The sequence below is a fragment of the Hyphobacterium lacteum genome (genome assembly GCF_036330345.1).
Classification (GTDB): Bacteria; Pseudomonadota; Alphaproteobacteria; order Caulobacterales; family Maricaulaceae; genus Hyphobacterium; species Hyphobacterium lacteum.
In genome coordinates, this window is sequence record NZ_JAZDRP010000005.1 from 111837 (window position 1) to 166406 (window position 54570).

General features: G+C 59.5%; 59 protein-coding genes and 1 tRNA gene (2 of these 60 running past the window's edge). 31 read left to right on the forward strand and 29 right to left on the reverse strand.

Features of this window, described 5'->3' with window-relative positions; all coding sequences use genetic code 11:
• The 3 genes from udk to V0U79_RS09435 form a co-directional block, all read left to right on the forward strand.
• Positions 1 to 83 carry the 3' end of a uridine kinase gene (gene udk / locus V0U79_RS09425; RefSeq protein WP_330199250.1) on the forward strand. The gene continues 586 nt to the left of window position 1, outside the view, so 83 of the gene's 669 nt are visible here — the last part of the coding sequence; its start codon lies beyond the left edge, outside the window; it ends in the stop codon at positions 81 to 83.
• Between the two features lie 83 nt (positions 84 to 166).
• Positions 167 to 616 carry a BLUF domain-containing protein gene (locus V0U79_RS09430; protein WP_330199251.1) on the forward strand — a complete coding sequence of 150 codons (450 nt, stop codon included), beginning with the start codon at positions 167 to 169 and terminating at the stop codon, positions 614 to 616.
• Between the two features lie 68 nt (positions 617 to 684).
• Positions 685 to 760 (forward strand) — tRNA-Thr (locus tag V0U79_RS09435).
• 30 nt (positions 761 to 790) lie between these two features.
• Here the strand turns inward: V0U79_RS09435 and V0U79_RS09440 are convergent.
• Together V0U79_RS09440 and V0U79_RS09445 are read right to left on the reverse strand one after the other, a co-directional pair.
• Positions 791 to 1498, reverse strand: coding sequence for a CPBP family intramembrane glutamic endopeptidase (locus V0U79_RS09440; protein WP_330199252.1), 708 nt, complete (start codon positions 1496 to 1498; stop codon positions 791 to 793).
• Positions 1491 to 1985, reverse strand: coding sequence for a MarR family winged helix-turn-helix transcriptional regulator (locus tag V0U79_RS09445; protein ID WP_330199253.1), 495 nt, complete (start codon positions 1983 to 1985; stop codon positions 1491 to 1493). Before V0U79_RS09445 ends, V0U79_RS09440 begins: the two co-directional genes overlap by 8 nt.
• 271 nt (positions 1986 to 2256) lie before the next feature.
• Between V0U79_RS09445 and V0U79_RS09450 the strand changes: the two genes are divergently transcribed.
• The 7 genes from V0U79_RS09450 (at position 2257) to putP (ending at position 8324) form a co-directional block, all read left to right on the forward strand.
• Positions 2257 to 2901, forward strand: a complete 645-nt coding sequence (locus V0U79_RS09450) for a hypothetical protein (protein WP_330199254.1) — start codon at positions 2257 to 2259, stop codon at positions 2899 to 2901.
• Between the two features lie 3 nt (positions 2902 to 2904).
• Positions 2905 to 3678 (forward strand): hypothetical protein, encoded by a 774-nt coding sequence (locus V0U79_RS09455; protein WP_330199255.1) that lies wholly within the window; start codon positions 2905 to 2907, stop codon positions 3676 to 3678.
• Positions 3675 to 4427 (forward strand): hypothetical protein, encoded by a 753-nt coding sequence (locus V0U79_RS09460; RefSeq protein WP_330199256.1) that lies wholly within the window; start codon positions 3675 to 3677, stop codon positions 4425 to 4427. Before V0U79_RS09455 ends, V0U79_RS09460 begins: the two co-directional genes overlap by 4 nt.
• Positions 4424 to 5200: a DUF6090 family protein gene (locus V0U79_RS09465; protein ID WP_330199257.1), complete on the forward strand. Its 777-nt coding sequence runs from the start codon at positions 4424 to 4426 to the stop codon at positions 5198 to 5200. The genes V0U79_RS09460 and V0U79_RS09465 overlap by 4 nt, the downstream gene beginning before the upstream one ends.
• On the forward strand, positions 5197 to 5934 hold the full coding sequence (locus V0U79_RS09470; RefSeq protein WP_330199258.1) for a hypothetical protein: 738 nt from the start codon (positions 5197 to 5199) through the stop codon (positions 5932 to 5934). The genes V0U79_RS09465 and V0U79_RS09470 overlap by 4 nt, the downstream gene beginning before the upstream one ends.
• On the forward strand, positions 5931 to 6656 hold the full coding sequence (locus V0U79_RS09475) for a hypothetical protein (RefSeq protein WP_330199259.1): 726 nt from the start codon (positions 5931 to 5933) through the stop codon (positions 6654 to 6656). The genes V0U79_RS09470 and V0U79_RS09475 overlap by 4 nt, the downstream gene beginning before the upstream one ends.
• A 189-nt stretch (positions 6657 to 6845) precedes the next feature.
• The gene (gene putP, locus V0U79_RS09480) at positions 6846 to 8324 is read left to right on the forward strand and encodes a sodium/proline symporter PutP (protein WP_330199260.1); all 1479 of its coding nucleotides are present in this window, start codon (positions 6846 to 6848) and stop codon (positions 8322 to 8324) included.
• 5 nt (positions 8325 to 8329) lie between these two features.
• Here putP and acs read toward each other — a convergent pair whose 3' ends face one another.
• The 3 genes from acs to V0U79_RS09495 all read right to left on the reverse strand — a co-directional run bounded on the left by acs (position 8330) and on the right by V0U79_RS09495 (position 12618).
• Positions 8330 to 10297, reverse strand: a complete 1968-nt coding sequence (gene acs, locus V0U79_RS09485; protein WP_330199261.1) for an acetate--CoA ligase — start codon at positions 10295 to 10297, stop codon at positions 8330 to 8332.
• 87 nt (positions 10298 to 10384) lie between these two features.
• The gene (locus tag V0U79_RS09490; RefSeq protein WP_330199262.1) at positions 10385 to 12316 is read right to left on the reverse strand and encodes a sodium:solute symporter family protein; all 1932 of its coding nucleotides are present in this window, start codon (positions 12314 to 12316) and stop codon (positions 10385 to 10387) included.
• Positions 12317 to 12327: 11 nt separating this feature from the next.
• Entirely contained in the window at positions 12328 to 12618 is a 291-nt protein-coding gene (locus V0U79_RS09495; protein ID WP_330199263.1) for a DUF4212 domain-containing protein, read from the reverse strand.
• A gap of 152 nt (positions 12619 to 12770) precedes the next feature.
• Here V0U79_RS09495 and V0U79_RS09500 point away from each other — a divergent pair, with 152 nt between their 5' ends.
• Positions 12771 to 14072: a PLP-dependent cysteine synthase family protein gene (locus V0U79_RS09500; RefSeq protein ID WP_330199264.1), complete on the forward strand. Its 1302-nt coding sequence runs from the start codon at positions 12771 to 12773 to the stop codon at positions 14070 to 14072.
• Positions 14073 to 14086: 14 nt separating this feature from the next.
• Positions 14087 to 15256: a cystathionine gamma-synthase gene (locus V0U79_RS09505; protein ID WP_330199265.1), complete on the forward strand. Its 1170-nt coding sequence runs from the start codon at positions 14087 to 14089 to the stop codon at positions 15254 to 15256.
• On the opposite strand, the gene V0U79_RS09510 is transcribed toward V0U79_RS09505, so the two are convergent.
• Together V0U79_RS09510 and V0U79_RS09515 are read right to left on the reverse strand one after the other, a co-directional pair.
• On the reverse strand, positions 15253 to 16080 hold the full coding sequence (locus V0U79_RS09510) for an SDR family NAD(P)-dependent oxidoreductase (protein WP_330199266.1): 828 nt from the start codon (positions 16078 to 16080) through the stop codon (positions 15253 to 15255). The genes V0U79_RS09505 and V0U79_RS09510 overlap by 4 nt on opposite strands.
• Positions 16077 to 17567, reverse strand: a complete 1491-nt coding sequence (locus V0U79_RS09515; RefSeq protein ID WP_330199267.1) for a flavin-containing monooxygenase — start codon at positions 17565 to 17567, stop codon at positions 16077 to 16079. The genes V0U79_RS09510 and V0U79_RS09515 overlap by 4 nt, the downstream gene beginning before the upstream one ends.
• A gap of 220 nt (positions 17568 to 17787) precedes the next feature.
• On the opposite strand from V0U79_RS09515, the gene V0U79_RS09520 reads away from it, so the two are divergent.
• Both V0U79_RS09520 and V0U79_RS09525 read left to right on the forward strand, forming a co-directional pair.
• Positions 17788 to 18273: a hypothetical protein gene (locus V0U79_RS09520; protein WP_330199268.1), complete on the forward strand. Its 486-nt coding sequence runs from the start codon at positions 17788 to 17790 to the stop codon at positions 18271 to 18273.
• A gap of 85 nt (positions 18274 to 18358) precedes the next feature.
• The gene (locus tag V0U79_RS09525; RefSeq protein WP_330199269.1) at positions 18359 to 18664 is read left to right on the forward strand and encodes a hypothetical protein; all 306 of its coding nucleotides are present in this window, start codon (positions 18359 to 18361) and stop codon (positions 18662 to 18664) included.
• Here V0U79_RS09525 and V0U79_RS09530 read toward each other — a convergent pair.
• Positions 18661 to 19077: a DUF1330 domain-containing protein gene (locus V0U79_RS09530; RefSeq protein ID WP_330199270.1), complete on the reverse strand. Its 417-nt coding sequence runs from the start codon at positions 19075 to 19077 to the stop codon at positions 18661 to 18663. The genes V0U79_RS09525 and V0U79_RS09530 overlap by 4 nt on opposite strands.
• A gap of 126 nt (positions 19078 to 19203) precedes the next feature.
• Between V0U79_RS09530 and V0U79_RS09535 the strand changes: the two genes are divergently transcribed.
• Complete coding sequence (locus V0U79_RS09535; protein ID WP_330199271.1) at positions 19204 to 19959, forward strand: hypothetical protein; 756 nt, start codon at positions 19204 to 19206, stop codon at positions 19957 to 19959.
• Here V0U79_RS09535 and V0U79_RS09540 read toward each other — a convergent pair whose 3' ends face one another.
• Both V0U79_RS09540 and V0U79_RS09545 read right to left on the reverse strand, forming a co-directional pair.
• Entirely contained in the window at positions 19960 to 21045 is a 1086-nt protein-coding gene (locus V0U79_RS09540; RefSeq protein WP_330199272.1) for a glycosyltransferase, read from the reverse strand.
• On the reverse strand, positions 21042 to 21812 hold the full coding sequence (locus V0U79_RS09545; RefSeq protein ID WP_330199273.1) for a hypothetical protein: 771 nt from the start codon (positions 21810 to 21812) through the stop codon (positions 21042 to 21044). Before V0U79_RS09545 ends, V0U79_RS09540 begins: the two co-directional genes overlap by 4 nt.
• 94 nt (positions 21813 to 21906) lie before the next feature.
• Between V0U79_RS09545 and V0U79_RS09550 the strand changes: the two genes are divergently transcribed.
• Positions 21907 to 22350 (forward strand): hotdog fold thioesterase, encoded by a 444-nt coding sequence (locus V0U79_RS09550; RefSeq protein WP_330199274.1) that lies wholly within the window; start codon positions 21907 to 21909, stop codon positions 22348 to 22350.
• Here the strand turns inward: V0U79_RS09550 and polA are convergent, their stop codons facing one another.
• The 3 genes from polA to V0U79_RS09565 all read right to left on the reverse strand — a co-directional run bounded on the left by polA (position 22351) and on the right by V0U79_RS09565 (position 26916).
• A complete protein-coding gene (polA, locus tag V0U79_RS09555) occupies positions 22351 to 25128 on the reverse strand; it encodes a DNA polymerase I (RefSeq protein ID WP_330199275.1) in 2778 nt (925 codons plus the stop codon).
• Positions 25129 to 25197: 69 nt separating this feature from the next.
• Entirely contained in the window at positions 25198 to 26718 is a 1521-nt protein-coding gene (locus V0U79_RS09560) for an SLC13 family permease (protein ID WP_330199276.1), read from the reverse strand.
• Between the two features lie 9 nt (positions 26719 to 26727).
• Positions 26728 to 26916, reverse strand: coding sequence for a zinc-finger domain-containing protein (locus V0U79_RS09565; RefSeq protein ID WP_330199277.1), 189 nt, complete (start codon positions 26914 to 26916; stop codon positions 26728 to 26730).
• Positions 26917 to 26995: 79 nt separating this feature from the next.
• Here V0U79_RS09565 and V0U79_RS09570 point away from each other — a divergent pair, with 79 nt between their 5' ends.
• Both V0U79_RS09570 and V0U79_RS09575 read left to right on the forward strand, forming a co-directional pair.
• Complete coding sequence (locus V0U79_RS09570) at positions 26996 to 27937, forward strand: ABC transporter ATP-binding protein (protein WP_330199278.1); 942 nt, start codon at positions 26996 to 26998, stop codon at positions 27935 to 27937.
• A gap of 57 nt (positions 27938 to 27994) precedes the next feature.
• Complete coding sequence (locus tag V0U79_RS09575) at positions 27995 to 28345, forward strand: hypothetical protein (RefSeq protein WP_330199279.1); 351 nt, start codon at positions 27995 to 27997, stop codon at positions 28343 to 28345.
• Here V0U79_RS09575 and V0U79_RS09580 read toward each other — a convergent pair whose 3' ends face one another.
• From V0U79_RS09580 to V0U79_RS09605, 6 genes are all read right to left on the reverse strand, one after another.
• Positions 28346 to 29224, reverse strand: a complete 879-nt coding sequence (locus V0U79_RS09580; protein WP_330199280.1) for a ParB/RepB/Spo0J family partition protein — start codon at positions 29222 to 29224, stop codon at positions 28346 to 28348.
• Positions 29221 to 30063: a ParA family protein gene (locus V0U79_RS09585; RefSeq protein WP_330199281.1), complete on the reverse strand. Its 843-nt coding sequence runs from the start codon at positions 30061 to 30063 to the stop codon at positions 29221 to 29223. The genes V0U79_RS09580 and V0U79_RS09585 overlap by 4 nt, the downstream gene beginning before the upstream one ends.
• A complete protein-coding gene (rsmG, locus tag V0U79_RS09590) occupies positions 30044 to 30706 on the reverse strand; it encodes a 16S rRNA (guanine(527)-N(7))-methyltransferase RsmG (protein ID WP_330199282.1) in 663 nt (220 codons plus the stop codon). Before rsmG ends, V0U79_RS09585 begins: the two co-directional genes overlap by 20 nt.
• Positions 30707 to 32569, reverse strand: coding sequence for a tRNA uridine-5-carboxymethylaminomethyl(34) synthesis enzyme MnmG (mnmG, locus tag V0U79_RS09595; RefSeq protein WP_330199283.1), 1863 nt, complete (start codon positions 32567 to 32569; stop codon positions 30707 to 30709).
• 87 nt (positions 32570 to 32656) lie between these two features.
• Complete coding sequence (gene mnmE, locus V0U79_RS09600; RefSeq protein ID WP_330199284.1) at positions 32657 to 33982, reverse strand: tRNA uridine-5-carboxymethylaminomethyl(34) synthesis GTPase MnmE; 1326 nt, start codon at positions 33980 to 33982, stop codon at positions 32657 to 32659.
• Between the two features lie 4 nt (positions 33983 to 33986).
• Positions 33987 to 34223 carry a DUF6489 family protein gene (locus tag V0U79_RS09605; RefSeq protein WP_330199285.1) on the reverse strand — a complete coding sequence of 79 codons (237 nt, stop codon included), beginning with the start codon at positions 34221 to 34223 and terminating at the stop codon, positions 33987 to 33989.
• A gap of 79 nt (positions 34224 to 34302) precedes the next feature.
• Between V0U79_RS09605 and V0U79_RS09610 the strand changes: the two genes are divergently transcribed.
• Both V0U79_RS09610 and V0U79_RS09615 read left to right on the forward strand, forming a co-directional pair.
• Positions 34303 to 35001: a dienelactone hydrolase family protein gene (locus tag V0U79_RS09610; protein ID WP_330199286.1), complete on the forward strand. Its 699-nt coding sequence runs from the start codon at positions 34303 to 34305 to the stop codon at positions 34999 to 35001.
• A gap of 3 nt (positions 35002 to 35004) precedes the next feature.
• Positions 35005 to 35835 (forward strand): glycerophosphodiester phosphodiesterase family protein, encoded by an 831-nt coding sequence (locus V0U79_RS09615; RefSeq protein WP_330199287.1) that lies wholly within the window; start codon positions 35005 to 35007, stop codon positions 35833 to 35835.
• Here the strand turns inward: V0U79_RS09615 and V0U79_RS09620 are convergent, their stop codons facing one another.
• From V0U79_RS09620 to hemE, 5 genes are all read right to left on the reverse strand, one after another.
• Positions 35836 to 36465: a glutathione S-transferase family protein gene (locus V0U79_RS09620; protein WP_330199288.1), complete on the reverse strand. Its 630-nt coding sequence runs from the start codon at positions 36463 to 36465 to the stop codon at positions 35836 to 35838. It abuts the gene before it with no gap.
• Between the two features lie 9 nt (positions 36466 to 36474).
• Entirely contained in the window at positions 36475 to 37731 is a 1257-nt protein-coding gene (gene rho, locus V0U79_RS09625; RefSeq protein WP_330199438.1) for a transcription termination factor Rho, read from the reverse strand.
• Positions 37732 to 38058: 327 nt separating this feature from the next.
• Positions 38059 to 38523 (reverse strand): CopD family protein, encoded by a 465-nt coding sequence (locus V0U79_RS09630; protein ID WP_330199289.1) that lies wholly within the window; start codon positions 38521 to 38523, stop codon positions 38059 to 38061.
• Positions 38516 to 39553 carry a ferrochelatase gene (gene hemH, locus V0U79_RS09635; protein ID WP_330199290.1) on the reverse strand — a complete coding sequence of 346 codons (1038 nt, stop codon included), beginning with the start codon at positions 39551 to 39553 and terminating at the stop codon, positions 38516 to 38518. Before hemH ends, V0U79_RS09630 begins: the two co-directional genes overlap by 8 nt.
• 1 nt (position 39554) lies before the next feature.
• A complete protein-coding gene (gene hemE / locus V0U79_RS09640; protein ID WP_330199291.1) occupies positions 39555 to 40577 on the reverse strand; it encodes a uroporphyrinogen decarboxylase in 1023 nt (340 codons plus the stop codon).
• Positions 40578 to 41030: 453 nt separating this feature from the next.
• Between hemE and V0U79_RS09645 the strand changes: the two genes are divergently transcribed.
• Genes V0U79_RS09645 through dnaQ form a run of 5 tightly spaced genes read left to right on the forward strand, consistent with a single transcriptional unit; the run spans position 41031 to position 44588 of the window.
• A complete protein-coding gene (locus V0U79_RS09645; protein WP_330199292.1) occupies positions 41031 to 41867 on the forward strand; it encodes a pyruvate, water dikinase regulatory protein in 837 nt (278 codons plus the stop codon).
• Entirely contained in the window at positions 41864 to 42451 is a 588-nt protein-coding gene (locus tag V0U79_RS09650) for a Maf family protein (protein WP_330199293.1), read from the forward strand. The genes V0U79_RS09645 and V0U79_RS09650 overlap by 4 nt, the downstream gene beginning before the upstream one ends.
• Positions 42448 to 43281, forward strand: a complete 834-nt coding sequence (gene aroE / locus V0U79_RS09655) for a shikimate dehydrogenase (protein WP_330199294.1) — start codon at positions 42448 to 42450, stop codon at positions 43279 to 43281. The genes V0U79_RS09650 and aroE overlap by 4 nt, the downstream gene beginning before the upstream one ends.
• Complete coding sequence (gene coaE, locus V0U79_RS09660) at positions 43278 to 43892, forward strand: dephospho-CoA kinase (protein WP_330199295.1); 615 nt, start codon at positions 43278 to 43280, stop codon at positions 43890 to 43892. Before aroE ends, coaE begins: the two co-directional genes overlap by 4 nt.
• Before the next feature lie 3 nt (positions 43893 to 43895).
• Positions 43896 to 44588: a DNA polymerase III subunit epsilon gene (dnaQ, locus tag V0U79_RS09665; RefSeq protein WP_330199296.1), complete on the forward strand. Its 693-nt coding sequence runs from the start codon at positions 43896 to 43898 to the stop codon at positions 44586 to 44588.
• A 1-nt stretch (position 44589) separates the two neighbouring features.
• Here the strand turns inward: dnaQ and secB are convergent, their stop codons facing one another.
• Positions 44590 to 45102, reverse strand: a complete 513-nt coding sequence (gene secB, locus V0U79_RS09670) for a protein-export chaperone SecB (RefSeq protein WP_330199297.1) — start codon at positions 45100 to 45102, stop codon at positions 44590 to 44592.
• Positions 45103 to 45276: 174 nt separating this feature from the next.
• Between secB and V0U79_RS09675 the strand changes: the two genes are divergently transcribed.
• From V0U79_RS09675 to V0U79_RS09685, 3 genes are read left to right on the forward strand one after another with little or no spacing between them, the layout of a single operon-like run.
• Positions 45277 to 45879 (forward strand): Tim44/TimA family putative adaptor protein, encoded by a 603-nt coding sequence (locus tag V0U79_RS09675; RefSeq protein ID WP_330199298.1) that lies wholly within the window; start codon positions 45277 to 45279, stop codon positions 45877 to 45879.
• Positions 45863 to 47065 (forward strand): murein transglycosylase A, encoded by a 1203-nt coding sequence (gene mltA, locus V0U79_RS09680; RefSeq protein WP_330199299.1) that lies wholly within the window; start codon positions 45863 to 45865, stop codon positions 47063 to 47065. The genes V0U79_RS09675 and mltA overlap by 17 nt, the downstream gene beginning before the upstream one ends.
• A complete protein-coding gene (locus tag V0U79_RS09685) occupies positions 47062 to 47613 on the forward strand; it encodes a Smr/MutS family protein (RefSeq protein ID WP_330199300.1) in 552 nt (183 codons plus the stop codon). Before mltA ends, V0U79_RS09685 begins: the two co-directional genes overlap by 4 nt.
• On the opposite strand, the gene hslU is transcribed toward V0U79_RS09685, so the two are convergent.
• Positions 47603 to 48907 (reverse strand): ATP-dependent protease ATPase subunit HslU, encoded by a 1305-nt coding sequence (gene hslU / locus V0U79_RS09690; protein ID WP_330199301.1) that lies wholly within the window; start codon positions 48905 to 48907, stop codon positions 47603 to 47605. The genes V0U79_RS09685 and hslU overlap by 11 nt on opposite strands.
• Before the next feature lie 85 nt (positions 48908 to 48992).
• Here hslU and V0U79_RS09695 point away from each other — a divergent pair, with 85 nt between their 5' ends.
• Positions 48993 to 49424 (forward strand): VOC family protein, encoded by a 432-nt coding sequence (locus V0U79_RS09695; RefSeq protein ID WP_330199302.1) that lies wholly within the window; start codon positions 48993 to 48995, stop codon positions 49422 to 49424.
• On the opposite strand, the gene hslV is transcribed toward V0U79_RS09695, so the two are convergent.
• The 3 genes from hslV to V0U79_RS09710 form a co-directional block, all read right to left on the reverse strand.
• Positions 49421 to 49975, reverse strand: a complete 555-nt coding sequence (gene hslV, locus V0U79_RS09700) for an ATP-dependent protease subunit HslV (protein WP_330199303.1) — start codon at positions 49973 to 49975, stop codon at positions 49421 to 49423. The genes V0U79_RS09695 and hslV overlap by 4 nt on opposite strands.
• Positions 49976 to 50040: 65 nt before the next feature.
• Entirely contained in the window at positions 50041 to 52140 is a 2100-nt protein-coding gene (locus V0U79_RS09705) for a putative bifunctional diguanylate cyclase/phosphodiesterase (RefSeq protein WP_330199304.1), read from the reverse strand.
• A 221-nt stretch (positions 52141 to 52361) separates the two neighbouring features.
• Positions 52362 to 53369, reverse strand: a complete 1008-nt coding sequence (locus V0U79_RS09710; protein ID WP_330199305.1) for an adenosine kinase — start codon at positions 53367 to 53369, stop codon at positions 52362 to 52364.
• 106 nt (positions 53370 to 53475) lie between these two features.
• Here V0U79_RS09710 and V0U79_RS09715 point away from each other — a divergent pair, with 106 nt between their 5' ends.
• Positions 53476 to 54378: an ATP-grasp domain-containing protein gene (locus V0U79_RS09715; RefSeq protein ID WP_330199306.1), complete on the forward strand. Its 903-nt coding sequence runs from the start codon at positions 53476 to 53478 to the stop codon at positions 54376 to 54378.
• Positions 54379 to 54432: 54 nt separating this feature from the next.
• Positions 54433 to 54570, forward strand: partial view of a DUF6438 domain-containing protein gene (locus V0U79_RS09720; RefSeq protein ID WP_330199307.1) — the 5' portion only. The gene runs 330 nt beyond the window's last position; 138 of the gene's 468 nt are visible here — the first part of the coding sequence; its start codon is at positions 54433 to 54435; the stop codon falls past the right edge of the window.

The following is a 54570-nucleotide window of genomic DNA, read 5'->3' on the forward strand; positions in this document are numbered from 1 at the left end:
TGTCGCCCTCCTTCGACAAGCTGGCCGCCCCGGCAGCGGAGACCATTCGCAAGATGTATGAGGCGAACAAAAACCCCAACTAAACAAGGGTTTAATAATCGATTGGGGAATTCCGGATAAACCCGCCCGGCGCCAATCTCCAGGCGTCGTCTTCCGGGAGTGGAATATGCGGGTTTTCCAGCTGATCTACACCAGCCAGCCGTCAGAGGCTTTCAAACAGGATTTCCGGGCCGGGCTTGCATCCATTCTCGGGTCCTGTCGCCGGCATAATGCAAAAAGTCAGATCACCGGCGCCCTGCTGTTTGACGAACACCATTTCATCCAGTTGCTGGAAGGCGATCGGCAGAGTGTGAACGAGATATCCTCCCGTATCGCCCGGGACGGCCGTCACAGGAATACGGTGATTGTTTCGGCGGAGGAGTGCGAAGCGCGGAGCTTTCCGGCCTGGGCCATGGCTTTCATCGATATCTCGCAGACGCCGAGCCCGCTCCTGCCTCACGATATTGCCGGTGAAGCTTCACCGGCTTCGGCCAGTTCGCAAAGCCTGAAGGCCTTCATAACCACCGAAATTGCGAAGGCGCGACGGCTCGAAATTACCGGCGCGAAAGCAGCCTGATCAGGGCGCATTTGGTATATTGCAGATCGGGCGACTTGCGGTTAGGTTCCGCCGCCTTCCTACCCGGCGCCGCTTTAGCTCAGCTGGTAGAGCAACGCATTCGTAATGCGTAGGTCGCGTGTTCGAGTCACGCAAGCGGCACCATTTTCCGGCACACATTCATTCGGTTACAGACTAGCCGGGCTCAATCACGTCGATGGAGTCCAGATATCGCATTGTCATGGACAGCGTGCCGGTCGAAGCATGGGCGATGATCAATGGCCAGAGGTTGCGCCGGAACATCCAGAACATCAGGCCAAAGCCGGCGCCCATGATACCGGTGGCCAAGGCGCCGCCAAGACCCTGATAATACATGTGCCGCGCGCCGAAAATGGCGGCCTGCAACACGATCGCCAATGGCATGCGCCATCCGTCCCGGCCGCCCAGCCATTCAGTCAGCTTCAGAATGGTAAAGCCCCGGTAGATCATCTCTTCGAAAAACCCGCCATGAATGATGGCGATGCCGATCCATAACATCAGGAAAGCCGGAGAGTTGGCGATATCCGCAAAACGGTCTTCAGCGCCGGGCGCGACCGGAAGGAAGGGGGCAAGCCAGGTCTGGTAGGCCAGGGAAACGCCAACCATCACGGTCAGCATCAGCACCGTCTGCGGCAACAGTAAAAGGCCGCTTTTCCAGCCCCGGCGGAGCCTCAGCCCATAATCCGCCCATCGCTTGCCCCTGCGCCGGAGGAGCCATGTCGCCAGTAAAGTCGCGCACAGAAGGGACACCGGCCCGGCATACTTCCATGCGACGGACATCATCAATTCCTTGACGATCACGGCGGTCCCGAGGACGAGGACAAGATCGATGAGGGCCGAGAGCCTCGGCCTCGTGTCAGACATGTCTGGAGCGCTCCAGCAGGGAGTTTTCTGTCAAAGCCTGGCGCGTGCGAGTGGCGAGAGCCAGCAGGTCGATTCCCAACTCCTCGAACAGTCCGGCATAAACCTGATCAAGCTGGCGCATGACCGACTGGACCTTTTTCACGACAGGTTCAGCGTGAGCTGTCGGCTGCAGAACCGATCTTGTCCGGTCCTCCGGATCCCGCACCTGGGAGACAAGGCCCGCCTTGACCAGCTTCTTGACCCGATAGGTGGCGAGCTGGTGTGAAAGGCCGAGCTCATCAGCCAAAGCGGCAACGCTCAATCCGGATCTGTTGGCAATCAGGTAAAAGACCGAACCCAGCCGGGCATCGAAGTCGATCCCTGCCGCGTCCAGCATTTCCTGACCCTGCTCGGCCAGCACATCGTGAAGCTGGGCAATCCGGCGCGCCAGAAAGGGCCGGCCGATCTGGCAGACATAATCGTTCGAAGTTTCCGTGCCTGTATTCATGGGTCTCAAATACAAATTTTTGTATTTTAAGTCAAGCCGCGGCTCCCCTGCAGAACAACGTCCATGCCGAACCCTTCGGCGTAAGACTCGCACGGGGCCGGCCAGCGGGAGCGCTGGACAATGGCACCGAAGCCGCTTTCGAGGAGTGCGAATAGCTGTCCGTGCCGCTTTCAGCTCCAAACCGAAGCTGAAACGCCCCCTGACCCCGGAAAGCATTGACAGTTTGATCGGCTAACGCGCAGTGTCTGACGGGGATTTCGGGGAGGCGATATTGGACCGGGTGCGCTGCGGAGAACGATTCTTCTTCTATTACAGCCTGACGCTCTTCCTGATCGTTCTCGTCTTCTTTCCGCTCCATGCCGTCGTCAATTCGGATCATCTGCCGCCCTTGCGGCCAATCCTTCATGCCCATGCGCTGCTGCTGGGCAGCTGGTTCGCCCTGATTGTTGTCCAGACATGGCTGATCGGGTCCGGCCGGGCAGCGCTTCACCAGACGCTCGGCAGGATGAGTATTCTGCTCGTCGTCCTGATGCTACCTGTCGGGGTCTGGGTTTCGTACGAGAACATGCAGCGCACGGGCGCTCCGCAGATCTTTTACGGCAATTCGGTCAATGCCGTTTTCTTTGCGGTCTATTTCAGTCTGGCGCTGACCTTTCGAACAACCGGCGCCCTGCACAAGCGGTTCATGATGCTGGCCTGCCTGTCGCTGATGTTCCCGGCGCTGGCGCGCGTCGGCTATGTGTTCGGTCTCAATCCGTTTGCGGTGTTGCCCATGTGGCTGGCCCTTTTATTGGCCCTGCCGTCCTACGACTTTATCAGCGAGCGAAAGATCAAGACGGCGACGGCCGTCGGGCTGGGTCTGACCCTCCTTTATCTGGGCATACTGATTTTTATCGGCCCGCCGCCCGAAGGATAGACCATGATCCTGGCTCGACTTGCCCGCGCCCTGAGAAACCAGAACTGGCTCGCCGTCTTCCTGGAATTCATCATCGTCATTGCCGGTGTGGTGATCGGCTTTCAGATAACAGCCTGGAGCGAGGCGCGCAGCAGCTCGACACAAACCACCATATTCTATCAGAGGCTGGCCGAGGATTTGTTGACCGAAGCGGCATCGCGTACCGCGCGAATTGCCTATCTCGAGCAGGCACAACAGTATGGCGAAGGCGCCATGAACGCGCTTCTGGCAGGTGAGCCCACAGATTCCCAGCTCATCATCGACCTGTACCAGGCGAGTCAGACATGGGATTACTCCCCGCAGAGGTCGACCTATGACGAACTTCTCAACGCAGGCATTGCCAACGCCATTCCCGATGTGAATATCCGCCGCGAGCTCGCCAATATCTATCTGAATCTCGACAACTCGGCTCTGACCATTAGCGAACAGACGGCCTACCGGAACAATATCCGCCGCTTTATGCCGCATCGTTTGCAAGCCGCCGTTCGCAGCGAATGCGGGGATATCTGGGCGTTTGATGACCGCAGCCGCGTCTTCATTACATTGCCCGAGACCTGCGATCTGACGTTTTCGCCAGAGCAGCTCATGGAGATGGATGAATCAATGGCCGCCTATCCCGAGCTGGTGACCGATTTGTCCCGGCAGCTTGCAGATCTCGAAACCAAGCTGGCGACCCTGCGCTATCATATTCCGGTTATAGAGGCCTTTGCCGGGGAATTACTGGAGGCCGCGCCTTGATCCTTTCCCGGATTGCCCAAGCCCTGAAAACGCAGAACTGGCTCGCGGTCGCAATCGAGCTCCTGATTGTTATCCTGGGTGTTGTCATCGGTTTCCAGTTCACAGCCTGGAATTCCGACCGGCAGCGCGAAGCCCGCGACAGTCAGCTGATCGAACGCCTTGTGCGGGATCTGACCGCCATGCGGGAGGCACACGAAGCGACCCTGCCGGATTACGAGCGAACCTATGATGGCTGGATCGACCTGCTCCGCGCGCTCGAGACTTGCGAGCCTCTGGATACGACACAGGGCGATATCCGCTATGCGCTGGCCCGGTATCAACGGACCCAGGCGCCGCCCATCTATCGCGCCGCCTTCGACGAGATGCGGGCAGCCGGAGCCTTTTCCTCGCTGGCGAATGCCGATTTGCAGGATGCCATCGCGACTTTTTTCGCAACACTGGAGCGAGCGACGATCATAGAAGGCGCTGGCCGGATGGACCAGCTGGCAACGGCCCGCATGCTCTGGCCGCGCTTTGCCTTCTCCATGGTCGAGGATGATATTGATGCGGTCGGCGACGATGAAATCGACGTCCCGGCAGCCGCCAACACCATCGCCTTCATCGATGTGCCCGCGCATTGCGACGATCTTGAGCTGCGCGGCGTGGTCTGGGAAATGGCCGATATCAATCGCGATGGTTATTATGAATCCCTGCAGTCGCTGGAGGAAATCGACGCCATTCTCGCCGCGCTCGAGGAGGCCACGCAATGATCCTCGCCAATCTGGCCAAGGCGATCCGCGAGCAGAACTATTACGCAGTTTTCCTTGAATTCGTGATTGTGGTCGTCGGCGTGCTGCTGGCCTTCCAGATTTCGGCCTGGAGTGCCAATCGGGCCAATCGCGCACTGGCACTGGATTCGCTCGACAGACTGGCCAGCGATCTCGAGATGGAACGTGCTAACTGGCAGCACACATTGGACTATTATTCCAGTACGCGCGCGCATGCGCTGCGCGCTCTGGAAGCCTATCGCAACCCACCGGATGCTCCCGGTGAGGCGCTGTTGATCGATCTCTACCAGGCCAGCCAGCAATGGAATGTGACTGCCCGGACCGGCACTTATGACGAACTGGTCGCGACGGGCCGTATTGCCTTCATCGATGATGAGGACCTGCGAGCCCTGCTGACCAATCATTACGAGCGAACCGGCGCCCGGTCTTTGACATTGAGGGACCCCAGCGATTACCGGGAACGTATCCGAAGTGACATGGATGAGCGCGTGCAGCTCGAAATCCGGGCGCGCTGCAACGACTCCTATGTCACAGACGAATTCAACTATGTCTTCCTGCGCCTGCCGGAGTCCTGCGATCTCGATTTGCCGGTCGATCTGATGCAGCAGGAGGCCGAGCGTTTGCTTGCCATGAGCGAGATCCAGCGCTCGCTGCGGTTTCACCTGGCGATACTCGAGAGCCGCCTGGGAACGATCGAGAACGGCGTTCTTACCAGCGAAATTACCCTGGAAGCTGTCCGGGAGGCCATTGAATGATCCTCGCCAATCTGGCCCGCGCCGTTCGTGAACAGAATTATTATGCCGTCTTCATCGAGTTCGTGATTGTCATTGCGGGTGTCGTCATCGGCTTCCAGATCAGCGGCTGGCAGGCCGATCGTGCGCTGGCGCGGCAGGAAGCGCAGATCGTCCAGCGCCTGATCGGCGACTTCCGGTCCCTCGCAGAGAGTGGCGATTTCCAGGTTGAATACCATGCCCGGAATTTGCGAAGCATGGATGCCGTTCTGGCGGCGCTGAATGCGGGCGAGATTGCCGAAGACCAGGAAACGCTCTTCGTCGATGGCCTGACCTTCGCATACCAGCATGCTTCGGCACTCCAGGCATCGGCGACATTCCGGGAGATTGTCTCCAACGGGCAGCTGGGCCTGATAGACGACGAGGCGGTGCGCGCTGCGGTCATGGGATATCACGAGCGGCTCGAGGATTCCGACGACACCTTCCTGCATATCCGGCTGATGCAGACTCTCTATGTCGTTGCCTACAACCGGCATTTCCGCTGGGATCCTTCGCCGCATCCGACATCCGACTGGCGCCGCGTGGAAAGCTTTGATTTCGACACCATGCTCGCCGACCCCGAATTCTACGATGCGGCCGAGGAGCTGCGGGAATTCCAGCGTTTCTATTATGCCTGGCATGTCGGAACCCGGGAACGGGCGCAGCAGACGCTCGAACTGCTGGAAGCCTATGCAGCATCACACGGGATTGCATCATGATCCTTTCCCGCCTCAGCCAAGCCCTCCGGACGCAGAACTGGCTCGCTGTGGCGCTGGAATTCGCGATCGTCGTTCTCGGTGTGTACCTCGCCTTCCAGCTGGCGACGTGGTCGGAAGCCCGGCAGCAGGATGCCGAGGCCACCCGGCTTCAGGAGCAGCTGGAGATCGAGGTGTCCGCTGCGGTCGATGAAATCGAATCCTGGATCGCCTACCGGACGGAAGCAGTATCAGAGCTGCATGACGCCATTCTTACGATCCAGTCCAACGATCCCGAGCGGGGCCTCAGTGAACAGGAATGCGAAGCCATCTGGGGCTCGCATATCGTCATCTGGAATGATGTCCGGCTCGTCACGCTCGATGAAATCATCGCCACGGGGCGGCTTTCCATTCTCCCGGATACCCGGCTCCGGCGCGCGCTTCTCGAATACCGCAACGAGAACAGTATCGGCAATTCCAGGCGGGCTTTCATCGCGGCGGATCTGAGCAATGTCGTCGATACGTTTGCCGAAGAAATGCCCCGCTTTATTGAACCGGGTCCTACTGAAAGCAGTTGGTTGAGTGCCAACCGGGTGGACTGCCAACTCCAGCCGATCCGTGAAAACGCAACGCTGCGAAACCGGCTGATCAGCAATCTGGGGCGCACCCGCGGCATGATCGGGCTTGCGGAACAGGAGCTCGAGCACCTGAGGGTGATCCAGCGCCTTCTCGCGACCGAAGATTGAACATCTGTTTTCAGGAGTCGACCATCAGATAGTCCGGCTGGCTGCCAATCCCAGTCCTTGCCTTGACGTGCCGCGCCCTAAATGTTCCACAACGCGCACTCATCGAGGTCTGACCGGTTTGGCGCTTGCCGGGCCCGTATCGCATTTCGCGCTGATTGCGTCAGACGAGCCATACAGCGGATAGACATTATGGAATTTGGTACCGGCGTATCGCTTGCGGCCTATTTTGTTCTGATGGTCGGCATTGGTCTTTACGGATTCCGGGAATCGACCAGCGACAGTTCCGGCTATCTGCTGGGCGGACGAAAACTGGGCCCTGCGGTCACCTCCCTGTCGGCAGGGGCATCGGACATGTCGGGCTGGATGCTGCTGGGTCTGCCGGGCGCCATGTATGTCTCGGGACTGTCGGCCAGCTGGATCGCGCTGGGCCTTCTGATCGGGGCCTTCGCCAACTATCTGCTCGTGGCACCGAAGCTGCGCGTCTACACCGAACGCGCCAACGACGCGATCACCATTCCCGATTTCTTCGAGAAACGCTTCGAGGACCATTCACGCCTGCTGCGGGTCGTTTCCTCGATCGTCATCGTGGTGTTCTTCACGCTATATACGTCATCCGGAGTGGTTGCGGGCGGCAAGCTGTTCGAGAGCGCCTTCGGCTTGTCCTACTATGTCGGCCTGTTCGGCACGGCCGGTGTGGTTGTGCTCTACACGCTGTTGGGCGGGTTCATGGCGGTCTCGATGACCGATTTCGTGCAGGGCGTGATCATGTTCATTGCCCTCATCATGGTGCCTTTCGTGGCATTGACCGGCGCGGGAGGATTTGACGGGGTCTCCGCCACGCTTTCGGGCGTCAATCCGGATTTGTTGAACCTGTTCTCCGGAATGACACTGATCGGGATCATTTCCGCCATGTCCTGGGGTCTGGGTTATTTCGGCCAGCCCCACATCATTGTGCGCTTCATGGCGATCCGCTCGGTCAAGGATGTCGGCGCCGCACGGAATATCGGCATGAGCTGGATGCTGGTGACGCTGATCGGTGCCCTGTCGACCGGTCTGATCGGGCTGGCCTTCGTGACCCAGCGCGGCATTCCGCTGGATGATCCGGAGACGATTTTCATCGTTCTCGCCTCGGACCTTCTGTTCAATCCGTATATTGGCGGTTTCCTTCTGGCGGCCATTCTGGCCGCGATCATGTCGACCATCTCTTCCCAGCTTCTGGTCTCCTCCAGCTCGCTGACCGAGGATTTCTACAAGATATTCCTGCGCCGCAAGGCCGGTCAGAAAGAGCTCGTCATGGTGGGCCGAATCTGTGTCCTGGCCGTTGCGATGGTGGCCATCGCGCTGGCCTGGAACCCGGACAGTAATGTGCTCACCCTGGTCTCAAATGCCTGGGCCGGCTTCGGCGCGGCTTTCGGTCCGGTGGTTCTGCTGAGCCTCTACTGGAAGAAAATGACGCGCTGGGGCGCGCTGGCCGGCATGATTGCCGGCTCCGTCACCGTCCTGTTGTGGATCTATGTCTTCCAGCTGTCCGGAACGCTTTACGAGATTGTCCCCGGCTTCATTGCCTGCTTCACCACAATCGTTCTCGTCAGCCTGATCTCGCCCGGCCCGAAAACCTCGGTCGAGGAGACGCATGACGCTGTCGATGCGGAGCTGGGCGCCCGCTAACCGGCTCAGCCCTGCGGGCGGTTGGCGACAAGGTCGTCGACCACGCCCGGCTCGGCCAGGGTGGAGGTGTCCCCCAGCGCATCCAACTGATTCTCTGCAATCTTGCGCAGGATCCGGCGCATGATCTTGCCTGACCGCGTCTTTGGCAGAGCCGGCGCAAACTGGATCACGTCCGGGGTGGCCACCGGTCCGATCTCCTTGCGGACATGGGCCTTGAGTTCAGCTTCCATTTCCGCCGTCGGCTCGACGCCTGCATTCAGCGTGACATAGCAATAAACACCCTGCCCCTTGATATCGTGGGGGTAGCCAACCACGGCGGCCTCTGCGACATCGACGTGTTCGACCAGCGCGCTTTCAATCTCGGCCGTGCCCAGGCGATGGCCCGAAACGTTGAGCACATCATCCACCCGGCCGGTGATCCACCAGTAATGATCGGCATCCCGGCGGGCCCCGTCGCCGGTGAAGTAGAGCCCCCGATAGGTCGAGAAATAGGTCTCGGCAAAGCGCTTGTGGTCGCCATAGACGGTGCGCATCTGACCTGGCCAGGAGCGCTTGATTACCAGATTTCCGGTCAGCTCGCCCTCACCCTCGATGAAATGGCCTTCGCCGTCTACGAGGGCTGGCTCGATGCCGTACATCGGCTTTGACGCCGCGCCGGGCTTCAAATCGTGGGCACCCGGCAGAGGCGTGATCATGCAACCGCCCGTTTCGGTCTGCCACCAGGTGTCGACGATCGGACATTTTCCCTTGCCCACAACGCGGTGATACCAGGCCCAGGCCTCAGGATTGATCGGCTCGCCGACGGAGCCGAGGAGGCGCAGGCTGGAAAGGTCATGCGCCTCGACCAGCGCATCACCTTCGCGCATGAGCGCCCGCAGCGCGGTCGGTGCCGTGTAAAGCACATTGACCTTGTGCTTGTCGCAGACTTCCCAGAACCGGTCGGCTTTCGGATAAGTCGGGATGCCTTCGAAGACAAGCGTCGTGACGCCATTCGCCAGCGGGCCATAGGTCAGATAGGTGTGGCCGGTTACCCAGCCTATATCAGCCGTGCACCAGAACACCTCGCCGCGCTCAACCTCGAAGACGGTGTCAAATGTCATCGCCGCCCAAAGCAGATAACCACCCGTCGTGTGCAGAACGCCTTTCGGTTTTCCGGTCGAGCCCGATGTGTAGAGGATAAAGAGCGGATCCTCGGCATTCATCGGTTCCGGCGGGCAGTTGGCATCGACCTGAAGGGTCAGTTCGTGATGCCAGAAATCCCGTCCCTCGACCCAGCCAATGTCTGCGCCGGTATGACGGACACAAAGCACCGCCTTCACGCCGCCGGCGATCTCGATCGCCCTGTCGACATTCTCCTTCAGCGGAATCGGCTTGTTTCCGCGAACGCCCTGATCAGCGGTTATCACGAACTCGGATTCACAATCCTTGATCCGGCCCGCCAGGGAATCCGGTGAAAAACCGCCAAAAACGACGGAATGCACCGCGCCAATGCGGGTACAGGCCAGCATGGCATAGAGCGCTTCCGGGATCATCGGCATGTAGAGGGTGACGCGATCGCCCTTTGTCACGCCGATTTTCTTCAACTCGTTCGCCATACGGCAGACATGATTGTGAAGCTGACGATAGGTAATGGCGGAGTGGAGGCCGGGATTATCCCCTTCCCAGATCAGCGCGACATCGTTCCCGCGCTGATCGAGGTGCCTGTCGATACAATTATACGAAACATTGAGTACGCCATCGGCAAACCATTCGATGGAGAGATTGTCCGGATCCCAGTTGACGTTGGAAATCTCGGTCGGTGTCTTGATCCAGTCGAGGCGGCGCAATTCTTCTGTCCAGAAGGCGTCCGGCTCCTCGATCGATCGGCGATAGCGCTCCTGATACTGCTTCAGGCTGGTCCGGGAATAGGGCGCATAATCATCCGGAACAGGGACAAGCTCCGGTGCAGTCGCAAAATGGCTTTCATCCGGCATGTCATCCTCCCTCGATGCCCGCAGACGGGTCTGGCCGCAGTGAAGGCCAAGACCCGCCGGGCATCAAGCCGGGAATGTGCGGAATGCCTATTCGGCTGCAGCCCTGCCATGCTCGACATGGGCGCGGGCGGACGGGATCCGGATTTCCTCGACCATGTCGCGTATTTCTGGTGGCGGAGCCGGGGTCAACATGGCAACCGCGACCGACACGGCAAAGGCCACCAACATTCCGACCGTCCCGAAACCTTCCGGTGAGATTCCAAGGAACCATTGATCGTCCACTCCGATCGCCACGTCTGGCAGAAGTCCGGCAAGGCCTGATATGCCGATCAGCCCGGTGATCGCCGACAAAACCAGCATCAGGGGTAGCTTGCCTTTTTGATGCGTCCCGAAGTGCAGGACCAGGAGGGCGATCGCGGCCAGCAGCGCGCAGGCGCCCAGCACGACAGAGGAAAACCCGATCTTGAAATGCACAATATAGGCGGCGGTAACAACCAGGCCGGTCGTCATGCCGGCAATGGCGCCCTGCTTGTTCATGCGGGTCCAGAAAATGCCCAGCAGAATCGCCGGGAAGAAGCTGGCCGCTGCCAGCCCGAAGGCAAAGGCCACAACGGCCGCGACAAAACCGGGCGGGTTGATCCCGGCATAGATGGCCACCAGCACGGCAGCGACCGCGCCGATCCTTGCTGTCAGCAATTCCTGGGTATCACTCATTCCCTGGAAGAGAACCTTGCGGCAGAGATCGTGGGACACAGCAGATGAAATCACCATCAGCAGGCCGGCCGCCGTGGAAAGCGCAGCCGCCAGGCCACCGGCCACGACAAGGCCAATCACCCAGGAGGGCAGACCACCAATTTCCGGATTGGCGAGCACGAAGATATCGCGATCAAGCCGGGTGACCTCATTGGTTTCCGGATCTGCGCGGTACTGGATGCGCCCGTCCCCATTCCGGTCTTCAGCATCCAGAAGACCCACATCGCGCCAGTTATAGAACCATTCCGGTGTATCACCCTCGCCAAGAGAGCCCCGGTCAATCGTGCCGGCGGCGGCCTCTTCGGACCATGCACTTTCATTGACCGTGTCGATGAAATTGGCCCGCGCAAAAACCGCAACGGCGGGAGCGGTTGTGTAAAGAATGGCAATGAAAACCAGCGCCCATCCGGCTGACTTGCGGGCATCGGAGGCCTTGGGAACGGTGAAGAAGCGGATGATGACGTGCGGCAGTCCGGCCGTCCCCACCATCAGCGCCAGCGTGATGGCGAAGACGTCGATACTGTCTTTCACGCCTTGTGTGTAGGCGGTGAAGCCGAGATCCGTCAGCGTCCGGTCAAGATTCAAAAGGAGCGGTGTTCCATCCTGTGCATTCCCTATGAAGCCGAGCTGCGGGATCGGTGTCCCGGTGATCTGGAGCGACAGGAAAATCGCCGGGACCATGAAGGCAAAGATCAGCACACAATACTGGGCGACCTGCGTATAGGTAATCCCCTTCATTCCCCCCAGCGCCGCATAGAAGAGCACGATGACAGCGCCGATAATCACGCCCGCCTCGATCGGCACATGGAGGAAGTTCGAGAAGGCGATGCCGACACCGCGCATCTGTCCGGCAATGTAGGTAAAGGAAATAAACAGGGCACAGATCACCGCCACGATCCGGGCGGCCTGTGAATAGTATCGGTCGCCGACAAAGTCCGGCACGGTGAACTTGCCGAACTTGCGCAGATACGGTGCCAACAGAAGCGCCAGCAGAACGTAGCCACCTGTCCAGCCCATCAGATAGACCGACCCGTCATAGCCGGAAAAGGCGATGATCCCCGCCATGGACAGGAAGGAGGCGGCGCTCATCCAGTCAGCGGCTGTCGCCATACCGTTGAAGACGGGGGGGACATCATGGCCTGCAACATAGAAATCATTGGTCGAGGCCGCCCGCGCCCAGATCGCAATGCCTATGTAGAGGCCGAAAGTGGAAATCACGAACAGGCTGGTCCAGAAAAGCGTCGGTTCGAGGCCGAGAATCTCCATTTCGCTTCTCCTCAACCCTGATCGTCATCTATGTCGTACTTCCGCTCGATGCGGTGCATCAGGGCGGAATAGACGAAAATCAGGATGACGAAGACATAGATGGACCCCTGCTGGGCGAACCAGAACCCCAACGGGGCGCCGCCAATGGAGACATTATCGAGCAGGTCGCGGAAAAGGATGCCGGCCCCAAAGGAAACCAGCGCCCAGATCGCCAACAAAATGGCCATCAGGGTCAAATTCTCCCGCCAATAGGCCTTGAACCGGCCCTCCGAAATGTCGTGATCCGTGCCATTTCCGGCCATGTCACCCTCCCCGGGATCGTTCGGCCTGACCTTAGCCGCTCAATGCCTCTCTGCAATCCCGGAACGCGAGCGGACTGATGCAGAGATGGACTTTCCGCGGGCTTCAAAATAGGACGGGTTCCATCCTGACCGCCCCTTCTCGCGGAGTCCTCATGACGTTTTATCCGAATATAATCGCCGCCATTGGCAATACGCCGCTGGTCAAGCTGAACAAGGTCGTGCCGGACGGTGCGGCGACCATTCTGGCAAAGTGCGAATTCATGAACCCGACCGGCTCGATCAAGGACCGGATGGGTCCCTATATCATCGAGCAAGCCGAGGCCGCCGGCCTGCTGAAGCCCGGCGGTACGATCGTCGAGAACACGTCAGGCAATACCGGACAGTCCCTAGCGATGGCCGCAGCCGTAAAAGGTTATCGCTGCGTCTTCACGCTGCCCGACAAGATGAGTCAGGAAAAGATCGACATGATGCGCGCCTATGGCGCCGAAGTGGTGATCACCCCGACCGATGTGCCCGGCGACAGCCCCGATCACTATGTCAACACGGCCAAGCGCATTGCCGAGGAAACGCCGGGCGCTTTCTATGTCGACCAGTATCACTCCCAGTGGAATATCGAGGGCCATTATCACAATACGGGCCGCGAAATTTTCGAACAGACCGATGGCGGCAAGTTCGATGTGTTCATGGGCGGGACCGGCACGGGCGGAACCGTTTCCGGCGTCGGCCGCTATCTGAAGGAGCATGCGCCGGACGTGAAGATTATCGGCGTCGATCCGCTGGGCTCGGTGCACTACAACCTGTTCAAAACGGGCCGCCTGCCAGCCGCCTATGTCTATTCCGTCGAGGGGATTGGCGAAGACATTGAATGCCGGGCCATGGATTTCTCGGTCGTCGACGACATGGTCCAGATTGACGATTGGGAAAGCTTCCATGTCGGGCGGGCCCTCGTGCGCGAAGAGGGGCTGTTCTGTGGCGGTTCTTCCGGCTCCATCGTCGCAGCGGCCATTGAGGTCGCCAAGAAGATCGGCCCGGACAAGACCATTTTGGTGACGCTTTGCGACAGCGGCACGCGGTACATTTCAAAGTATCTTTCCGACAAATGGATGGAGGAAAAGGGCTTCTTCACCGATCACAAGCTGCTGGGCCAGGTCCAGGATCTGGTCACCCGGCGCTCCTCGCTGGTTGGCGATGCCAGCGCACCGGATAGCGAAATCCAGAAGCTGATGGACGAAGGCAAGCTGGACTATCTGCCACTGAAAGAGGGTGATGACTTCACGTCGATCGCAACACGCGACGGAAAGCGGCTTTCGATTGGCGGCATTCTCTATACCGAGGCCCGGATCGAGGAAATGCCACATATTCTCAAGCGCGGTGACGCCGGTCTGGTGATGACCCATGACGCCGTGGTCGGCGTGGTTACGGCCAAAGAATACAATGCCCGGATTGGTGCCTAGAAAGGACTGAAGAGATGAGCGGCGAGAACCAGCAATTTGCAACCCGGTGCATTCATGCCGGGCAGTCCCCGGATCCGACGACCGGCGCCATCATGACGCCGATCTATCAGACCTCGACCTATGTGCAGACCAGCCCGGGCGAGTTCATCGAGAATTATGACTATTCGCGTTCGGCCAATCCGACCCGGACGGCGCTGGAAGCCAATGTCGCCAGCCTGGAAGGCGGCAAGCACGGCATCGCCTTTTCTTCCGGCGTGGCGTCGCTGGCGGCCTGCATCCATCTGCTGAAATCCGGCGATCATGTGTTGCTGTGCGATGATGTCTATGGCGGCACGTTCCGCATGTTCAACAATGTCTTCGCGCAGCTGGGAATCCAGTTCTCACGTGTCGACATGACCGATCTCGATGCCACGCGCGCAGCCATGACGGACCAGACGAAGCTGGTCTGGCTGGAAACGCCGACCAATCCGACGCTGAAAGTGATCGATATCGAGGCTGTCGCGCAGATTGCCCACGATCACGGCGCGCTCTGCGTGGCCGACAACACGTTTGCCTCTCCCTATCTCCAGAATCCGCTGGCACTGGGCGCGGATATCGTCTCGCACTCGTGCACCAAATATCTGGGCGGCCATTCCGATCTGGTTGGCGGCATTCTGCTGACGTCCAGCAGCGAGCTCGCAGAGAAGCTGCACTATGTCCAGAACGCGGTGGGCGCGGTCCCGGCCCCGATGGATTGTTTCCTGCTTCTGCGCTCGACCAAGACGCTGCACGTGCGGATGGAACGCCATTGCGAGAATGCCGGCAAGATCGCTGACTGGCTGACCGGTCAGGACGGCATCGAACGCGTGATCTATCCCGGTCTCGACAGCCATCCCCAGCACAGGATTGCGGCCAAGCAGATGCGGGGTTTCGGCGGCATGATCACAATGACGCTGAAAGGCGGCTTGCCGGCCTCCCGGCGTTTCCTTGAAACGTTGAAACTCTTCTCTCTGGCCGAGAGCCTGGGCGGCGTGGAATCGCTGGTGGAACACCCGGCGATCATGACCCATGCCTCGGTCGATGCCGACAAGCGGGCCGCTTTGGGCATTGATGACGGGTTGGTACGCCTGTCCTGCGGGATCGAGGATGCCGGCGATCTGATCGCCGATCTCGAACAGGCTCTGGACGCTGCAAAGACTGTCTAGGTCGCGGCAGCGTCGAGGCGTTTCCGGATGATGTTCCAGTAGCGGGTCGGCAGGATCCGCTCCATCCACATGATGGTATGGGCGTCGCGGCCGACAAAGACGCGCGGCTTGCGGCGTTCGACCCCCCGCAGGATGATGTCTGCCGCTTTTGGCGGCGGCATGATCAAGGCCTGGTCGGCGATTTTCTGTCCCTGCTCATATTCCTCGTCGCTGACACCGGCACCCCGCTCGGCCTTCTTGGCAATATTCGTGGCAATGCCGCCCGGGTGAACCGTGGTGACGCCGATCGGCGTGTCCGCCAATTCATGCCGCAACGCCATGGTAAAGCCACGGACGCCGAATTTGGCGGCTGAATAGGCGGTTTGTCCGGCCGGTGCGATGACGCCATAGATCGAGGAAATATTGGTGATGTGACCCTCGCCCGTCTCGCGAATGAGCGGAAGGAAGGCCCGGGTCATACGGATAACGCCTTGCAGATTAATATTGATGACGCGGTCGAATTGTTCCGCCGTAACCTGATCGAACGACCCGCCCAGCGCGACCCCGGCATTGTTGAAGAGCAGATGCGCTTCGCCATGCGTCTTGCGGACCTCATCGGCAAAGGCATTGATGGCGGCCTCGTCGCTGACATCGACGACGTGCGTCGTAACCCGGCGATCATTCGAGCGCAGCTCTGCCGCCACCGCTTCAAGACCCTCGGCATTGACGTCGGCGAGGACCAGATTGCAGCCCCGTTGGGCGAGATTCCTGGCCAGAGCCGCGCCAATGCCACTGGCAGCACCAGTGACGATCGCGGTCTTACCGGCAAAGTCGAGGCGGCTCATTCCGCGGCCTCGCGCACCGGCGTTTCCTTGCTGACCGGACCGGCGTGCCGGAACTGCATGGCGCCGTCATCAATCCTGCCAAAGCGGATCGCCATCATGTCGGCGAAATAGTTCATGTGAACCTGCCAGGGCGCTTTCGGCCCCTGCGCGGGGAGGGTGTGGCGGGCTCGTTGGAAATAGCCGGAATCAAGCAGGCGCAAGGGCTCGCGCGGCATGTCCGGATCCGGGACGGGTACCGCGTAATCGGTGCCGGTCCTGTCGAGATGCTTCAGCGTCCGGCAAACGCGTTCGCAGGTCAGATCAATCTTCAGCGTCCAGGACGCATTCGTGTAGCCAAACGCCATGGCCATGTTCGGAATGTCGCTGACCATCATGCCGCGATAGACGACATGATCCGGCGGGTCGACCAGCTCGCCATCGACATTGAGAATGATGCCGCCCATCAACTGCAGATTCAGGCCCGTCGCCGGGATGATCAGGTCAGCCTCCAGATGCTCACCGGATTTCAACTGGATGCCGGTCCCGGTGAAGTGATCGATATGGTCGGTAACGACCGAGGCCTTGCCCTCGCGGATCGGCGTAAAGAAATCGCCATCCGGCGCGGCACAGAAGCGTTGATCCCAAGGCTTGTAGGCCGGAGAGAAGTGCTTGTTGACATCAACATCCGGTCCCAGCGCTTCCTGCGCCTGCTTCAGGACGGCTTTTTTGACCATGTCCGGAAAGCGCTGCGCCATCTGGAAAATGAAGATGGTCTGCAGGATGTTCTTATAGCGGGTGATGGCATAGGCCATCTTGGCCGGCAGGACCTTGCGCAGGAAATTGGCGGTGCGATCCACGGTTGGCCGGGCAGCGATATAGGTCGGAGACCGCTGCAGCATGGTCACGTGTTCCGCCTTGTCCGCCATGGACGGCAGAAGGGTGACGGCCGTCGCTCCGGAACCGATGATCACGATCTTCTTGCCGGAGTAATCGTAATTCTCGTCCCATTTCTGCGGGTGAATGAAATCGCCCTTGAAGTTTTCGACGCCTTCGAATTCAGGCAGATAGCCCTGATCGTAACGGTAATAGCCGGACGCAAGGAAGAGGAAGCGGGCAACATGCTCCTCCACGCCTTCCGGCCCTTTGGCCTTCACCGTCCAGCGCGCGGTTTCCGAATTCCAGCTGGCCGCTACCGCTTTTCGTCCGAAGCGGAGATGGTCGAACATGCCGTCGTCGCGGGCGGTTTCTGTCACATAATTCCTGATTGACGGTCCGTCCGCGAAGACCTTGCCATCCACCCAGGGTTTGAAGGCATAGCCAAACGTGTACATGTCGCTGTCAGAGCGGATGCCGGGATAGCGGAACAGATCCCACGTCCCGCCGATCTGTTCGCGGGCCTCGAGGATGCGATAGGTTTTGCCAGGACAACGCTCCAGAAGATGGTGCGCCATGCCGATGCCGGAGACACCGGCCCCGACGATCAGGACATCCACTTCGCTCTCAGCCATTCCGCCCTCTCCCAAGGTGGTGAACGCCGTTCACTATGCCAATCAGAATCTCTCCGTCAAACACTCTGCACTGCGAGACGCCAACAGGCAGGATTGCGCACCGCACCGTCGCTGCCGCAGCTTTCCGGTGCTCGTTTTTTTTGCCCGGTTTTCAAAAAAGGGCCTTTAAAACTTGCGGCGCCCTGATCTATCCTCCGGTGGGGAAACACGGGGAGAGACCATGAATTCAGTTGCTATTCTTATGGCTGCGGCCATTCAGAGCTATGGGCCTGTCGATATCAATGGATGGGAGCTCCGTGGCGCCAATAATAGTGACGGCACCTATGTCTGCTCGGCGTCGATTCCCTATCGCAGCGGAATTTCGCTGGCTTTCGTCCGTTCATCCTCGACCTTCCGGATCGCCTTGCAGAACGAGGCCTGGCAGCTGCAGGAAGGGGAGCGATATTCGTTGACCATCCGCATCGATAACCGGTTCAACCAGTCGGTCACGGCCCATGCGTCAGGCGATCAGACCCTGGCGATCGATTATGACTGGGTGCCGAATTCCTCGCTGGAGAATGCCCTGATCTACGGAAATATTCTTTATGTGAATGCCCAGCAGGCGGATTTCCAGTTCGAGCTGACGAATTCCTCCAGGGCCATCCCGGCGCTCAATTCCTGTCTGCAGGCCGGTAGCCGCAATCCGTTTTCGTCCGGACCCAAATAGGTCCGATATTGCGTTGCTGCATGGCTGTGCTAACTCCCCTCTTTCGCGAGGGGTGTTACTCAATTTCACCTGAATGGGGAGTTCAATGATTTCACACTTGTTTGCTGCAGTGCTCTTGCAGGCCGCAACCGATCCGCTGATCGAAAACGCGCTTCAGGTCTCCGGACCGGAAGGTGAATACGTCGTCTATTTCGAGGCCGATGGCAGCTATTCCACGAATGTGGGTATATCCGGAAACTGGCACATGGAAGGTGATCAGTTCTGCGTTGCGCGCGCCACAGGCGAAGCCAACTGCCAGCCGCTGATGGACGATCTCTCGGTCGGCGACAGCTGGACTGGCCAGAATGCCAATGGTGATGACGTCACCTTCACGCTGGTCGCCCGCGACTAGCCAAACCTGTTTTCACCGGCCGCCTGTGTGTGCCGGATCAGTCTTGAGTCCCGTACCGCCGCCTGGCGGTGCGGGACGGCGTCTTTCTGGTAGACCGGGTCGGTGACCATCTCCAGAAAGGCTGCAGCCGATGGATAACGGGCGATAAAGGCAATGTCCCAGAGCCCGTCCGGCGGTCCGATCAATACAAGCTGCGGCTGCCCGCGCCAGATGATCTCTCCGCCCACGCGCTGGAAAACCGGTGCGCTGAACCTGCCGTAATTCGCATAGGCCTCGGCCCCGGAAACGGATTGGCCATCCGGATAACGTGCCTGATCGTGCAAGCGGATGAGGTTGAGCATATCGATCGGCTGATTGCGGGGCAGGGCCTTGAACGCCTCGAAGGCTGCGCGTTCCGGGTCGACATGATTCATCTTTCTGCCTCCATTCATCCGGTGTGACGTCAACCTAATGGCTTATCCACGGATCAGAAAACCTACATTCCGATTTCTGATGACGGAATCCGGCAACCCTGTTAACCCTGTTTCAGGGGAGAATAGATGCGTCGGACGACAGAGATACTCTGCGCCGGATGCGTGGCCGTGACAGGCCTGTGCGCAGGTCTTGCCGGGCCTGCCGTATCCGATCAGCCTGAATGGGACCCGCACGCGGCCGTGCTGGCATCCTTTGAGAATGATACACCGCCAAGCGTTTCGAGTGCGACAGCCCGGACTGCGACCGCGGTGATGAGTGTTCGCCAGGCCTACAGTGACGATTTCGGCGCCAACCGGACCCGGTTCGTCCTGGCCGATCCGCCAGGACCCGGGGAAATTGTCCTGGAAGGCGAAACGCTGACGGAAGAAGCTTTCCAGAGAGCGTCTTTTGCCGATCTGCCCGAAGCGCGGACAACCACGAATGTGCGGCTGGCGGCGCCTGTGGCCAATCCGGCCGGAGATACTGTGGTGACGCCTTATGCGGGCGTTTCACTGACACCCGAGGGTACGGAAGCGCGCGTCGGGGCAAGGTTGCGGATCGGCGATGGGCGCGGTTCGGATTCCAGATGGTATCTGTTCGCGGCAGCCGAACGGCAGGCGCTGTTCTATGATGCCAATGCGATCGGCCGGCCGCTTCAGGCGATTGATGTCACCCCGTACACGGTTATCGGCGATGCCCAGGGCGGGGTCGCCTACCGGGTGAGCGACAGCACCGACATTGCCTTTGCCTATGTCCGGCGCAGCTGGGCCTATCGTTATGGCGTGGACGAGTGGGAAGAAGACGAGGATTTCGCGGCGATTTCCATCGTTTCGCGCTGGTAGTCAGTCCTCTGCCCTGAGCACGGCGAGCGCCTGTTCCCGCTGCAGCCTTATCGCCGTTTCGGTATAGAGCCGTGTTGCCAGATCATCCCGTTCCTGAAGTTGAGGCAGGATGGCGCCGAGATAGGCCTGCATGGCCGCGGGCGACAACGAAGCGTCAACCGGCTTTCCCGCCAGCTTCAGGTAAAGATCCTCATAGCTCTCGACCGCATTGGCAAAATCCGCTTCTGCCCGGACCCGCGCACTGACCCTGGCGGCGTCCTGCCAATCCACCGCCTTTATCTCGCCCGCCAGCGCGTCCGGTGTCGGGATGCGGTCGATCACGCTGAAACCGAAATTGGCCCGGCGCAGGGTCTCGAAACGGTCGGTCGTGACCCGCGGGCCGATACGGCCATAATCAGACAGGATCACGGCGCAGCCCGAGGCCATGGCTTCCAGGGCTGCGCGCGCTTTGGCAAAGACCAGACCATAACCGGGCAGATCCTTCTCTGGCGCCCGCATCACCTCTCCGGCGGCACCGGCAAACTCCAGTGACAGGCCATTCGCCTCACAGGCCTGCCGGAAGGGGTCGAGTTCCGCCGGGGTTGCAATATTGGAAATCAGCAGGGCCCGGCGCTGCCGGTCCGGATCGTCGCGGGCCACAGCGGCCGCCGTGAACCTTTTCAGATCAACGCCATTGGGAATGATCACAATTGTGTCCGAAGCAATCTCCTGCCCGGCCAGAAAGTCAAAGCAGGGCTGGTCGACGGCGACATGGGCCAGAATGTTGGGAAAGCGGGCCAGCGGCGCTTCCTGCCAGGGCTTGACGCCATGGCAGACGGAGATGGCGGGTGTTTGCGGAAACGCCATGCAGGCGAGTGCTGTTACCGGGTGATGGTGGCAATGCAGAATGTCCGGAGCGCTCACCGGTGTCAGATCATCGGTGACGGCAATCCCGGCCTGGCGGATCTCTTCGGCAACGCTTCCCAGCAGCGGCGAAAAGCAGACCGGTTCATGGCCGCGGGCCTTCAGCCCGATCGCCAGGTCACGGACATAGAGCTCGGTTCCGGCGCGGCGATCCAGCGCATGATTGGTGATGAGGATTTTCACGCCGGTTGCATCATCGCCGCCAGAAGCGGCCGGAGATGATCCCGGTAGGTCAGGGCCGAGGCGTATTTGCCTTCGCGCACGCGCTGGCGGCCATGCCGCTCGAAGAAGGGCTGGTCCGCCTCGAAAGTGCGGTCATAGCGCGGCCAGTCGAGCGCGGGCCTCAGGATTTCGCAGCCCTGTGCAGGCTCTCCATAAAGCGCCAGAAGATGACCCGCCTCCTGTGCCAGCTGCTCACCGGCCAGCGCGATATATTGCCGGATCATATCCAGCTTCCATGCAAGCGCCCCGCGATCGAGGCTGAAATCCATGCAATCGCCGGGGGTCGCATGGCCGTAATCGGCAGGATCTGCGTCCAGAGCGATATCATAGACGTCGAGTCCATGACGGTTTCCCGCCCTGACAGCGATGAAATGGCAAATATCATGCGCCGGATTATAACCCTCGGCTGCGTCGGTGATCAGAAATCGCGGCTGCATGATTTCAATCACCCGGTCGAGCTCAAGCGCCAGCGCGCCGATCAGCCGCTCATCGTGCCGGTGCAGGCCTGCATACAATTCGGCGTCCGGGATAAAGGGAAAATCCACGCGTTCCGGCAGGCCCGATTGCTTCAGAAGCCCGGCGGTCAGCGGAATTCGGGAATGGCCGGTCGAACCGGATGCATCCGTCAGATAAAGGCAGGCGGCCTCCAGTTGGCCCAGCGTATGGAGAATGCGCAGCTCATGACCTGGGTGGGCGAAAATCGCCAGTGGTGCATTTGCCTGCGCCAAGTTGAAAAACCCCCTATATACCCGACCGGATGAATTTGCCGCTGTGCCCGATTTTCATCATGGGCAAGGGCAGGATGAAAGAGGAATTACACCGATGGCTGCGATCTGGCACGGCGGCAAAGCGCCGCTCGAGGAAATGAACGCCTCTCACGACCGGACCATGATGGGCGCTATCGGGATCGAACTGACGGAGTTTGGCGATGACTGGGTGCGCGGCAAGATGCCGGTCGACAAACGCACCCACCAGCCTTTCGGTCTCCTCCATGGCGGAGCTTCCGTGGCGCTCGCCGAAACGCTGGCCTCTGTGGGCGCCTTCTCCACCGTTGACCCGGAGACCCATGCCGCTGTTGGCATGGAAATCAATGCCAATCATGTCCGCCCGGTCCGTGAGGGCTGGGTCTATGGCGAAGCCAGGATCGAATCCCGTGGCCGGACCACGCAGGTCTGGACGATCCGCATCACCAATGAAAAGGGCAAGCTGGTCTGCCTGTCCCGTTGCACGATGGCGATCGTCCGGACGGGGACGCTCAAGGACTGATCAGTGGGCCTCGCCCCAATGCGCGCCGGCCCTCGCATCCACTTCCAGCGGAACAGATATGTCGATGGCCGGCAGAGCCGCACCTGACATCACCTTCTTTGCCAGGGCGATCATGTCGTCCGCCTCGTGTTCAGGGACTTCGAAGACCAGTTCATCATGCACCTGCAACAGCATGCGGGCGTCCAGACCAGCCTTGTCGATCGCGCCCGGCAGGCGGATCATCGCGCGGCGGATGATATCAGCGGCCGAGCCCTGGATCGGAGCATTGATCGCCTGACGCTCGGCGAACTGGCGCATGTTCGGATTCTTGTCCTTGATCGAGGGCAGGTGCGCACGGCGGCCGAAGATTGTCTCGACATAACCCCTGGCTTTCACCTCTTCACGCTTTTCATCCATATAGGTTTTAACGCCCGGGAATTTCTCGAAATATTTCTCGATGAAGGTTTTCGCTTCGTCCCGCTCGATGCCGAGATTATTGGCAAGACCGAAGGCGGATATCCCGTAGATGATCCCGAAATTGATCGCCTTGGCCTTGCGCCGGACCATCGGGTCCATGCCCTCGACCGGAACGCCAAACATTTCCGACGCCGTCATGGCGTGAATATCATCGCCGCGGCGGAAGGCCTCTTTGAGGGCGGCGACATCGGCGATGTGAGCCAGCAGGCGCAGCTCGATCTGGGAATAGTCGGCAGCGACAATGACATTGCCCGGCTCGGCCACGAAGGCCTCGCGGATCTTGCGGCCCTCCTCGCTGCGGATCGGGATGTTCATCAGATTGGGATCGGAGGAGGCCAGCCGGCCAGTCGACGTCGAAGCCAGAGAAAACGAGGTATGAACCCGGCCGGTGTCCGGATTGATGGCGGCGCCCAGCGCATCGGCATAGGTGGATTTCAGCTTGGCATAGCTTCGCCAGGAGAGAATGGCCTGGGGCAATTCATGGCCCTCATTGGCAAGCCCTTCCAGCACAGACACATCCGTTGACCAGGCCCCGGTCTTGGTCTTCTTGCCGCCGGGCAGTCCCATCTCGTCAAACAGGATCTCGCCCAGCTGTTTGGGGCTGCCGAGATTGAATTTCGAGCCGGCCAGCTCATGGGCCTTGTCCTCATACTCGGCCATTTTCTGGGCGAAATCCGAGGACATGCGGGATAATTGCGCCTTGTCGACCTTCACGCCCGCCAGCTCCATGCCAGAGAGAATCTGTGGCATGGGGCGCTCAATGGTTTCGTAAAGCGTCAGCTTGCCCTTGGGGGCGATACTGGGCTTGAGGATTTCCCAGAGCCGCAGCGTGACATCGGCATCCTCGGCGGCATATTCGGTGGCCTTGGCCAGGTCGACTTCGGCAAAACTGATCTGGCTTTTGCCGCTGCCGCAGACTTCCTTGAAGCTCAAAGGCGTATGGCCAAGGTGCAGCTCGGAAAGCTCATCCATGCCATGCCCGTGCAGCCCGCTTTCCAGCACATAGGAGAGCAGCATGGTGTCGTCATAGGGCGCCACGCGGATGCCATAACGCGACAGGACGGCGAGATCATATTTGATGTTCTGGCCGATCTTGAGGACGGATTTGTCCTCCAGAAGCGGTTTCAGCGCCGCGATGGCCTGATCCATGGGAATCTGTTCGGGACGGTCGCCTCCGCCCAGCAAATCCCCTGCTGTGCCATGGTCGAGCGGGATATAGCAGGCCTTGCCCGGCGCTGTCGCCAGAGACACGCCGACCAGTTTCGAAGCCACCGCCGAGAGGCTGTCGGTCTCGGTATCGACGGCGATGATGCCGGCGGCATGGCTGGCCTCGATCCATTTTTCCAGATCGGCGAGTTTGGTCACGTACTCATATTTTGTCCGGTCAACCGGTGCGGTGGCATCACCTGTGGCATCCGCGACCGGCCCGCCCAGCGCTTCCTCTACGCGGCGCGTAATGGTGCGGAATTCCATCTCCTTGAGGAAGCCGACCAGCGTATCCGGATCAGGATCGGCGGTTCCGAATTCGTCCAGACCATTCTCGACCGGCACATCGGTTTTCAGGGTCACCAATTCTTTGGAAATCCGGGCCTTGTCAGCAAACTCGATCAGGTTCTCGCGGCGCTTGTTCTGCTTGATCTCTTCGGCTCGGGAGAGAAGCGTTTCGAGATCACCATATTCCCCGATCAGCTGACTGGCGGTTTTCGGACCGATGCCCGGAACACCGGGAACATTGTCGGTCGAATCGCCCATCAGCGATTGCACCTCGATTACCTTGTCCGGACCCACGCCGAATTTCTCGACCACGCCGGCCGGATCGATGCGCTTGTTCTTCATCGTGTCGAACATGGTGACGCGGTCGCCGACCAGCTGCATCAAATCCTTGTCCGAGGAGACGATGGTGACCTTGGCCCCCTTGGCCTCGGCCTGACGGGCATAGGTGGCGATCAGATCGTCGGCCTCATAGCCCTCCATCTCGATACAGGGTGTACCAAAGGCGCGCGTGGCATCGCGGATGATGGAGAATTGCGGCACCAAGTCTTCCGGGGCGGGCGGGCGGTGCGCCTTGTAGTCCGGATAGATATCGTTACGAAAGGACTTGCCGGAATAGTCAAAAATAACAGCAAGATGGCTGGGCTCATCCTCGCCCTTGAGGTCTTCCAAGAGCTTCCACAGCATGTTGCAGAAGCCCTGGACCGCGCCGACCGGCGTCCCATCCGAGCGGGTGAGCGGCGGCAGCGCATGATAGGCCCGGAAAATATAGCCCGACCCGTCAATCAGATAGACATGAGAGGTCGCGTCGACCTTGCGTTCCACCGCCATTGGGCTGCCCTTCCTCGCTTGTGGCACAAGCTAGGTTGGGTTGCCGGGAGAGGCAATTGGCGGGTGCGGCTAACCCGGGAACGCCACGCCGCTCAGCAGGCTCGCCACCAGCGCAATGATGGGGGCTGCTATAAGGTTTATCCGGAAGCCTGCCTTCATCATCTGACCCATGCGCGCCGCGCCGGAGGCGTAGACGATGGCGTTGGGCGCTGTGGCCACCGGCAGCATGAAGGCGCAACTCGCGGCCAGAGCCACCGGCACGATCAGGTGCGCAGGCGGCACGCCGGCTTCGATCGCTACGGCGGCGAGTACAGGCAGGAAGCCGGAGACGGTGGCCACATTGCTGGTGAGTTCGGTTAAGAACACTACAATCAATGCGAGGATCAGAACGGTCACGGGCAAAGGCAAAGCCGCGACCCAAGCCAGGTGAGACCCAATCCATTCCGCCAGACCAGTCGCTTGAATGGCAGCAGCGAGCGAGAGACCGCCGCCGAACAAGATGATCACTGCCCAAGGGAGACGCTGAACAGTCTCCCAATCCATCAAAGCTTGGCCCTTTTTGTCTTTGCCGCCTGCGGGGATGAGAAACATGGCCAAAGCGCCGGCCATGGCGATTTGCGCATTGCCTAGCGCCAAGGTGATGGGCAAATCGAGCGAAGCGCTGATCCAAGCCAGTAGTGGATTCCAGCCAAACTCCATTTCCGGATCAGGATGACCGATCAAGAAGCCGGGCAATTCCCGGCCCATCCACAAAATCGCCACCGCCGAAAAGGCGAGCGCGACCCGCAGTTCAGGTGTGGTCATCCGGCCCAGCTTGCGCTTTTGGTCCAATACGACCTCACGGCCTGCGGCGCTGGGCGCGTGGCCGGAAACCTTGAACACCCATCGAGTTAAGATCAGCCACATGGAGGGAATGATCAAAAGGGCGGCGGGCACGCCCAGCATCATCCATTGGGGAAAGCTGATCGTCTCGCCGTATTCGCGTTCCATAAAGCCCATGGCGATCAGATTGGTCGGCGTGCCCACCGGCGTCATGATCCCGCCGACCGAGGCGGCGTATGCCACGGCGAGCGCTAGCGCGGGTGCAAAAATCTTAGCATCCAAGCCTTCATCGCCCACAGCTTCCGCCACCTTCAGCGCGATGGGGATCATCATCAGCGTAGTCGCCGTGTTGGAGATCCACATGGACAAGAGCGCGCTCGCCGCCATGAAGCCGAGCACCATCAAGGCGGGTTTGGATCCGAAGGCGGCGACGACGTTTAAGGCGATGCGGGCGTGAAGATTCCAGCGCTCGATGGCCAAAGCGACGATGAAGCCGCCCAGCAGCAGCATGACGATAGGATCAGCGTAAGGCGCGGCGGCCGCAAGCGTTTCGATAATGCCCAGGAACGGAAAGATGGCGAGGGGAACGAGTGCTGTCGCTGCAATCGGAATGGCCTCGGTGGCCCACCAAGTCGCCATCAGCAGCGCCAGCGAAGCCAGCAGCCAGGCTTCTCGGGAAAGGCCGTCCGGCAAGGGCAGGAATTGCAGGCCGAGAGCGAGGACAAGGCCGGTAATCAGGCCGATATTCTGGGCGGGATTACGGGCCATCAAGGAAATCTAGCTGGACGTATCCGCCGGACCGCCCCGGGCGACGAAACGCCGATCGCAATAGCCGCATTCGACATAGCCCCTGTCCCGGTCCATTTCATAATAGACTTTCGGGTGTCCGAGTGCGCCACCGCCGCCATCACAGGAGACGCGGTGCTGTTCGGTCAGGACGATCTCGGGCGGTTGCGGTGCGGCCATGACAGGGCTCCGATAGACAGGCGGGTTCGAGGCGCATAGTTATGGCCCTGACCCCGCAGCGTCAATCAGGACATGTTGCATGACCGAACTTCCCGAATTTGCCCTCGAGGCGATCGACCTGAAGAAAACCTACAAGGGCGGCAAGGAAGCCCTGAAAGGCGTGACGCTGCGCATTCGTCGCGGATCGATCTTCGGCCTTCTGGGGCCGAACGGGGCCGGGAAGTCGACCTTCATCAATATCTTTGCCGGCCTCGTGAACAAGACATCCGGCCAGGCGTCAATCTGGGGCCGTGACATTGATCGCGAGCCGCGCAATGCTCGCGCGGCCATCGGGATTGTGCCCCAGGAAATCAATATGGACGTGTTTTTCACGCCCTATGAAACACTGGAATTGATGGCCGGTTTCTATGGGGTTCCGAAATCGGAACGCCGGTCCGAAGAGATTCTGGCGGCGGTGGGGCTGAGCGACAAACGCGATGCCTATGTGCGTCAGCTGTCGGGCGGTATGAAGCGGCGCCTGCTGGTCGCCAAAGCGCTGGTCCACAACCCGCCCATCCTGGTTCTGGACGAGCCGACAGCCGGGGTGGATATCGAATTGCGCCGCCAGTTATGGGCCTATGTCCGCGAACTGCATGCGGCCGGGACAACGATTGTTCTGACGACGCATTATCTCGAAGAAGCGCAGGAGCTGTGCGACGAGATCGCGATCGTCGATCATGGCGAGGTGATTGCCTGCGAGCCGAAAGAAGCGCTCCTGAAGCGGATGGATACAAAGACGCTGGTGATTGATCCGGTGGAGCCGCTCACTGAAGTGCCGGCGGCGCTGGGAGATTTTCAGGCGGAGATCCGTCAGGGTGGTTCGCTAGCGATCTCCTACAAGTTTGGCCAGGAATCGGTGGCGGAAATCATCGAGAAGTATAATGCGTCGGGAGCCAGGATTGCAGATCTGCGGACCGAAGAACCTGATCTTGAAGACGTTTTCATGGCCCTGACCTACCAACGCGGGGAAAGCGCCGCCTGATCCGGCCTTGATTTGGCCTCATGCGGGGAGGAGACTGCCCGCTATCGGGAGGCCAATATGAGAACCTTACGCCATATCTTTGCGCTGATTGTGTCGGCCGGGGTCTTTTTGTTCCTGACCTATGTCTTCGGCATTTTCATGAACCCGCAGGGCCAGGGGGGCTGGATTGCCGCGCTGGTGCTGATCACGACGGCCGGCATTGGTTGCGTTCTGCTTTATGGCTGGATCGCCCGCGGCGGCCCGTCCCATCTCGACCGCCGCGTGCGGACCGATACGGGCTCGCTTGGCCTTGGCCTTTCAGGTGTGGGCATAGCGGCCAGCCGCCGCCGGCGGGATGATACGGATGATCCCAGCGATGATGATGGCGGTGGCGACGATCCCGATGCTGATCTTCGTGGCTGGGGCTGATTAGCCCGCATTGAGCCGGCGGCAGATATCATCAAGCTGATCGAGCTTTGAATAGCGAATGGTGACCGCGCCGGCTTCGCCCGACTTTCCGTGACCATGATCGATTTCGACCTTCAGGCCGAGACGATGGGAGAGGTCGTCTTCCAGGGCCCGCGTGTCGGCGTCCTTGGATGGGCCGGTGGATTTCGTCTCAGGCGCCTTGCCGGCGGCGGGGGCTTTCGCCAGCGCTTCGGCCTGGCGGACACTCAGACCCTGTGCCGCAATATTATCGGCCAGAACAGCGGCATTCTCGCTGGTTGCAATGGCGCGTGCATGGCCCATGGACAGGCGCCCGGCAGCAAGGTGCTCGAGGACGCTGTCCGGCAGTGAAAGCAAGCGCATCATGTTGGCAACATGGCTGCGGCTCTTGCCGACAGCGCGTGCGATTTCTTCCTGTGTATGCTCGAAACGGTCGACAAGCTGTCTGTAGGCGCGCGCCTCTTCGACGGGGTTGAGGTCGGCGCGCTGGACGTTCTCGACAATCGCGATTTCCAGGGTCTCGCGGTCGGTGAGCTCACGGACAAGGACCGGGATTTCGTGCAGTTTGGCGAGTTGTGCGGCGCGCCAGCGGCGTTCGCCGGCGACAATCTGATAGCCCCCCTCGGCCAGCGGCCTAACGAGAACCGGCTGCAGCAGGCCCTTCTCGGTGATCGAGGCGGCCAGTGCCTTGAGATCGTCTTCGGCGAAAATCCGCCTTGGCTGGTCGGGATTGGGCTGAATTTCCTCGATGGGAATGAGGGATGCGTTCCTGGGAGAATCCGCAGTTTTATCAGTGACATCGCCGTCATTCAGAAGGGCGGAGAGGCCGCGGCCCAGACCGCGAGTACGTTCGGCGCTCATGCCGGAACCCTTTCAATATCAAGAGCTTGCCGCTTTTCCTGTTGAACAATCTCCTTGGCCAGAGACAGGTAAGCCTGGCTGCCTGTGCAATGGAGATCATAGAGCAGGACCGGCTTGCCGAAGGAAGGGGCCTCGGAGACCCGGACATTGCGGGGGATGAGAGTCTTGTAAACCTGATCGCCGAAATGTTCGCGGACGTCGGCCTCGACCTGGCCGGATAGATTGTTGCGGCCATCATACATGGTCAGAACGACACCCTGCAGGGCGAGCTTCGGGTTGAGATTGGTGCGGACGAGATCAATCGTGCGCATGAGCTGGCTCAATCCCTCCAGCGCAAAGAATTCGCACTGGAGCGGAACCAGAACAGAGTCAGCAGATGTCAAAGCATTGACCGTCAAGAGATTGAGGGACGGTGGACAGTCGATGAGTACATAATCGTAATGTTGGCCGGCATCCTCGAGACGTTTGCGAAGGCGGTCTATGGCGTGGCGCATGCGATAGGAGCGGCGCGGCGCAGCCGCGAGTTCAAGCTCGGCGCCTGAAAGATCCGGATCCGAGGGGACCAGAGACAGGCCGGGCACAAGCGTATCGACCAGGGCGCGCTCCAGTGGCTGCTCGCCCACCAGCACGTCATAGGTGGTGACCTTACGCTCGGCCGGCGGGACGCCCAGCCCTGTCGAGGCATTGCCCTGCGGGTCGAGATCGAGGATGACGACCTGCTTTCCGATGGCTGCCAGCGCCGTGCCGAGATTGATGGTCGTGGTGGTCTTGCCAACGCCGCCTTTCTGGTTGGCGATGGCGATGACTTTTGGAGGCCGGTTACGCTGGATGTCTGGCATGTCGGTTTCCCTTCTTCGGCCGGATGGCGGACAAGCGAAGTATGACTCCATCGTCGCTGGTCAGACTCGGCAGAACATCTTCATCGAAGGTCCAGTATTTACGGGCATCCGTCAATTCCTGACGGTAGCGCTGTCCCTTCGGAAAGAGGCATATACCCTCGCTTTTCAACAGGGGAAAAGTATACCAGAGGAGCTTGTCCAGCGCGGCGACGGCCCGTGCCGTGATCACGTCAAACCTGTTCTCGGGATCCAACGCCTCGATACGGCAATTTTCTATACGCCCCGGCGCACCGGTGACCTCCAGCGAGCGCTCTATAAAACGGGCTTTCTTTCCAACGGATTCGACCATGAGAAGAGTGGATTCGGAAAGGCCACAATCTTTCATGGCGAGGGCAATCGCGATACCGGGGATTCCGGCACCGGCGCCGAAGTCCAGCCAGCTTTTTCCATTCTCCGGTGCGTGATCGAGCAGCTGGATTCCGTCGAGCGCATGGCGTTTCCAGAAATCGGCCATGGTCGAGCGTCCGACCAGGTTGGTGGTGCGATTGGTCTCGTCGAGCAGCAAACGCCAGCGCTCGAAAGCCTCGAGTGTTTCACGTGAAACACCGGTCGCTTTCTGGAAGTCCTCTGACGTAAAGCTCACCTAGCCGGCCTTTCGCGATGATTTCAGATGGGCCAGGATGGCTGTTATGGCACCGGGCGTCACCCCTTCGATCCGGCTGGCTTGTCCCAAAGTCTGAGGCCGGGCCGCCATCAGCTTCTCGCGCGCCTCCGCCGACAAACCGCCGACAGACGCATAGTCGAATTCGTCGGGCAGTTTGATGGCCTCATCCTTGCGAAAGGCGAGGATGTCAGCTTCCTGGCGTTCCAGATAATGAGCGTAAACAGCCTCAATCGACAATTGCTCGGCGATGGGTGGGTCAATATCCAACAGGGCCGGATCGAGCCCGGCAATGTCATCCCACTTAACATCAGCATAGCTCAGTAATTCCATCGCGGTTCGGCGGCGGCCATCCTGATTGACCTTTAAACCCGCGCGCGCCGCTTCGGGAGGAGTCAGGGATACTCGGGCAAGAGCCTCGCGGCCCTCATCAAGCTGAGTCATCTTGAGTCTGTATGACTCGATTCTGCGATCCGAAACGCCACCCAACTCAATGGCAAGAGGAGTCAATCGCTGGTCAGCATTATCCGCGCGAAGGGTCAGGCGATACTCAGCCCGGCTGGTAAACATCCGATATGGCTCACTGACACCTCGAGTCACGAGGTCATCAATGAGGACGCCGATATAGGCGTCCGACCGGCCAAGAATAACCGGAGCCAGACCAGCGGCGCGGCGGGCGGCATTAATCCCCGCCATCAGGCCCTGCGCGGCGGCCTCCTCATAACCGGTCGTGCCGTTGATCTGACCGGCCAGATAAAGGCCGGGCGCCGCCCGGACCTCGAGTGCCGGTGTCAATTCACGCGGATCGACATAGTCATATTCAATGGCATAGCCGTAACGGGCCACGCTGACAGACTCGAGGCCAGGTATGGTTTCCAGGAAGGCCTGCTGGACGTCATCGGGCAAGGATGTCGAAATACCATTCGGATAAACCAGATCGCTGTCGAGACCTTCAGGCTCGAGGAAAATCTGATGGCTATCCTTGTCGGCGAAACGGTGGATCTTGTCCTCGATAGACGGACAATAGCGCGGCCCCCGGCCGGAAATCCCGCCACTATAGACGGCCGACTTGTCCAGGTTAGCGGCAATGATCGCATGGGTTTCCGGTGTTGTTTCCGTAATCCCGCACGCAATCTGCGGCACCACAATCGCTTCGGTCACGAACGAGAACGGTACGGGTTTGTCATCGGCCGGCTGCACATCCAGCCGGGACCAGTCTATGCTGTCCCTGTAGAGGCGGGCGGGCGTTCCGGTCTTCAGCCGGCCCATCCGCAAACCCAGGCCGTAAAGGCGGTCCGAAAGCCCGATCGCCGGCTTTTCACCGAACCGGCCCGCAGGAATGCGTTCGAGGCCACGATGGATCACACCCTTGAGGAAAGTCCCCGTGGTAAGCACGATTGCGCTGGCTTCCCAACGCCGCCCGTCTTCTGCAACGACGCCGGTGACTTTGCCATGATCATCACAGATCAGATCCTCAATTGATGCTGCTTCGATCGCGAGATTCGCCGTTCCCACCAATTCAGCCTGCATGGCTTCGCGATAAAGCCTCCGGTCCGATTGGGTGCGAGGCCCCCGAACCGCCGGCCCCTTGGACCGGTTGAGCAAGCGAAACTGAATACCGGAGACGTCGGCTATGCGGCCCATAATCCCGTCCATGGCATCGATTTCGCGAACCAGATGCCCCTTGCCGAGGCCGCCAATGGCCGGGTTACAGGACATTTCTCCGATCGTCGCCGGATCATGCGTCAAGAGCAGGGTTCGCGCCCCCAGACGCGCACTGGCCGCCGCAGCTTCGCAACCGGCATGACCGCCGCCGATGACAATGACATCCCAATTCGCGGACATCTTTTCAGGCTCCATTTCGGGGCGCGCTATGTAGGCGCAAACCCCGCGCGAGTCGAGGCCCTGAAGGTTCCACGTGAAACAATCAGGCTATTTTCCGATACAGAACCGCGAGAACACCTCGTCGAGCACATCCTCCACATCAATCCGGCCCGTCAGACTCTCAAGCGCCCGTACCGCCAACCGAATATCCTCGCCAGCGAGCTCGGGATCACCAAAGCGCAGTCGCGCCCGCTGCAAAGCGTCTCGCGCCCCTGAAACGCTGAGCCGGTGACGAAGCCGGGACAATGCGGGCATTTCCCTTTGCCCCAGCCGCTCGCTCACAACCGCCTTCAGCCTGGCTTCGAGATCACCGAGCCCCTGCCCGGACTGCGTGGAAATCACCAGATCGGGCCCGATAGAGTCAGGAAGAGTCAGAGACAAACCGAGGTCAGCTTTAGCAAAAACCAGAAAGTCCGATTTCTGCAGAACTGGAGTCATCTCCTGATTCCAATCGCCCGACCCATCGAGCAACCCAACCACAAAGTCCGCAGAGTCAGCATGAGTCAAAGCCCGGCGCACGCCCTCCTTTTCGACGACATCATCGGTATCCCGCAGGCCGGCCGTGTCAGCGAGAGTCACGACAAACCCACCCAACTCCAGGCGGATTTCCACCACATCGCGCGTGGTTCCGGGAATGTCTGTCACGATCGCCGCTTCACGACCGGCCAGTGCATTGAGCAGGCTGGACTTGCCCGCATTGGGCGGACCGATAATCGCAATCCGGAAACCTTCACGTACCCGCTCTCCGCGGTGATCATCATCCAGATGTGCGCCCAGCGCATTGATCAATTCATCAATGACCGGCAGTGCTGTTGCGGCCAGCGCCTCCGGCACCCCCTCCTCGTCCGGAAAATCAATCTCACCCTCGATAGCGGCCATGATCGAGATCAGCTGGCGGCGCCATCCCTCATACAGATCCCGTAGCGCACCCGTCATCTGGGAAAGCGCCTGTTCCCGCTGTGCGCTGGTTTCGGCATCGACAAGGTCCGCCAGACCTTCGGCCTGGGTCAGATCAATGCGGCCATTCTCATAGGCGCGGCGGGTAAACTCCCCCGGCTCGGCCAGACGGGCGCCGAGTTCGGACAAGCGGGCCGAAACACCCTCGATCACGGCGGTTCCGCCATGGATCTGGAGTTCGGCACTGTCTTCGCCAGTAAAGCTGGCGGGGCCCGGAAACCAGAGGATCAGACCCTCGTCCAGCAAACGGCCATCCTCTGCGAGGATTTTCCGCAATGCAGCCTGCCGGGGTGAAGGGAGTGCCCTCTGGATAGCTGCCGATACGATATTTCCGCTGTCCGGACCTGAAAGGCGCAAGACTGCCACGCCGGAACGCCCCGGCGGGGTGGCCAGGGCAAAAATCGTATCTCCGGCCATCTTTCTAGTCTTTCGACGCGGGGCCGGCCTGGCGCATCAAATTCATGAACTGATCCTGCATCTGCCCACCAAAGCTCATCCAGTTGCGCATCAGCACATCGGGATCCAGAGATGACATGTTTTCCTGCATCCGCCGGGTCATCTCGGAGACCATCATCTCGTTGACCGGTGTCACATCCGGCAGGCCAAAAAAACTGCGCGCCTCCTCGGGCGTGCAATCAATGTCGATCTTGACCTTCATCCTGGCCTCACTTGCTGTCTTGTTCAGGACCTATAACTTGCCCCGTATCGAGTCCAAATAGCAATGATGAGGACAAACCATGACCTCCAGCACCATTACGATTCATTCGCCTGATGGCGAGTTTACCGCCTACCGCGCCGCCCCGAAGAGCGGAAAGGGACCGGCAATCGTCGTCCTGCAGGAGATATTCGGCGTTAACAAGGTCATGCGTGACATCTGCGATGACCTGGCCGATCAGGGATATGTTGCGATCTGTCCGGACCTGTTCTGGCGCATCGAACCCAATGTCGACATTACAGACAAATCTCAGGCCGAATGGGACAAGGCCTTTGATTTATTTGGTAAATTCAACATAGAGACCGGGCTGAAGGATATTGCCGAGACCGTTGATCTGGCCCGCCGTGACAAGGATGGGACCGGAAAGGTCGGCGCCATCGGTTACTGCCTGGGCGGTTTGCTGGCCTATCTGACAGCCTGCCGGACAGATGTCGAGGCCGCGGTTGGATATTATGGGGTCAACATACCGAAATATCTGCAGGAATCGGAGAACATTCACGGCCACCTCATGCTGCATGTCGCAGGGAAGGACCAGTTCGTTGATGCTGCTGCCCAGAAAGTCATGCATGACGGGCTCGACGATAATCCGCACGTGACTCTTCATGATTATCCGGCTCAGGATCACGCATTCGCCCGAACCGGTGGGGATCATTTCGATCCGGAAGCCGCCGATCTCGCCAATACCCGCACCCGCGCCTTTCTTCAGGCTCATATCGGATAAGCCATGATTGCCACCCTTCTCGCCATTTCCCTGCAGGCCCAACCCGTTATTCCGCCGATCGGGGAATTGCTGGATTGCGCCCGCGAGGCCGATGCCACCCTGGTGGCCATTCATCGCGCGGGTGGGTTTGCGCCGGGTATTCCGGAAAATTCGCTGGCTGGAATCCGGGCGGCGGGCGAGATGGGTGCGGCCATGGTCGAGATCGATCTGCGCCTTTCGAGCGATGGTCATGTTGTTCTCATGCACGATAGAACGCTGGATCGGACCACAAATGGCACCGGCAATGTCGCTGATCATACGCTGGAGGAATTGCGGGCCTTGCGACTCGAAGACGCCAATGGGCGCCGCACCAATCAGTTGATTCCTACGCTCTCCGAAGCCTTCGAGGCGGCCCGCGCCGCCGGCGTCTATCTAGAACTGGATCTCAAGGAAATCGGTCCCGGTGAGGCCGCCCGGCTGGCTGTTGAAGCCGGCATGGCGTCACAGTCGATGATCATTGTCTATGATGTCGCGGATGCAGATCCGATCCAGGCTGTTACGACCGACATCGGCATTTCCCTCCCCTTCACCGACCATGATGAGGTGCTCAGCAGCGAGCTGGACGTCTCAGGGCTGATGAGCTGGGTGGGACGCGGCGTGCCGGATGCCCATACCGAGTATTTTCTGACCGGACAGGGTATCGAAACCGCGATGCACGATTTTCCGGGCGAGGAAGCCGGCACCATCGATTATGCCTTCATCGATGAACGGCATATCGAGGTTCTGGCGACGGATGATCCGGAAGCCGCACTGGCCGCTTTCGGCCCCTGGCAACGCTATTGCGGTATCGAGTGATCAGTCGGCGGATGCTTTCTGCCAGCTCTCCAGCGCAGTGATCTGCTTGAAATAGTCCTTCACATTGTCCGGGACATTGTCGAACTTTCTCACCAGCTTCATCAGGTAGAGCATGTAGACAACCGACATGTCTGCCAGCGTCAGGCGGTCACCGGCGAGGAATTCCCGGCCATCCGCAAGGCCGCGTTCCGAAATCAGCCGTGCGTGCTTGTTGAATTCGCCGACCGCCCAGTGGCCAAGTGCGGGATTGCGCTGGTCTTCGGGCAGAAGGGCTGTATGCGCCAGGGTCAGATTGACGGCCATCGCCATCGTGGCTTCGCCGAAATGCAACCATTCCAGATAACGGGCGAAATCCGGCTCGTCTTTCGTTACGGTCAGCGGTGTCGGGCCGTATTTGTCGGTCAGATACTGGGTCATCGCGACCGATTCCAGCATCACGGTATCGCCATCCTTCAAGGCCGGGATTTTCTGTATCGGATTGACGGCGCGATAATCCTCGCCGCCGACATTACCGCGATCAAAGGCCGGGCGCTCCAGCTTATAGGGCAGGCCCATTTCCTCCATCACCCAGCGCGGCCGGATCGCCCGCGTCATGGGCGCATGATAGAGCGTAATATCTGGCTGGGTCATAAATCGGCCCTATGTGTTCATGGAATCGAAGAAGTCGGAATTCGTCTTCGTTTCCTTGAGTTTGGACAGAAGGAAGTCGATTGCATCCTGGGCACCCATCGGGTTGAGGATGCGGCGCAGGACATAGGTCTTCTGCAGATCGACCTTGTCGACCAGAAGCTCTTCCTTACGGGTGCCGGACTTGAGAATATCGATCGCCGGGAAGACACGCTTGTCGGCGACCTTGCGGTCCAGCACGATTTCCGAGTTACCAGTGCCCTTGAATTCCTCGAAGATCACTTCATCCATACGCGAGCCGGTATCGATCAGCGCGGTCGCTATGATGGACAGTGATCCGCCATTCTCGATATTCCGTGCGGCGCCGAAGAAGCGCTTCGGACGCTGCAGGGCATTGGCATCGACACCACCGGTCAACACCTTGCCCGAAGACGGGACGACCGTGTTGTAGGCACGGCCGAGACGGGTGATCGAGTCGAGCAGGATCACAACATCGCGGCCATGTTCGACAAGGCGCTTGGCCTTCTCGATCACCATATCTGCGACCTGCACGTGGCGCGTCGCCGGTTCGTCAAAGGTCGAGGAAATCACCTCGCCCTTCACCGTCCGCTGCATATCGGTCACTTCTTCCGGACGCTCGTCGATCAGAAGGACGATGAGATAACAATTCGGGTGATTTGTCTCGATCGCATGGGCGATATTCTGGAGGATCATCGTCTTACCGGTCCGCGGCGGTGCCACGATCAGGGCGCGCTGTCCCTTACCGATTGGCGAGACGATGTCGATCACCCGGCCGGTCTTGTCCTTCTTGGTCGGGTCCGGCAGTTCGAGATTGAAACGCTCTTCGGGATAAAGCGGTGTCAGATTGTCGAAATGAACCTTGTGACGGGCCTGTTCCGGATCCGTGAAATTGATCGCCGAGATTTTCAGCAAGGCAAAATAGCGTTCACCATTGCGCGGCGACCGGATCTCGCCTTCCACCGTATCGCCGGTCCGCAGGCCGAATTTCTTGATCTGGTTGGGCGAAACATAGATGTCATCCGGGCCGGCCAGATAATTGGCTTCCGGAGACCGCAGGAAGCCGAAGCCATCCTGGAGAATTTCCAGAGTGCCACCGCCATAAATCTCGACGCCGCGCTGGGCGACTTCCTTGAGAATGGCAAACATCATGCCCTGTTTGCGCATGGTTGCGGCATTCTCGATATCGAGGGCCTCCGCAATCTGCAGCAATTCAGTGGGCTTCTTCTCTTTCAATTCCTGGAGCGACATGCGCTCCAGCCCGGCCAGAGACGGCGGCAGGGTTTTGGGTTCATCATCAATGTCGGCGTCAGTATCGCCGTCATTTTCATTTTCGAGATCGTCGTCTTCGGACTCGATATCGTCATTCGTATCAGACATGGAACTCACTTGGTTCTGTAATTGATCCGGGGCGCAAGGCTGTTTGCCGGACGGATTCCGCCTGTGCAGGCAGCCTTGAAACGGGTTTGTAAGGGTCGATGGGCTCGCCTTTGATGGCGCTCACCATGAGAAAGGAATTCCGAGCAATCGGAACTTTCCTGACGAGTGACATACGCCCTGCCGGTCGTCAAGACAGAACTAGTTCAGGGCGACAGTCGCAATCAGAACAATCACAATCGCCAGAACAGCCGGAATCTCGTTGTAAATCCGGTATTTGCGCTGAGACCAGTCATTATTCCCAGCCTCAAAGCGCTTCTTCCTGACAGCGAATATATGGTGAAGGCCGGTCATCAGGACAATGGCCGCGAACTTCACCATCCAGTCCCATTGATGGAAAATGACCCAGCCGCCAGCGCGTTCGGCATTGGACCAGATCAGCAATAATCCGAATATCCAGGCCGCAATCATCGCCGGGTTCATGATGAATTTCAGAAGGCGATGTTCCTGGAGCTTCAACACGGTATCCAGTTCACCACCCGGCTGGGCCTCGCAATGATAGACAAAGAGGCGCGGCAGATAGAGCAATCCCGCCATCCAGGCGATCACCGCCAGAATATGAAACCCGCGAAACCAGTCATAGGCCGCCAGAACAAAATCAGACATTTTCACCTGTCCGGTTGGGGCATTTGCCGAAACCTGCCGGGCAAATCCGCTTTCCGCAAGGCGGCTTCAAGCCCTGGTCTCCCTGCAAGGCCTCTATCGCAAGATCGGCAAGACCGTCGATAAATGCCTGTGCGAGACCGAGGGCCGGCACACGATAATATCCCGGAATGCCGTTTTCTTCTGCCAGGAGCGCATATTCCTCGTCCAGCTCGACAAGGGTTTCAATGTGCTCGGAGACAAAGGCGATGGGCGTCAGAATAATCGATTTTCCATCAGCTGCCGCTGCTTCGATCGCTTCTTCTGTCGATGGTCCGATCCATTTCAGAGGACCAACACGCGACTGATAGCAGATCTGCCAGTCTGAGAGCTCCGGCAAATGTTTCATGACCGCGGCTGAAGTCTGCTCGATCTGCCATTGATAGGGATCACCGTCACGGACGGTTTTTTCGGGTAAGCCGTGCGCCGACAGCAGAATACGGGCATTGGCCGGTTTTCCGGCCTTTTCCCAAGTCTCCCCGATCAGCTGCGCATGTGCCGCGATCAATCCCTTCTCTTCAGGATAACAGCATATTGTCCGGGCAACACCGCCACCGGCCTTTTCCCAACCGGTCAGGGACGATCCTGTCGTCGAGGTCGAAAATTGCGGATAGAGGGGCAGCAGAACGATTTCATCAGGCGCCCAGGCTTCAACTTCTCGAACCGTATCCTCGAGGAATGGATGCCAGTAGCGCATGGCGATGAAGCTCCTGAACATCTCGCCCGGCTGCTTTTTCTCCAGCGCCGAAATCAGGGCGTCTGCCTGCTTTTTTGTTTCCGGCAAGAGCGGCGATCCACCGCCCATTTTCTCGTAATTCTTCCGGGCTTCCGGCGTCCGTGTGGTCGAAATCAGCCAGGCCAGGAATTCGCGGATCGGACCCGGGGCGCCAATAATCGCTGGATCCCTGAAAAGATTGCGCAGGAAGGGTTTGACGTCATCGGGACCATCCGGTCCTCCGAGATTGAACAGGACCACGGCAATCTTGCGCGCCATTTCAATGACCTTTTATCCGCTTAACGAGGCGCTGCACGTTCTCGATGGGCACATCCGGCGTTATGCCATGACCCAGATTGAAGATATGCGGGCGTCCCGAGTAGGCTGAAATGATCCGATCAACCTCTCCGTCAAGCGCATGACCGCCGGCCCGCAGGACGGCCGGATCCAGCTGGCCCTGCAACGGCATGCCAGACGGCAGTTCGCTCACAGCCCATTCGGTATTGAGGCTATGATCCAGCGCCAGCGCCGTTACACCCGCTCTGTCGGCATATCCAAGATAGTTCGGCCCCGCCCCTTTCGGGAAACCGATGATCGGCACATCAATCCCGGCCGCACGAACCCCGTCGACGATTTTGCGGGTAGGACGGATAACCAGATCCTCGAACATGGGTGGCGGCAGCCCTTCAGCCCAGCTGTCAAACAGCTTCAGGACGTCTGCTCCCGCCCTGGCCTGCATCACCAGATAGCGAATGGTGGCCTCCGACAGCAGATCGAGAAGGCGCTGCATGGCTTCAGGGTGTTCCCAGTAAAGACGACGGGCATTCCAGCGGTCCTTGGATCCACCCCCCTCGATCATATAGGTAGCGACTGTCCAGGGTGACCCGGCAAAACCGATCAGTGTGGTTTCCCCGGGAAGCTGCTTTGACAGTCGTGCCACGGTTTCACCGACCGGACCCAGAATTGTCTCGACATCACCAACGCTCATGCCGGCAATGTCTTCTGCTGACAACGGATCGAGCTTTGGTCCCTCGCCGGTTTCGAACCAGACTCTCCGGCCGAGGGCCATTGGTACCAAAAGGATATCGGCGAACAGAATGGCCGCATCGAAACCGAAGCGCTCGATCGGTTGCAGGGTGACAGCTGTTGCCTTCTCAGGTGTCAGACAGAAGTCGATAAAGTTGCGGGCTGTGGCGCGGACCTCGCGGTATTCCGGCAGGTAGCGCCCGGCCTGACGCATCAGCCAGACCGGTGGCCGTTCCGGTATGACTCCGGATAAGACATCAAGGATTATCTTGCTCATGAGCCGAGGGTTAGGCGTCTCCACCCTGGAAGGCAATCCGGGTTAACCACATGCCTATCTAATTCCTATTATCTGATTTGAATATTGAGAGAGTCGTTGTGATGTGGGTAGCGGTGAATAATGCCGTTTTCCCCGAAATCCACAGCTGGCAAGCCCGTTTGTAAATTTTCGAATGGCATTCTGTTTAGATTGCGTAAAACTTAATATTTGCAATTTTTTCAGATATATAATTGATTTCATTTCTGGAAAAACGGGGTTATTCGCGGGTATAAGTGTTAATTGAAATAGGTTGGCCCTTTTGGATCCACAGCTGTGTCAGGGTGTGAATTCGTATTGGACAAGCCGGGCAGCTATCCTCAATGATCAGACCGAACCTGGCCGTCATCGCCGAAGGTGTTAACGACAGGCCAACTTGTTAACACTTGGTTAACCCCTGGCGGGTGTGAAGACGACATGATTTCCAGCGCAGGCAAAGGCCGCAAATTCCACGTTCATCTGGTCTCGGATTCAACCGGTGAAACGCTGGGTGAGGTGATGCGGGCCTCGGTCGCCCAATTCGATGGCGTCGAGGTAATCGAACACCTATATGCGCTGGTGCGCTCGCCCCGGCAGATGGAAAGGGCGTTGGAGGAAATCGAACGCGCGCCCGGCGTCGTAATGTATACCGTCGTTTCAGCCGATATGCGCCGCCGTCTCGAAGACCATTGCCAGAAAGTCGGTATTCCGGCGATTGCCATTCTCGATCCGATTATCGCGACCCTGTCAGGCTATCTGGCCCTGCCGCCATCAAGCCGGGCCGGAGCTCAACATGATCTTGATGCCCAGTACTATGAGCGGATCGAGGCCCTGAACTATGCCATCATGCATGATGATGGCCAGGGCGGAAACCTTGAAGGCGCCGATGTTGTTCTGCTGGGCGTCAGCCGGACATCAAAGACACCAACCTGCATCTATCTGGCTCATCGCGGTGTCAAGGCGGCGAATATTCCCCTTGTCCGTGGAGGAGAAACACCTGCCGGCGTCATCGGGTTGAAGAAACCGCTGATTATCGGCCTGACGGCATCGCCCGAACGGATTGTCCAGATCCGCCGCAACCGCCTTCTCTCGCTCAACGAAGACCGCGATACCGAATATGTCGATGATGTCTCGGTGAAGGATGAGATTATTGCCGCGAAACGCATGTTTGCGCGCCATGGATGGCCGACGATTGATGTGACACGCCGCTCTGTCGAGGAAACGGCCGCAAAAATCCTCAACCTCGTAAATGACCGCAAGGCGAATGGTGCATGACCCGGCTCATTCTCGCTTCTGGAAGCCAGATCCGCCGCAAGATCCTGGAAAACGCCAAGATTCCTTTTGCAGTCAAAACGTCTGGCGTGGATGAAGATGCCATCAAACAGGCCTGGACCGGCACGGATCCCACCGAGCTGGCTCTCCTTCTGGCAGAAGCGAAGGCTGGTGCGGTTTCCGCAGAATCCGATCAGCTCGTGCTGGGGGCTGACCAGGTTCTCGGCCTTGATGGCGAGATGTTCGACAAGGCCAAATCCGCCGGGGAAGCAAGGGACCGGCTTTTGCACCTGCGGGGAAAGACGCACACGCTTCATTGTGGTCTGGCCGCGGTTCGCGCGGGCGAGGTGATCTGGCGGCACCGGCAGGAAAGCCATTTGAAGGTGCGCGATTTCTCGGACGATTATCTCGATCATTACCTGAAGGCAGCCGGAGATGTGCTGACCGCCAGTGTTGGCGCTTACGCTTATGAGGAGCTCGGCGCTCAGCTGTTCGACGCGGTAGACGGCGATTATTACGCCATTCTCGGATTACCGCTTTTGCCAGTGCTTGATCTCCTCCGGCAGGAAGGTGTGTTGGAGCGATGATCAGCGGCCGCACCCGTATTGCCGGGGTGATCGGCTCGCCCATTGCGCATTCGCTTTCGCCGCTCCTGATGAATAGCTGGATTGCGGCGCAGGGCCTGGACGCTGCGTATATCGCCCTCCCTGCCGCCAGAAATTTCGGTGCAGACGATTTCCGGGCGCTGGCCCGGTCCGGTCTTGCCGGATTGAATGTAACCCTTCCCTTCAAGACCCTGGCCCTTGAGGTGGCCGACGAGGCCAACGCTACGGCTATAGCGGCCGGCGCTGCCAATCTTCTCCTGTTTCGCGATGGCCGCATCGCGGCCGACAATACCGATATTGAAGGTGTCTCCGCAGCGCTGTCAGAAGCCGGCTGCGGGAGTTCCGGGAAATCGGTTCTTGTCCTCGGCGCGGGCGGCGTTGCCCGTGCGGTTTGTGTGGCAGCACAGGCCGGAGGTGCCAGGACGATCATCATTGCCAACCGGACACGCGAACGCGCCGCAACGCTCTCGCGAATGTTCAGGACCGCCAGAAGTACCGACTGGAGCGAGCGGCAGGCGGCGGCCCGCGAGGCAGACATTATTGTCAATGCGACCAGTCTCGGTCTCGATGGGGTTTCGGATCCGCAAATCGACTGGCAGACCTGTAAGTCCGGCACCCTTGTCTTTGATACGGTTTACACGCCGTCGCATCGGCCTTTCATGGATAGCGCCAGATCTGCGGGACTGAGGACGGTCGACGGGCTTTCCATGCTGATCGCTCAGGCCCGGCCATCTTTCACCGCTCTTTTCGGGAGCCCGGTTCCTGATGCGCCTGATGCGGAAGACCTGTTGAGAAAGGCCCTGTCATCATGAGCCCTTACAAGCTCGGCCTGACCGGTTCGATCGGTATGGGAAAATCCACAACGGCGAAAATGTTTGCCGAGGCCGGCATTCCCGTTTTCGATTCCGACGCTGTCGTCCACGCGCTCTATGCCGCCGGTGGAGACGCGGTCGCGCCGGTCGAGGCGGCTTTTCCGGGTGTGGTGACCCGGACCGGAATCTCGCGGGAAAAATTGTCGGAGGCTCTCGCAAGGGATCCATCGGGATTCGACAGGTTGAATGCGATTGTTCATCCGCTGGTCGCGGCCCGCCGCGCGGATTTTCTCGAGGCGGCGGCCAAAAGCGGTCAGGATCTGGTCATCTTTGACATTCCGCTTCTGTTCGAAACCGGTGGTGAGGCCTGGGTGGACGGGGTTCTGGTGGTCACCGCACCAGCCGATATTCAGGCGGCTCGTGTTCTGGAGCGCCCGGGCATGACCCGGGAAAAGTTTGCGCAAATTCTTTCCCGACAGATGCCTGATGAGGAAAAGCGGAATCGGGCCGACTTCATTATCGACACCTCCAAAGGCTTCGATTTCGCCCGTAAAGCTGTGGATGAGCTGATTGCCAAATTGAGCCATCAGTCAAATCACGGCACACACTGACCCATGCGGGAAATTGTCTTCGATACCGAAACGACAGGGCTGGATCCCCAGACGGGAGACCGGATCACCGAACTGGGCTGCGTCGAGGTCGAGGATTTCATTCCAACCGGCCGAACCTGGCACGCCTATGTGAATCCGCAGCGCTCTATCCCCGAAAAAGTGACCGAGATCACCGGGCTGACAGCAGAGTTCCTTGCCGACAAACCGCTCTTTGCTGATGTCGCCGATGGTTTTCTGGAATTCGTCGGCGATGCCCGTGTCGTGGCGCACAACGCTCCTTTCGACCGCGGTTTCATCAATATGGAGCTGACCAGGATCGGCAAGCCGATCATCGAGAATGACCGCTGGGTGGATACAGTTGTCATCGCGCGAAAGAAATTTCCGGGCGCGCACGCTTCGCTGGATGCTCTTTGCAAGCGTTTTGGTATTTCGCTGGAAACCCGTGACAAGCACGGTGCCATCATTGACGCCCTGCTTCTGGCGGACGTCTATCTTGAACTGAATGGCGGCCGCGAAAGGGCGCTCGACCTGTCAGATGACAGAGGCGAGGCGGGCGGAAGCGTCACTTTCCCGAAACGCCCGGCCCGGCCCGAACCGCTGGTCACGCGCCTCACAATGGAAGAGCGTGAAGCGCATGAAGCCTTCGTTGCCACGCTGGGAGAGAGCCCGATCTGGAAATCAGGCGGGCTGATCTGACTTACTGAACCGGTGCGGCACCCTCAGGTGCCTGGCCACCCGCTTGCTGGCGGGCAAGCTGTTGGCGGTAGAGACCGGCAAAATCGATCGGCTCCAGCATCAGCGGCGGGAAACCACCATCGCGTGTTGCATCAGCAAAGACGCGGCGGGCATAGGGGAAGAGCAGCCGCGGGCATTCAACCAGCAGCATGGGCTGACGCGCAGCATCGTCGAAATTCAGCAATTCGAAGAGACCGCTATAGGAAAGCTCGCAGATGAAGGTCGTCTCGTCACCGCGCTTGGCCTGGGCCGACATGATGATGGTGACTTCATACGCATTGTCTTCCATGCCGCGGGCCTGGACATCGATGTTGATATCGATGTTCGGCTGGGCCTGGTTCGCGCGAAGCGTGACGGGCGCACCCGGGTTCTCGAAGGACAGATCCTTCACATACTGAACCAGCATGCGCATTGACGGCATGTTCTGGGGATTATTGTCCTGCGGATTTCCGCCTGTTTCCGGCGTATCAGCCATGCTCGTCTCTCCAGCGCGTTTGGGGCAGGCCATCTGTCTGCGACTGCCACATGAAGGCGGGCGGGTAACATGTGCGCGAAGCCGGGGCAAGACGCAGGCTGCGGGCTGACTCAGAGCGCAAGCCACCCTATGTTATGGTGATCACAGATCGTGTCGGAGATTCAGAGCAAGTCCATGGAGGTCATTACCCTTCTCATCGCCGCAGGTGCCGCTGCCTTTTTCGGCTATCGGCTGTTTACCGTGCTGGGCCGTAAAACCGGCCATACGCCGGATTTACGGCCTGTAACACCTTCGGAAGACGATGCGGGCAATCCGGCAGAATTGTCCCCCGCCATGGCGGACGGTGAAGCCCGGTCCAGCTGGGTGGTTGATATGGATCCCGCAGAATTCCTCGACGGTGCCAGGAAAGCCTATGCGCTGATTGTGGAAGGGTTTGCGAAAGGCGACCGCGAGGCGCTCCGGCCCCTGCTGAGCACCAATGTTTATGGCCGCTATGAAAAGGCTATTTCCGAGCGCGAGAAAAACCAGCAGGTTTCGGTCACCGAAATCGAGCGCATTGCCGAAGCAAAGCTTCTGGAAAGCACGCGCGATGAAGGCGTCTTCCGGGTGAAAGTCCGGTTCAAGGCGGACATCTCAACCGAAACGAAAGACAAGGACGGCAACGTCGTGTCCGGTGACCTCACACGCCTGACCACGGTGGAAGAGATCTGGACCTTCGAAAAGGATGCCAACAGCCGTGACCCCAACTGGAAACTTGCCGGTGTTCGTACGGCTTAGCGCGATTGCGCTCGGCCTTTTCCTGCTGTCCTGCGAGCGTGCGCCGGAGCCGGCTCCCGAACCCGAACCTGAAATAACCGAGCCGCCAGCGCCGGTGGCCGGTGATCTGGTTTTTGAAGGCCTCGACTGGTCTGAAGTGCCGGGCTGGCCTGAGATGGATACCGGTCCGGCCATGGCAGCCTTTGGCAGATCCTGTGCGGCCATGGGGCAGCTCCCGCCCGGTCTTCCCATGTCGGAGCGCGCGCCTCTTGCCGGCCCGGTGGGCGACTGGCAGGCGGTTTGCCGCGACCGTGACGCAACCGATCCGCAAGCCTTTTTCGAAACCCGGTTTGTTCCGGTGCGAGTGCGGACCGAAAGCGCCGAAACCGGTCTGCTGACCGGCTATTATGAACCCATGCTGGAGGTCCGGCATGAGCCGGACGCCGAGTTCTCCCACCCGATCCGCGCGAGGCCGGATGATCTGCTGATGGCTGATCTTGGCGCCTTCTCCGAGGAACTTTCGGGACACCGCATCATGGGAATGGTCGATGGCAACCGCTTTGTCCCTTACCGGTCGCGGAACCAGATCGAACTGGCGGAAAGTGGTGAACCTCTTGCCTGGGGCCGGCCTATTGATGTTTTCTTTCTGCAAATTCAGGGTTCAGGGCGGCTGGTCTTCGAGGGTGGAGAGACCGTCAGGGCAGCCTTTGCGGCTCATAATGGCCTGCCCTATGCCTCGATAGGACGAGAGCTGGTCGCACGCGGGGAACTGGAATTGCACCAGGCGTCCAAGGCCGGAATCGAGGCCTGGCTGGAGGCGAACGGACCCGCTGCGACGGCAGAGCTGTTTTCCATCAACCGCCGCTACATCTTTTTCGGACTGGAAAACCTGCCCGATCCGGATCTGGGCCCCAGAGGCGGGTCTGGCTTGCCGTTGACGCCGATGGGCTCGATCGCGGTGGATCCGTCCTTCCTGCCCTATGGGGTGCCGGTCATTCTGGGCGCTGACCTGCCGGATGCGCCGGCTTGGCGGGGCATGCTTGTGACGCAGGATACTGGCGGGGCCATTACCGGACCCATGCGGGGCGATCTTTTCTACGGTTGGGGTGAGACAGCAGAGCGCCGCGCGGGCTCGACCCGTTCGCAGGCCGATTGGATTATTCTTCTGCCCCATGCCGTTGCCGAGCGGCTTTTGCCTCCGGCATGAAAAAGCGCACCCTGCGTCCGGACGAACGCCAGATCTGGCGCAAGGTGACCGAAACGGTCAAACCGATCCGGCCGCATGACAGTGATAGTGGCGAGAATTTCGGAGAGCTGATTGATCCGCCGGCGGTCACCGGCACGGGACGCTCCAGGTCGACGGTGAAGGCTGCGCCAGCAACACCAAGATCGCCGGCGCCTCCTCAGGACCGCTCTGCCGAACGCCGCCTGCGCCGCGGGCGAGTAGCTATTGATGCCCGTATTGATCTTCATGGCATGACACAGGATGCCGCCCGTACGGCGCTGGGGCATTTCCTGCATGGCGCCCGGTCGCGAGGTTTCCGCTGTGTGCTGGTGATTACCGGCAAGGGCAAGACCAGTGCACGGGAAAGAGCGCCCGGAGAGGCGCTTCCGGGTGTGATCAAGCGGCGATTCCCGGAATGGCTCTCCGAGCCGGAATTGCGCCATCTGGTATCAGGCTATTCGCCGGCCCATCGCAGACATGGCGGGGATGGAGCGTATTATGTGATGATCCGCAGCGGGCTCAGAGAATGAATTTCGAGAGATCGGCATCCTGGACAAGGTCGCCAACAGCCTTACGAACATATTCCTTGTCGATGGAGATTGTCTCACCTGCCCGGTCCGACGCAGTAAAGGAAACTTCCTCGACCAATTTCTCCATAATCGTCTGAAGCCGGCGCGCGCCGATATTCTCGACACTTTCATTGACCTGGGCTGACAGCTCGGCGATCTCGTCAATAGCTTCGTCGGAGAATTCCAGCGTTACGTCTTCGGTGCCGATCAGCGCCGTATACTGCCTGATAAGGCTGGCTTCCGGTTCGGTCAGGATACGTTTGAAATCGTCCTTGGTCAGGGCCCTCAGTTCGACCCGGATCGGAAGCCGGCCCTGAAGCTCGGGCAGCATGTCGGACGGCTTCGCAATGTGGAAGGCGCCGGAGGCGATGAAGAGGATGTGGTCGGTCTTCACAGGGCCGTGCTTGGTCGACACTGTGGTGCCTTCGATGAGTGGCAACAGATCGCGCTGGACGCCTTCGCGCGACACATCAGCACCGCGCGCGTCGGAGCGGGCCGTGATCTTGTCGATCTCGTCGAGAAAAACGATACCGTCATTTTCCGCGAGCTGGATCGCTTCGCTGGCTATTGCGCCCTCATCGATCAGCTTGTCGGCCTCCTCGGCGATCAGGGGCTCATAGGCTTCGCGAACCGTAGTGCGGATCCGTTTCGATTTGCCGCCGAACCCTTTGCCGAAAATGTCCGAAAGATTCAGCACGCCGGCACCACCGGGCATGCCCGGAATGTCCAGCTGCTGGAAAGGTGAAGCGGTTTCGGCCAGATCGATCTCGATTTCCTTATCGTCCAGCTCGCCATCGCGAAGACGTTTGCGGAAGCTGTCCTTAGTTGCGTCCCCGGCATTGGTGCCGACAAGCGCCTGAAGCACACGGTCTTCCGCAGCGGCATGAGCGCGGGCCTTCACGGCTTCGCGCTTTTCCTCGCGGACCATCGAAATGGCAACTTCTACCAGATCCCGGGCGATCTGGTCCACATCGCGGCCAACATAACCGACCTCTGTAAACTTGGTCGCTTCGATCTTGATGAACGGTGCCCTGGCGAGCTTGGCCAGGCGCCGGGATATTTCGGTCTTGCCGACGCCGGTCGGGCCGATCATCAGAATATTCTTGGGCGTGACTTCCTCGCGCAGACCGGCGTCCAGCTGACGCCGCCGCCAGCGATTGCGCAAGGCTATGGCAACGGCCCTTTTGGCATCCTTCTGACCGATAATGTGGCGGTCGAGTTCCGAGACAATTTCGCGCGGTGAAAAATCGGTCATGGGCAGAGCGGTCTTTCCGGTCTAGATGATTATCGGATTTAGTCCCGGCCACACCATTCTACAAAGCCCTGAACTGAGAAATGTCATGACCCAAGCCGCGCGCCCACGCTTTCATCTGGCCTTTCCCGTTCATGATCTGGAAGCGGCCCGTCAGTTCTATGGCGGCCTGCTGGGTTGTCCTGAAGGCCGCGAGGATCCCGGGCACTGGATCGACTTTGATCTGTTCGGCCACCAGGTGGTTGCACATTATGCGCCCGAGGAGTGTAGCGGTGCCATCGCCAATGATGTTGACGGAAAAAAGGTTCCGGTGCGTCATTTCGGCCTGCTGATGCAATGGGACGATTGGGAAGACCTGGCCAACAGGCTTCAGGCCGAGGGCGCCGACTTCCTGATCGACCCTTATGTGCGTTTTGCCGGGAAGCCCGGCGAACAGGGGACATTTTTCGTAATTGATCCGAGCGGAAATGCGCTGGAATTCAAGACCTTCCGCGACGATAGCCAGATCTTTGCGCGCTAGTTTTCCATAATTTCTATGGTCAGCTGGTCATTGGTGTAGACGCAGATACGCGCTGCGATAGCCATGGCCTTGCGGGCGAGTACCTCGGCATCATCTTCATATTCCATGAGGGCGCGGGCCGCCGACAGGGCGTAATTGCCGCCGGATCCGACGGCGACGACGCCGTCTTCCGGCTCCAGCACGTCACCGGCACCGGTAATCAGAAAGGTTGTTTCCTTGTCACCGACGATCAGCATGGCGTCGAGCCTGCGGAGATACCGGTCCGTCCGCCAGTCCTTGGCCAGCTCGACGCAGGCCCGGGCGAGTTGACCGGAATGCTTTTCCAGCTTGGACTCCAGACGTTCGAACAAGGCGAAAGCATCTGCCGTGGCGCCAGCAAAACCGGCGACCACCTTGCCACCGGCCAGCCGCCTCACCTTCTTGGCATTGCCTTTCATGACGGTCGGCCCGACGGATACCTGGCCGTCTCCGGCAAGAACAAACTTGCCGTTCTTGCGTACGCCAAGAATGGTGGTACCGCGCCAGCCGGGGCCTTCCTGCGTGGATGTCATGATCGTCTCCGCATGCCTTTGCATACAGGGTCCGATTGCTGGAAGGTCAGGTCAAGCCGTTCTTGTCAGGCGGATGCGACAGAAATCTCGTCAGCGATGCTGGCGCGGGCGTAGGATTCGAACTCGTCAGCCGGTACCGGCTTCGAGAACAGATAGCCCTGGGCCAGGGTGGCGCCTTCTTCACGCAGAGCCGCCAATTGCTCGGAGGTTTCGACGCCTTCCGCAACGGTTTTCAGCTTCAATGCCCGCGCGAGCGCCAGGATGGTGTCGACCACGGCGCGAGAGTGTGGATCCCGTGACATGGAACGGACAAAGCTCTGGTCGATCTTGAAGACGTCGAAGGGCATCCGCGTCAGATAGGACAGGGATGAGTGACCGGTGCCAAAGTCATCAATGGCGAATTTGACGCCGCGGTCGCGCAGCGGCTGGATCTGATCGATCACCCGTTGCGGATCGCGCATGGCAGTGGATTCGGTCAGTTCGATTTCCAGCAATTCCGGTGAAAGCCCCGTCTGCTCGAGAATTTCGAGGACATTGTCAGCAAAACCCGGGCGCTCGAACTGCATGGCCGAGACATTGACGGCTACCGGCAAGCGCAAGCCATGGCTGGCCCAATCCGCGGCCTGCTCGCAGGCGGCGCGCATCACCCAGTCGCCAATCTCCACAATCAGGCCGGATTCTTCTGCCGCATCAATGAAATGACCGGGCGAGAGGAGGCCTGATGTCGGATGGTTCCAGCGCACCAGTGCTTCGGATCCGGCAATCACACCATCATTCATCCGCACTTTCGGCTGATAGAAGACTGTCAGCTGGTTCTTTTTCACGGCATCGCGCAGTTCATTCTCCAGCACCAGACGCTCGAAGGCAGACTGGTTCATCGACTGTTCGAAGAAGTGTACGGCATTACCGCCGGACTGTTTGGCATGGGCCATGGCCAGATCGGCGTGACGCAGAAGGCTTTCCGGTTCAGCGCCATCCTGCGGGAAAACAGCGACGCCCACACTGATGCCAAGGAAAACCTGGTGTCCCGAGACATCAAACGGGCGGCTGATAGCGCCGATGATCTGCTGGGCAAAGCGGGCGATATCCGCCGAATTGTCGATATGCGGGATCAGCAGGGTGAATTCGTCACCGCCCAGACGCGCGACCATTGACGGCTCGCCCTGACCCCCCTTGGCGAGATCAAAACCCCGAGCCGATTCCCGCAAGCGGCGAGCTACCATTTCCAGCAGCCGGTCGCCTTCGCCGATTCCCAGGGAATCATTCACGCGCTTGAACCGGTCGAGATCCAGGAACATGACAGCGCCGCTGGTATTGTCTTCGACAGCCTTGCGGGTGACGCGTTCCACTTCCTTGCGGAAGCGTTCGCGATTGGGCAGTTCGGTCACCATGTCGACATAAGCCAGCCGGTGAATCCGTTTAAGGTTTGAATCGATCCGGGACAGCATGCGGTTGAAGGCATTGGCCAGAACTTCCAGCTCGTCACCGGTTTTGACATTGATGCGGACATCCAGTGATTTTGACGAAGCGGTGCGAGCGGCCTCTATCAGATGGCCAATGGGCCGCAATGAGAAGAAGACCAGCGCGCCGGCAATCGGCAACAGGATCAACAGGGCTGCAATTGCCGTCAGCGTATGACGCTGGAAAGCCGCCCGTGCTGCAGCCCGCAATTCGTCCATCGGGGATTCCGTGTAGACGACACCCGTGAGGCGCCCGGCAGAACTGTAGACCGGCGCAGCCACATGAACCTGACTGCCGCGGATTTCTGTTCGTGTCTCGCCGGATCCGATCGCCATGACGACCAGGGGATCAGTCGCAAGTCCGGTCGCGTCGGCATTGGCGGGATTGCTGTGTACCAGCATGCGGCGGCGGGCATCCGCGATGAAGGCCAGATTGATGTCAGCGCGGTCTACAATCTGGGCGACACGCGCTTGCAGGCGGACCCGGTCATCCGATGTAATGTCTTCGGACACATTCAGCGCCAGAAGCTGCGCCTTCAGGCCGGCCCGCTCGATCAGCATGGCTTCATGCTCGCGCCGGTCACTGCGATTTTCGATCACCATGAGGATGGCTGCGGTGACAATCATCAGCAGCGCCGTCATCACTGTGAATTTCACAGTCAGGGAGCGCATGAAGCGCGAGATGAGGCTGTGAAGCGGTGCCATAAAGCGCCCTTAGTCCCGTTTCCTCCGGCACGAAGCGGCACAGACAACCAAACTGATCTGTTGGGAAAGTCCGTCGATAATCACGTCCCGCCACCCGGAAATTTCTTTTCGTTCGGCGCAAACGTGACAGAAAGGGTTTGAAACGTGGTTAAAATCCCGATCAGGTTTCGTTAACGGGTCCTGTCAGCATTTGATCGACACGGTTAACGTCCCGGCAAGACCTAGGCACCGCCAAGAGAGATACCGGCTTTTCCGGCCAACCCTTTCAGGCTGACATTCGGACGAGCGCCGATATGTGAAATAATCTCGGCAGCGGCGATGGCGCCAAGCCGACCGCAGACCTCAAGATCCAGCCCTTTGGCCAGGCCGGTCAGCATTCCGGCCGCAAACAGATCGCCTGCCCCAGTCGTGTCGACAACCTTGCTGACCGGCTCTGCAGCGATGGCCGTGGTCTGGCCATCACGGATCAGAACAGCTCCCTTCTCTGACCGGGTAATGGCGGCGATACGGGTTTCTGCCGTTACTGCTGTCAGCGCCTCATCAAAATTATCTGTCTCGTAAAGCGAGAGCAGTTCGGCCTCATTGGCAAACAGGATATCAATGTGATTACGAACCAGCTGACGGAATGCGGCGCGGTGCCGGTCAACACAAAAGCTGTCGGAGAGCGTTAAGGATGTCAGGCGATTGGCGGCCCGGGCGATTTCAGAAGCCCGGACAAAGGCCGCCTTGGCCTCGTCGCGGTCGAACAGATAGCCTTCAAGATAGGTGATCCGGGACGCAGCGATCTTCTCGGCGTCAATATCCTCCTCGGAGAAGAAGACAGAGGCACCCAGGAAGGTCGACATGGACCGCTGGGCATCCGGCGTCACATTGATCAGACAACGCGCCGTCAACGGACCTTCTGCCAGGGGAGCGGTCTTGTAATCGACACCGGCGGCATTGAGGTCGTGGCGAAAAATCTCGCCCAGCTCGTCCTTGGCCACCTTTCCGATATAGGCGCCCTTTGCGCCGAAAGAGGCGATACCTGCAAGCGTATTCGCGGCGGATCCCCCGGAAATTTCCTGACCCGGTGCCATGGCACCATAGAGCTGCTCGGCCCGGGCTTCGTCGATCAGCGTCATGGCGCCTTTCTCGATGGACTGGCTGGCCAGGAAAGCGTCGTCACAGGAGGCGATCACATCGACGATCGCATTACCGACACCGATCACGTCATAGAGGGCCTGGCTCATTCTGGGGCTCCCGCTTTCCGGAGTAAAAAGGATGTGAGCGGCCTAGCGCGGGCCCGTCCGCCCTGCAAGCTTGCAGACTGTTTCCCGAAGAGCTAACCGGCAAGCCATGAGACGCATCGCTTTTCTGACCGCCACCTGCATGATCGAAAGCCACCCGGATGCCCGTGAGGACGCCTGGGAACACACGCTGGAATTCGCGGCACTCCAACCCGCCTGCAAGGCCCGGATGATCGAGCTGGAAGAATGCGTCTGGGATGATCCGGATTTTGATCCGGGTGATTATGAGGCCGTGATCATCGGGACGTGCTGGGACTACATGCAGAAACCCGAGGCCTTCATCGAAACGCTGTCGCGAATAAGCACAAGGGTCCCATTGCTGAATCCGCTGGAAACCGTGGTGTGGAATGCCGACAAATCCTATCTTAGGGATCTCGCAGATCAGGGTGTGCCCACGATTCCAACGGTCTGGGCCGAGGCTGCAACCGGTGAAGCCATCAGTGCGGCTTTCGACGCGCTTGAGGCGGACGATGTGGTGATCAAGCCGCGGATCGGCGCCAGTGCCTGGCGGCAGGCCCGGCTGAAGCGGGGCGAGGCCATGCCTCCGGCCGATCAGCTCCCCCCGGGAGCCTGCCTGATCCAGCCTTTTCTGAAGGCGGCTGAGAGCGAAGGCGAGCTGACGCTGCTTTTCTTTGACCGGATCTTTTCCCACGGCCTCGTCAAGCGGCCAAAGCCGGGCGATTACCGCACACAATCCATGTATGGCGCGAAAGAGGAGAGGGCCGACCCGCCAAATGATGCGCTGGATGTGGCGCAGGCGGCCCTGGCGGCGGTCGACGGTCCTTTGCTTTACGCGCGCGTTGACATGATGCGTGGCGCGGATGGCGGCTGGAATGTGATGGAGCTGGAGCTGATCGAACCCTATCTGTATCCCGAGCAGGGCGAGTTTCTGGGCGCATATTTCGCTGCCGCTCTTGACCGGCTGTTAGCAAAAACCCGGCTAGCTTCATGACATAACCCTGAAATCCGGTCATCATGACCGGACGTCACCAGGAGTGAATGTCCGATGCGCGCCTTCCTCATCCCCCTTTCGCTGTTTGCGCTGGCCGCCTGCGCGACGACCGGCAATTCCAGCGATCGGATCGAAATATCCGAAGGGCCGTGCTTTGGCGCCTGCCCGATCTACGAGCTGGTCGTAACACCG

What these genes read in the sequence shown, in the direction of transcription:
- V0U79_RS09515 (WP_330199267.1), bottom strand. Translation starts at nt 17,567, where the DNA reads ATGGCTGAGAGCGAAGTGGATGTCCTGATCGTCGGGGCCGGTGTCTCC.
- dnaQ (WP_330199296.1), top strand. Translation starts at nt 43,896, where the DNA reads ATGCGGGAAATTGTCTTCGATACCGAAACGACAGGGCTGGATCCCCAG.
- V0U79_RS09575 (WP_330199279.1), top strand. Translation starts at nt 27,995, where the DNA reads ATGAGAACCTTACGCCATATCTTTGCGCTGATTGTGTCGGCCGGGGTC.
- V0U79_RS09470 (WP_330199258.1), top strand. Translation starts at nt 5,197, where the DNA reads ATGATCCTCGCCAATCTGGCCCGCGCCGTTCGTGAACAGAATTATTAT.
- secB (WP_330199297.1), bottom strand. Translation starts at nt 45,102, where the DNA reads ATGGCTGATACGCCGGAAACAGGCGGAAATCCGCAGGACAATAATCCC.
- V0U79_RS09490 (WP_330199262.1), bottom strand. Translation starts at nt 12,316, where the DNA reads ATGGAGATTCTCGGCCTCGAACCGACGCTTTTCTGGACCAGCCTGTTC.
- V0U79_RS09605 (WP_330199285.1), bottom strand. Translation starts at nt 34,223, where the DNA reads ATGAAGGTCAAGATCGACATTGATTGCACGCCCGAGGAGGCGCGCAGT.
- V0U79_RS09710 (WP_330199305.1), bottom strand. Translation starts at nt 53,369, where the DNA reads ATGAGCCAGGCCCTCTATGACGTGATCGGTGTCGGTAATGCGATCGTC.
- putP (WP_330199260.1), top strand. Translation starts at nt 6,846, where the DNA reads ATGGAATTTGGTACCGGCGTATCGCTTGCGGCCTATTTTGTTCTGATG.
- polA (WP_330199275.1), bottom strand. Translation starts at nt 25,128, where the DNA reads ATGGCGGTGGAACGCAAGGTCGACGCGACCTCTCATGTCTATCTGATT.
- V0U79_RS09430 (WP_330199251.1), top strand. Translation starts at nt 167, where the DNA reads ATGCGGGTTTTCCAGCTGATCTACACCAGCCAGCCGTCAGAGGCTTTC.
- V0U79_RS09500 (WP_330199264.1), top strand. Translation starts at nt 12,771, where the DNA reads ATGACGTTTTATCCGAATATAATCGCCGCCATTGGCAATACGCCGCTG.
- mnmE (WP_330199284.1), bottom strand. Translation starts at nt 33,982, where the DNA reads ATGGCCGGAGATACGATTTTTGCCCTGGCCACCCCGCCGGGGCGTTCC.
- hemE (WP_330199291.1), bottom strand. Translation starts at nt 40,577, where the DNA reads ATGAGCAAGATAATCCTTGATGTCTTATCCGGAGTCATACCGGAACGG.
- hslU (WP_330199301.1), bottom strand. Translation starts at nt 48,907, where the DNA reads ATGACCGATTTTTCACCGCGCGAAATTGTCTCGGAACTCGACCGCCAC.
- V0U79_RS09565 (WP_330199277.1), bottom strand. Translation starts at nt 26,916, where the DNA reads ATGGCCGCACCGCAACCGCCCGAGATCGTCCTGACCGAACAGCACCGC.
- V0U79_RS09610 (WP_330199286.1), top strand. Translation starts at nt 34,303, where the DNA reads ATGACCTCCAGCACCATTACGATTCATTCGCCTGATGGCGAGTTTACC.
- V0U79_RS09505 (WP_330199265.1), top strand. Translation starts at nt 14,087, where the DNA reads ATGAGCGGCGAGAACCAGCAATTTGCAACCCGGTGCATTCATGCCGGG.
- V0U79_RS09465 (WP_330199257.1), top strand. Translation starts at nt 4,424, where the DNA reads ATGATCCTCGCCAATCTGGCCAAGGCGATCCGCGAGCAGAACTATTAC.
- V0U79_RS09495 (WP_330199263.1), bottom strand. Translation starts at nt 12,618, where the DNA reads ATGGCCGGAAATGGCACGGATCACGACATTTCGGAGGGCCGGTTCAAG.
- V0U79_RS09645 (WP_330199292.1), top strand. Translation starts at nt 41,031, where the DNA reads ATGATTTCCAGCGCAGGCAAAGGCCGCAAATTCCACGTTCATCTGGTC.
- V0U79_RS09520 (WP_330199268.1), top strand. Translation starts at nt 17,788, where the DNA reads ATGAATTCAGTTGCTATTCTTATGGCTGCGGCCATTCAGAGCTATGGG.
- rho (WP_330199438.1), bottom strand. Translation starts at nt 37,731, where the DNA reads ATGTCGCTCCAGGAATTGAAAGAGAAGAAGCCCACTGAATTGCTGCAG.
- V0U79_RS09585 (WP_330199281.1), bottom strand. Translation starts at nt 30,063, where the DNA reads ATGCCAGACATCCAGCGTAACCGGCCTCCAAAAGTCATCGCCATCGCC.
- V0U79_RS09445 (WP_330199253.1), bottom strand. Translation starts at nt 1,985, where the DNA reads ATGAATACAGGCACGGAAACTTCGAACGATTATGTCTGCCAGATCGGC.
- aroE (WP_330199294.1), top strand. Translation starts at nt 42,448, where the DNA reads ATGATCAGCGGCCGCACCCGTATTGCCGGGGTGATCGGCTCGCCCATT.
- V0U79_RS09620 (WP_330199288.1), bottom strand. Translation starts at nt 36,465, where the DNA reads ATGACCCAGCCAGATATTACGCTCTATCATGCGCCCATGACGCGGGCG.
- V0U79_RS09630 (WP_330199289.1), bottom strand. Translation starts at nt 38,523, where the DNA reads ATGTCTGATTTTGTTCTGGCGGCCTATGACTGGTTTCGCGGGTTTCAT.
- V0U79_RS09455 (WP_330199255.1), top strand. Translation starts at nt 2,905, where the DNA reads ATGATCCTGGCTCGACTTGCCCGCGCCCTGAGAAACCAGAACTGGCTC.
- V0U79_RS09530 (WP_330199270.1), bottom strand. Translation starts at nt 19,077, where the DNA reads ATGAATCATGTCGACCCGGAACGCGCAGCCTTCGAGGCGTTCAAGGCC.
- coaE (WP_330199295.1), top strand. Translation starts at nt 43,278, where the DNA reads ATGAGCCCTTACAAGCTCGGCCTGACCGGTTCGATCGGTATGGGAAAA.
- V0U79_RS09510 (WP_330199266.1), bottom strand. Translation starts at nt 16,080, where the DNA reads ATGAGCCGCCTCGACTTTGCCGGTAAGACCGCGATCGTCACTGGTGCT.
- V0U79_RS09550 (WP_330199274.1), top strand. Translation starts at nt 21,907, where the DNA reads ATGGCTGCGATCTGGCACGGCGGCAAAGCGCCGCTCGAGGAAATGAAC.
- V0U79_RS09685 (WP_330199300.1), top strand. Translation starts at nt 47,062, where the DNA reads ATGAAAAAGCGCACCCTGCGTCCGGACGAACGCCAGATCTGGCGCAAG.
- hemH (WP_330199290.1), bottom strand. Translation starts at nt 39,553, where the DNA reads ATGGCGCGCAAGATTGCCGTGGTCCTGTTCAATCTCGGAGGACCGGAT.
- V0U79_RS09705 (WP_330199304.1), bottom strand. Translation starts at nt 52,140, where the DNA reads ATGGCACCGCTTCACAGCCTCATCTCGCGCTTCATGCGCTCCCTGACT.
- mnmG (WP_330199283.1), bottom strand. Translation starts at nt 32,569, where the DNA reads ATGTCCGCGAATTGGGATGTCATTGTCATCGGCGGCGGTCATGCCGGT.
- V0U79_RS09535 (WP_330199271.1), top strand. Translation starts at nt 19,204, where the DNA reads ATGCGTCGGACGACAGAGATACTCTGCGCCGGATGCGTGGCCGTGACA.
- V0U79_RS09560 (WP_330199276.1), bottom strand. Translation starts at nt 26,718, where the DNA reads ATGGCCCGTAATCCCGCCCAGAATATCGGCCTGATTACCGGCCTTGTC.
- V0U79_RS09715 (WP_330199306.1), top strand. Translation starts at nt 53,476, where the DNA reads ATGAGACGCATCGCTTTTCTGACCGCCACCTGCATGATCGAAAGCCAC.
- V0U79_RS09525 (WP_330199269.1), top strand. Translation starts at nt 18,359, where the DNA reads ATGATTTCACACTTGTTTGCTGCAGTGCTCTTGCAGGCCGCAACCGAT.
- V0U79_RS09615 (WP_330199287.1), top strand. Translation starts at nt 35,005, where the DNA reads ATGATTGCCACCCTTCTCGCCATTTCCCTGCAGGCCCAACCCGTTATT.
- V0U79_RS09440 (WP_330199252.1), bottom strand. Translation starts at nt 1,498, where the DNA reads ATGTCTGACACGAGGCCGAGGCTCTCGGCCCTCATCGATCTTGTCCTC.
- V0U79_RS09580 (WP_330199280.1), bottom strand. Translation starts at nt 29,224, where the DNA reads ATGAGCGCCGAACGTACTCGCGGTCTGGGCCGCGGCCTCTCCGCCCTT.
- V0U79_RS09675 (WP_330199298.1), top strand. Translation starts at nt 45,277, where the DNA reads ATGGAGGTCATTACCCTTCTCATCGCCGCAGGTGCCGCTGCCTTTTTC.
- V0U79_RS09695 (WP_330199302.1), top strand. Translation starts at nt 48,993, where the DNA reads ATGACCCAAGCCGCGCGCCCACGCTTTCATCTGGCCTTTCCCGTTCAT.
- V0U79_RS09650 (WP_330199293.1), top strand. Translation starts at nt 41,864, where the DNA reads ATGACCCGGCTCATTCTCGCTTCTGGAAGCCAGATCCGCCGCAAGATC.
- V0U79_RS09570 (WP_330199278.1), top strand. Translation starts at nt 26,996, where the DNA reads ATGACCGAACTTCCCGAATTTGCCCTCGAGGCGATCGACCTGAAGAAA.
- V0U79_RS09475 (WP_330199259.1), top strand. Translation starts at nt 5,931, where the DNA reads ATGATCCTTTCCCGCCTCAGCCAAGCCCTCCGGACGCAGAACTGGCTC.
- acs (WP_330199261.1), bottom strand. Translation starts at nt 10,297, where the DNA reads ATGCCGGATGAAAGCCATTTTGCGACTGCACCGGAGCTTGTCCCTGTT.
- hslV (WP_330199303.1), bottom strand. Translation starts at nt 49,975, where the DNA reads ATGACATCCACGCAGGAAGGCCCCGGCTGGCGCGGTACCACCATTCTT.